General features: G+C 31.6%; 55 protein-coding genes and 3 tRNA genes (2 of these 58 running past the window's edge). 25 read left to right on the top strand and 33 right to left on the bottom strand.

The window, feature by feature from the left end:
* The 6 genes from B2989_RS03700 to tgt form a co-directional block, all read right to left on the bottom strand.
* Positions 1 to 221: the beginning of an AI-2E family transporter gene (locus B2989_RS03700; protein ID WP_292944301.1), read on the bottom strand. Its footprint begins 814 nt before the window's first position; the window shows 221 of its 1,035 coding nt (coding positions 1–221); its start codon is at positions 219 to 221; its stop codon lies off the left edge, out of view.
* Positions 222 to 239: 18 nt separating this feature from the next.
* Entirely contained in the window at positions 240 to 1,775 is a 1,536-nt protein-coding gene (gene dnaB / locus B2989_RS03695) for a replicative DNA helicase (protein ID WP_145000028.1), read from the bottom strand.
* A gap of 255 nt (positions 1,776 to 2,030) precedes the next feature.
* Positions 2,031 to 2,984, bottom strand: coding sequence for an acetyl-CoA carboxylase carboxyltransferase subunit alpha (locus tag B2989_RS03690; protein WP_292944297.1), 954 nt, complete (start codon positions 2,982 to 2,984; stop codon positions 2,031 to 2,033).
* A 109-nt stretch (positions 2,985 to 3,093) separates the two neighbouring features.
* Positions 3,094 to 4,002: a DMT family transporter gene (locus B2989_RS03685; protein WP_292944294.1), complete on the bottom strand. Its 909-nt coding sequence runs from the start codon at positions 4,000 to 4,002 to the stop codon at positions 3,094 to 3,096.
* Positions 3,989 to 5,062, bottom strand: coding sequence for an LptF/LptG family permease (locus B2989_RS03680; RefSeq protein ID WP_292944291.1), 1,074 nt, complete (start codon positions 5,060 to 5,062; stop codon positions 3,989 to 3,991). The genes B2989_RS03685 and B2989_RS03680 overlap by 14 nt, the downstream gene beginning before the upstream one ends.
* Positions 5,063 to 6,193 (bottom strand): tRNA guanosine(34) transglycosylase Tgt, encoded by a 1,131-nt coding sequence (tgt, locus tag B2989_RS03675; RefSeq protein WP_292944288.1) that lies wholly within the window; start codon positions 6,191 to 6,193, stop codon positions 5,063 to 5,065.
* Between the two features lie 211 nt (positions 6,194 to 6,404).
* Here tgt and B2989_RS03670 point away from each other — a divergent pair, with 211 nt between their 5' ends.
* The 3 genes from B2989_RS03670 to B2989_RS03660 all read left to right on the top strand — a co-directional run bounded on the left by B2989_RS03670 (position 6,405) and on the right by B2989_RS03660 (position 9,008).
* Positions 6,405 to 7,250 (top strand): transketolase, encoded by an 846-nt coding sequence (locus B2989_RS03670; RefSeq protein ID WP_292944285.1) that lies wholly within the window; start codon positions 6,405 to 6,407, stop codon positions 7,248 to 7,250.
* A 20-nt stretch (positions 7,251 to 7,270) separates the two neighbouring features.
* Positions 7,271 to 8,224, top strand: a complete 954-nt coding sequence (locus B2989_RS03665) for a transketolase family protein (protein WP_145000041.1) — start codon at positions 7,271 to 7,273, stop codon at positions 8,222 to 8,224.
* A gap of 142 nt (positions 8,225 to 8,366) precedes the next feature.
* Positions 8,367 to 9,008: an outer membrane beta-barrel protein gene (locus B2989_RS03660; protein ID WP_292944280.1), complete on the top strand. Its 642-nt coding sequence runs from the start codon at positions 8,367 to 8,369 to the stop codon at positions 9,006 to 9,008.
* A 69-nt stretch (positions 9,009 to 9,077) separates the two neighbouring features.
* On the opposite strand, the gene B2989_RS03655 is transcribed toward B2989_RS03660, so the two are convergent.
* Positions 9,078 to 10,019, bottom strand: coding sequence for an FKBP-type peptidyl-prolyl cis-trans isomerase (locus tag B2989_RS03655; protein ID WP_292944277.1), 942 nt, complete (start codon positions 10,017 to 10,019; stop codon positions 9,078 to 9,080).
* A 79-nt stretch (positions 10,020 to 10,098) separates the two neighbouring features.
* Between B2989_RS03655 and B2989_RS03650 the strand changes: the two genes are divergently transcribed.
* Together B2989_RS03650 and B2989_RS03645 are read left to right on the top strand one after the other, a co-directional pair.
* Positions 10,099 to 10,473 carry an RNA-binding S4 domain-containing protein gene (locus B2989_RS03650; RefSeq protein ID WP_145000046.1) on the top strand — a complete coding sequence of 125 codons (375 nt, stop codon included), beginning with the start codon at positions 10,099 to 10,101 and terminating at the stop codon, positions 10,471 to 10,473.
* Between the two features lie 4 nt (positions 10,474 to 10,477).
* The gene (locus tag B2989_RS03645) at positions 10,478 to 10,981 is read left to right on the top strand and encodes a phosphoribosyltransferase family protein (RefSeq protein ID WP_145000048.1); all 504 of its coding nucleotides are present in this window, start codon (positions 10,478 to 10,480) and stop codon (positions 10,979 to 10,981) included.
* Here B2989_RS03645 and B2989_RS03640 read toward each other — a convergent pair.
* A complete protein-coding gene (locus B2989_RS03640; protein ID WP_292944269.1) occupies positions 10,973 to 11,488 on the bottom strand; it encodes a shikimate kinase in 516 nt (171 codons plus the stop codon). The two genes, B2989_RS03645 and B2989_RS03640, sit on opposite strands and share 9 nt — an antisense overlap.
* A 126-nt stretch (positions 11,489 to 11,614) precedes the next feature.
* On the opposite strand from B2989_RS03640, the gene B2989_RS03635 reads away from it, so the two are divergent.
* The 7 genes from B2989_RS03635 (at position 11,615) to B2989_RS03605 (ending at position 16,848) form a co-directional block, all read left to right on the top strand.
* Positions 11,615 to 11,687 (top strand) — tRNA-Lys (locus B2989_RS03635).
* A 65-nt stretch (positions 11,688 to 11,752) separates the two neighbouring features.
* A tRNA-Lys gene (locus tag B2989_RS03630) sits at positions 11,753 to 11,825 on the top strand.
* A 186-nt stretch (positions 11,826 to 12,011) separates the two neighbouring features.
* Positions 12,012 to 12,926, top strand: a complete 915-nt coding sequence (locus B2989_RS03625) for a MerR family transcriptional regulator (RefSeq protein WP_292944266.1) — start codon at positions 12,012 to 12,014, stop codon at positions 12,924 to 12,926.
* Positions 12,927 to 14,390 carry a phytoene desaturase family protein gene (locus tag B2989_RS03620; protein ID WP_292944263.1) on the top strand — a complete coding sequence of 488 codons (1,464 nt, stop codon included), beginning with the start codon at positions 12,927 to 12,929 and terminating at the stop codon, positions 14,388 to 14,390. It abuts the gene before it with no gap.
* Position 14,391: 1 nt separating this feature from the next.
* Positions 14,392 to 15,231 (top strand): phytoene/squalene synthase family protein, encoded by an 840-nt coding sequence (locus tag B2989_RS03615; RefSeq protein WP_292944260.1) that lies wholly within the window; start codon positions 14,392 to 14,394, stop codon positions 15,229 to 15,231.
* 2 nt (positions 15,232 to 15,233) lie between these two features.
* The gene (locus tag B2989_RS03610; protein WP_292944257.1) at positions 15,234 to 15,683 is read left to right on the top strand and encodes a sterol desaturase family protein; all 450 of its coding nucleotides are present in this window, start codon (positions 15,234 to 15,236) and stop codon (positions 15,681 to 15,683) included.
* 22 nt (positions 15,684 to 15,705) lie between these two features.
* Positions 15,706 to 16,848: a lycopene cyclase family protein gene (locus B2989_RS03605; RefSeq protein WP_292944255.1), complete on the top strand. Its 1,143-nt coding sequence runs from the start codon at positions 15,706 to 15,708 to the stop codon at positions 16,846 to 16,848.
* Here the strand turns inward: B2989_RS03605 and B2989_RS03600 are convergent.
* The 9 genes from B2989_RS03600 to B2989_RS03560 all read right to left on the bottom strand — a co-directional run bounded on the left by B2989_RS03600 (position 16,845) and on the right by B2989_RS03560 (position 27,624).
* Positions 16,845 to 17,411, bottom strand: coding sequence for a TlpA family protein disulfide reductase (locus B2989_RS03600; protein ID WP_292944252.1), 567 nt, complete (start codon positions 17,409 to 17,411; stop codon positions 16,845 to 16,847). The genes B2989_RS03605 and B2989_RS03600 overlap by 4 nt on opposite strands.
* A gap of 64 nt (positions 17,412 to 17,475) precedes the next feature.
* On the bottom strand, positions 17,476 to 18,354 hold the full coding sequence (locus B2989_RS03595; protein WP_292944249.1) for an anti-sigma factor domain-containing protein: 879 nt from the start codon (positions 18,352 to 18,354) through the stop codon (positions 17,476 to 17,478).
* Between the two features lie 287 nt (positions 18,355 to 18,641).
* Positions 18,642 to 20,912, bottom strand: coding sequence for an aconitate hydratase (locus tag B2989_RS03590; RefSeq protein WP_292944246.1), 2,271 nt, complete (start codon positions 20,910 to 20,912; stop codon positions 18,642 to 18,644).
* A gap of 190 nt (positions 20,913 to 21,102) precedes the next feature.
* Positions 21,103 to 22,248 carry an acyltransferase family protein gene (locus B2989_RS03585; protein ID WP_292944244.1) on the bottom strand — a complete coding sequence of 382 codons (1,146 nt, stop codon included), beginning with the start codon at positions 22,246 to 22,248 and terminating at the stop codon, positions 21,103 to 21,105.
* Between the two features lie 18 nt (positions 22,249 to 22,266).
* On the bottom strand, positions 22,267 to 22,455 hold the full coding sequence (locus B2989_RS03580; RefSeq protein ID WP_292944242.1) for a GldL-related protein: 189 nt from the start codon (positions 22,453 to 22,455) through the stop codon (positions 22,267 to 22,269).
* 1 nt (position 22,456) lies between these two features.
* Complete coding sequence (locus B2989_RS03575; RefSeq protein WP_145000073.1) at positions 22,457 to 23,410, bottom strand: AAA family ATPase; 954 nt, start codon at positions 23,408 to 23,410, stop codon at positions 22,457 to 22,459.
* A gap of 9 nt (positions 23,411 to 23,419) precedes the next feature.
* On the bottom strand, positions 23,420 to 24,868 hold the full coding sequence (locus B2989_RS03570) for a peptidylprolyl isomerase (RefSeq protein WP_292944238.1): 1,449 nt from the start codon (positions 24,866 to 24,868) through the stop codon (positions 23,420 to 23,422).
* Positions 24,831 to 25,682, bottom strand: a complete 852-nt coding sequence (locus tag B2989_RS03565) for a peptidyl-prolyl cis-trans isomerase (RefSeq protein WP_292944235.1) — start codon at positions 25,680 to 25,682, stop codon at positions 24,831 to 24,833. The genes B2989_RS03570 and B2989_RS03565 overlap by 38 nt, the downstream gene beginning before the upstream one ends.
* Position 25,683: 1 nt before the next feature.
* Positions 25,684 to 27,624, bottom strand: coding sequence for a peptidylprolyl isomerase (locus B2989_RS03560; protein ID WP_292944232.1), 1,941 nt, complete (start codon positions 27,622 to 27,624; stop codon positions 25,684 to 25,686).
* A 264-nt stretch (positions 27,625 to 27,888) separates the two neighbouring features.
* On the opposite strand from B2989_RS03560, the gene B2989_RS03555 reads away from it, so the two are divergent.
* The 6 genes from B2989_RS03555 to B2989_RS03530 all read left to right on the top strand — a co-directional run bounded on the left by B2989_RS03555 (position 27,889) and on the right by B2989_RS03530 (position 32,773).
* Positions 27,889 to 28,341: an SRPBCC family protein gene (locus tag B2989_RS03555; RefSeq protein WP_292944229.1), complete on the top strand. Its 453-nt coding sequence runs from the start codon at positions 27,889 to 27,891 to the stop codon at positions 28,339 to 28,341.
* A 2-nt stretch (positions 28,342 to 28,343) separates the two neighbouring features.
* The gene (locus B2989_RS03550) at positions 28,344 to 28,580 is read left to right on the top strand and encodes a hypothetical protein (RefSeq protein WP_292944226.1); all 237 of its coding nucleotides are present in this window, start codon (positions 28,344 to 28,346) and stop codon (positions 28,578 to 28,580) included.
* A 215-nt stretch (positions 28,581 to 28,795) separates the two neighbouring features.
* Positions 28,796 to 30,640, top strand: coding sequence for a PLP-dependent transferase (locus B2989_RS03545; RefSeq protein ID WP_292944223.1), 1,845 nt, complete (start codon positions 28,796 to 28,798; stop codon positions 30,638 to 30,640).
* A 118-nt stretch (positions 30,641 to 30,758) separates the two neighbouring features.
* Entirely contained in the window at positions 30,759 to 31,079 is a 321-nt protein-coding gene (locus B2989_RS03540; protein ID WP_292944220.1) for a hypothetical protein, read from the top strand.
* Positions 31,080 to 31,181: 102 nt separating this feature from the next.
* Positions 31,182 to 32,027 (top strand): aldo/keto reductase, encoded by an 846-nt coding sequence (locus B2989_RS03535; protein WP_292944217.1) that lies wholly within the window; start codon positions 31,182 to 31,184, stop codon positions 32,025 to 32,027.
* Positions 32,028 to 32,197: 170 nt separating this feature from the next.
* Complete coding sequence (locus B2989_RS03530) at positions 32,198 to 32,773, top strand: hypothetical protein (protein ID WP_292944214.1); 576 nt, start codon at positions 32,198 to 32,200, stop codon at positions 32,771 to 32,773.
* Here B2989_RS03530 and B2989_RS03525 read toward each other — a convergent pair.
* The 9 genes from B2989_RS03525 to B2989_RS03485 form a co-directional block, all read right to left on the bottom strand.
* Complete coding sequence (locus tag B2989_RS03525) at positions 32,770 to 34,293, bottom strand: GH3 family domain-containing protein (protein WP_292944211.1); 1,524 nt, start codon at positions 34,291 to 34,293, stop codon at positions 32,770 to 32,772. The genes B2989_RS03530 and B2989_RS03525 overlap by 4 nt on opposite strands.
* 210 nt (positions 34,294 to 34,503) lie before the next feature.
* On the bottom strand, positions 34,504 to 35,973 hold the full coding sequence (gene guaB, locus B2989_RS03520) for an IMP dehydrogenase (protein WP_292944208.1): 1,470 nt from the start codon (positions 35,971 to 35,973) through the stop codon (positions 34,504 to 34,506).
* A gap of 73 nt (positions 35,974 to 36,046) precedes the next feature.
* Positions 36,047 to 38,473: a TonB-dependent receptor family protein gene (locus tag B2989_RS03515; protein WP_292944205.1), complete on the bottom strand. Its 2,427-nt coding sequence runs from the start codon at positions 38,471 to 38,473 to the stop codon at positions 36,047 to 36,049.
* Positions 38,454 to 39,818, bottom strand: a complete 1,365-nt coding sequence (locus B2989_RS03510) for an HTTM domain-containing protein (protein WP_292944202.1) — start codon at positions 39,816 to 39,818, stop codon at positions 38,454 to 38,456. The genes B2989_RS03515 and B2989_RS03510 overlap by 20 nt, the downstream gene beginning before the upstream one ends.
* A gap of 59 nt (positions 39,819 to 39,877) precedes the next feature.
* Positions 39,878 to 40,975, bottom strand: a complete 1,098-nt coding sequence (locus tag B2989_RS03505) for an imelysin family protein (RefSeq protein ID WP_292944199.1) — start codon at positions 40,973 to 40,975, stop codon at positions 39,878 to 39,880.
* 84 nt (positions 40,976 to 41,059) lie between these two features.
* Positions 41,060 to 42,268 (bottom strand): DUF4856 domain-containing protein, encoded by a 1,209-nt coding sequence (locus tag B2989_RS03500; protein WP_292944196.1) that lies wholly within the window; start codon positions 42,266 to 42,268, stop codon positions 41,060 to 41,062.
* 217 nt (positions 42,269 to 42,485) lie between these two features.
* On the bottom strand, positions 42,486 to 43,349 hold the full coding sequence (locus B2989_RS03495; protein WP_145000099.1) for a hydroxymethylglutaryl-CoA lyase: 864 nt from the start codon (positions 43,347 to 43,349) through the stop codon (positions 42,486 to 42,488).
* Between the two features lie 29 nt (positions 43,350 to 43,378).
* Positions 43,379 to 44,005, bottom strand: a complete 627-nt coding sequence (locus B2989_RS03490) for a LysE family translocator (protein ID WP_292944191.1) — start codon at positions 44,003 to 44,005, stop codon at positions 43,379 to 43,381.
* Entirely contained in the window at positions 44,006 to 45,040 is a 1,035-nt protein-coding gene (locus B2989_RS03485) for a quinone-dependent dihydroorotate dehydrogenase (RefSeq protein WP_292944188.1), read from the bottom strand.
* A 107-nt stretch (positions 45,041 to 45,147) separates the two neighbouring features.
* Here B2989_RS03485 and pepT point away from each other — a divergent pair, with 107 nt between their 5' ends.
* The 4 genes from pepT (at position 45,148) to B2989_RS03465 (ending at position 48,444) form a co-directional block, all read left to right on the top strand.
* A complete protein-coding gene (pepT, locus tag B2989_RS03480) occupies positions 45,148 to 46,389 on the top strand; it encodes a peptidase T (protein ID WP_292944185.1) in 1,242 nt (413 codons plus the stop codon).
* An 11-nt stretch (positions 46,390 to 46,400) separates the two neighbouring features.
* The gene (locus B2989_RS03475; RefSeq protein ID WP_292944182.1) at positions 46,401 to 47,483 is read left to right on the top strand and encodes an SMP-30/gluconolactonase/LRE family protein; all 1,083 of its coding nucleotides are present in this window, start codon (positions 46,401 to 46,403) and stop codon (positions 47,481 to 47,483) included.
* A gap of 23 nt (positions 47,484 to 47,506) precedes the next feature.
* Entirely contained in the window at positions 47,507 to 47,944 is a 438-nt protein-coding gene (locus tag B2989_RS15350) for an SET domain-containing protein-lysine N-methyltransferase (protein WP_349676213.1), read from the top strand.
* 122 nt (positions 47,945 to 48,066) lie between these two features.
* Complete coding sequence (locus B2989_RS03465; RefSeq protein WP_292944176.1) at positions 48,067 to 48,444, top strand: hypothetical protein; 378 nt, start codon at positions 48,067 to 48,069, stop codon at positions 48,442 to 48,444.
* Positions 48,445 to 48,620: 176 nt separating this feature from the next.
* On the opposite strand, the gene B2989_RS03460 is transcribed toward B2989_RS03465, so the two are convergent.
* Together B2989_RS03460 and B2989_RS03455 are read right to left on the bottom strand one after the other, a co-directional pair.
* A tRNA-Tyr gene (locus B2989_RS03460) sits at positions 48,621 to 48,702 on the bottom strand.
* A 184-nt stretch (positions 48,703 to 48,886) separates the two neighbouring features.
* Positions 48,887 to 51,265, bottom strand: a complete 2,379-nt coding sequence (locus B2989_RS03455; RefSeq protein WP_292944173.1) for a TonB-dependent receptor — start codon at positions 51,263 to 51,265, stop codon at positions 48,887 to 48,889.
* A 163-nt stretch (positions 51,266 to 51,428) separates the two neighbouring features.
* On the opposite strand from B2989_RS03455, the gene B2989_RS03450 reads away from it, so the two are divergent.
* The gene (locus B2989_RS03450; RefSeq protein WP_292944170.1) at positions 51,429 to 52,031 is read left to right on the top strand and encodes a YdeI/OmpD-associated family protein; all 603 of its coding nucleotides are present in this window, start codon (positions 51,429 to 51,431) and stop codon (positions 52,029 to 52,031) included.
* A gap of 51 nt (positions 52,032 to 52,082) precedes the next feature.
* Here the strand turns inward: B2989_RS03450 and yajC are convergent, their stop codons facing one another.
* The 4 genes from yajC to B2989_RS03430 form a co-directional block, all read right to left on the bottom strand.
* Positions 52,083 to 52,379: a preprotein translocase subunit YajC gene (yajC, locus tag B2989_RS03445; RefSeq protein ID WP_145000117.1), complete on the bottom strand. Its 297-nt coding sequence runs from the start codon at positions 52,377 to 52,379 to the stop codon at positions 52,083 to 52,085.
* A complete protein-coding gene (locus B2989_RS03440) occupies positions 52,379 to 52,894 on the bottom strand; it encodes a DUF1573 domain-containing protein (protein WP_145000119.1) in 516 nt (171 codons plus the stop codon). The genes yajC and B2989_RS03440 overlap by 1 nt, the downstream gene beginning before the upstream one ends.
* A gap of 86 nt (positions 52,895 to 52,980) precedes the next feature.
* Positions 52,981 to 53,925, bottom strand: coding sequence for a transcription antitermination factor NusB (gene nusB / locus B2989_RS03435; RefSeq protein ID WP_292944165.1), 945 nt, complete (start codon positions 53,923 to 53,925; stop codon positions 52,981 to 52,983).
* Between the two features lie 112 nt (positions 53,926 to 54,037).
* Complete coding sequence (locus tag B2989_RS03430) at positions 54,038 to 55,141, bottom strand: Glu/Leu/Phe/Val family dehydrogenase (RefSeq protein ID WP_292944162.1); 1,104 nt, start codon at positions 55,139 to 55,141, stop codon at positions 54,038 to 54,040.
* A 145-nt stretch (positions 55,142 to 55,286) separates the two neighbouring features.
* Between B2989_RS03430 and B2989_RS03425 the strand changes: the two genes are divergently transcribed.
* Together B2989_RS03425 and B2989_RS03420 are read left to right on the top strand one after the other, a co-directional pair.
* Positions 55,287 to 57,029: an ABC transporter ATP-binding protein gene (locus B2989_RS03425; RefSeq protein WP_292944159.1), complete on the top strand. Its 1,743-nt coding sequence runs from the start codon at positions 55,287 to 55,289 to the stop codon at positions 57,027 to 57,029.
* Positions 57,030 to 57,115: 86 nt separating this feature from the next.
* Positions 57,116 to 57,520 carry a PUR family DNA/RNA-binding protein gene (locus B2989_RS03420; protein WP_292944156.1) on the top strand — a complete coding sequence of 135 codons (405 nt, stop codon included), beginning with the start codon at positions 57,116 to 57,118 and terminating at the stop codon, positions 57,518 to 57,520.
* A 55-nt stretch (positions 57,521 to 57,575) separates the two neighbouring features.
* On the opposite strand, the gene B2989_RS03415 is transcribed toward B2989_RS03420, so the two are convergent.
* Positions 57,576 to 57,671, bottom strand: partial view of a 1-acyl-sn-glycerol-3-phosphate acyltransferase gene (locus tag B2989_RS03415; protein WP_292944153.1) — the 3' end only. 933 nt of this gene lie beyond the right edge of the window; the window shows 96 of its 1,029 coding nt (coding positions 934–1,029); its start codon lies off the right edge, out of view; its stop codon occupies positions 57,576 to 57,578.

The raw sequence follows: 57,671 nt of genomic DNA, 5'->3' as shown, positions 1-57,671 counted from the left end.
AGCTTTACACCTAAGGCTATAACTAGTAATACAATAAAAACACTGACCGCTTTAGGCAATTTGCGTTTACGCAAAAAACGCATTAAAGGTAAAAACAACAATGCTATAAACATTGAAAAAACTAGAGGTACAAATATAAATGACAGCACTTTTAATAAGTAAAATATTATAGGTATTACTATTATTAAAAGTAGGTAGTTAGTTGTTTTTATTTTATCCATTTAAATAGTTACTTATTATTAAAAAGGCACGTCGTTATCATCCTCTTCTGGTGCACCAAAAGCATCATTAGCTGACGGGAAATTGTCTGGAGCAAATGTATTATCATTTGCAGCAGCATTCATTTTACTATGAAATTCTTGACCAAATGGTGTATCAAAATCATCAAGATTATCAAACTTACCTAAATGACCGATAAATTTAAGTCTAATACTTTCCAATCCACCATTACGGTGTTTTGCAACTATAAACTCACCTTGACCTTCTGTAGGAGAGCGTTCTTCATCATCCCATTCGTCAATTTTATAATATTCTGGTCTGTAAATAAAACTTACAATATCGGCATCTTGCTCAATCGCACCAGATTCACGTAAATCGGATAGTAAAGGACGTTTACTTCCTCCACGTGTTTCTACAGCACGCGATAATTGTGACAGTGCAATTACAGGCAAACTTAACTCTTTAGCCAAAGCTTTTAAGTTACGAGAAATAGTCGATATTTCTTGTTCACGGTTACCTCCAGATCCTGCAGCTGTCATTAACTGTAAATAATCAATCATGATCATTCTAATACCATGCTGAGAAGCTAAACGTCTAGCTTTTGCACGTAAATCAAAAATAGAAAGCGAAGGTGTATCATCAATAAAAAGTGGTGCTTTTTCTAACGCTTTTACTTTTACGTTAAGCTGTTCCCACTCGTGTTTTTCAAGTTTACCAGTTCTTAATTTTTCTGAAGACAGTCCTGTCTCACTAGAAATTAAACGTGTAATTAACTGTACAGATGCCATCTCTAAAGAGAAAAAAGCTACTGGAATATTTGAGTTTACTGCAACGTTTCTAGCCATTGTTAAAGTAAAGGCTGTTTTACCCATACCTGGACGTGCTGCAATAATAATTAAATCACTTTCTTGCCAACCAGAGGTTAACTTATCTAGTTTATTAAAACCAGATGGCACACCACTCATTCCCTCTTTTTTGGAGATTTCTTCAATTTTTTTCTTAGCTTGAATTACTAAGTCTTGTGCAGTTTCACTGGATTTTTTAATGTTTCCTTGTGTGACTTCGTACAACCTAGATTCTGCTTTATCTAAAAGGTCAAATACATCTTGAGTTTCGTCGTAAGCTTCTTCAATTATTTCAGAAGAAATTTTAATTAAACTTCTTTGGATAAACTTTTGCAGAATTATACGAGCATGAAACTCGATATGGGCAGAAGAGGATACTTTTTGTGTTAAGGAAATTAAATAAAAATCTCCTCCTGCTAAATCTAATTTTGAATTAGTTTTTAATTGTGTCGAAACTGTTAATAAGTCAATTGGTTGACTTTCTTGAAACAACATAAAAATCGCTTCAAAAATGTGTTGATGTGCTTCTTTATAAAAGGCATCAGCACTTAAAATGTCAATCACTTCATCAACCCCTTTCTTGTCAATCATCATTGCACCAAGTACTACTTCTTCCAGATCCAACGCTTGAGGTGGAATCTTACCTTTTTCAAGGTTTATAATAGTGCTCCTGTCAACTTGATAGCCTTTTATTTGATTGGGTTGCTTCATTTATTGAATATAGTTTTGAGTTATAACTCAGTAATTTATTGATTAAATATTTTAAAAAAACCAGATGAAAATTCACCTAATTCTTGACTTAGCGAAAGTAAATAAATTGTTAAGAAATATTAGGATACAAAGTTACTCAATCTTAACAGGTCGTCAACATTTATACTGTTAATAAGTCTGTTTTTTTGTTAATAAGCATAAAAAAAACCTGAAGCATTACACTTCAGATTTTGTTAGCAAATGGTTTTATAAGGTCTACCCTTTAAAAACACCCATATCACAATATTTTTCTATACGCTTATTTACTAAATCTTTTGGTGATAAGTTTTTAAACTCGTCGTATGCACCAAGAATAGCTTCTGTTACAGATTTAAAAGTTGTTTCTCTATCAGAATGTGCACCTCCTAAAGGTTCTTTAATGATATCATCTACAATCTTCATTTTTTTCATGTCTGTAGCTGTTAATTTTAAAGCTTCGGCAGCTAATTCTTTATATTCCCAGCTTCTCCATAAAATTGAAGAACAAGATTCTGGAGATATAACAGAGTACCATGTGTTTTCTAACATCATAATCTTATCTCCTACACCAATACCCAAAGCTCCACCAGAAGCACCTTCACCTATTACTATTGTAATAATTGGCACTTTTAAACGTGTCATCTCTAAAATATTTCTAGCAATAGCCTCACCTTGTCCACGCTCTTCAGCTTCTAAACCAGGATAAGCACCAGGCGTATCTAATAATGTTACTACTGGTATTCCAAATTTTTCAGCAGACTTCATTAATCTTAAAGCCTTACGGTAACCTTCTGGATTAGCCATACCAAAATTACGGTATTGTCTAGTTTTTGTATTAAACCCTTTTTGTTGACCAATAAACATAAAGCTTTGGTCACCTATTTTACCTAGTCCACCAATCATGGCTTTATCATCTTTAAAGTTTCTGTCTCCATGTAACTCTAAAAACGACTCTCCACATATAGCTTTAATATAATCTAAAGTATAAGGTCTATCAGGATGACGCGACATTTGTACTCTTTGCCAAGGCGTCAGGTTTTTATATATATCTTTTTTGGTAGCAACAAGCTTTTTTTCGATTTGCTTGCAAGTTTGTGTCACATCTACATCACTCTCTTCTCCAATAACTTGACACTTTCCTAATTGCTCTTCCAGTTCTTTAATTGGTAATTCAAATTCTAAATATTCCATAGGGAACGATAGTTTTGTTTATATGTTAGCATGCAAAATTACATTTTTTTTACTTCAAATTTTAAGATTATGATTAAAATGCGCACATTTTAACGTTAAAATTTGATAATCAATTAGTTTGTGGGCTTTTATTCTTTCTGAATTTTTTTAAATTTTTAAGGACTCCATTAAGTAATACAACCCCTAAAATTATAAATGCACCAATGTAAAATGAAGGTGACATAGTCTCTGATTCTGGAAATAGCATCAATGCCAAAATGATTCCGTAAATAGGCTCTAAATTATAAGTTAACACTACTGTGTAAGGACTAATATAACGCATGACATAAACAGAGGCTATAAAAGCATAGGCTGTACAAACAGACGCTAACACAAATAACCATAAACCGTCTGATAGCGATATGTTAAAATGATTTAAATTAAAACCATCTCCAAAAAGCAAGATGTAAAGTGAAATAAAAAAAACTCCACTTAAAAACTCGTAAAATGAAATTTTGGTTGCAGAATGCTCCTCTAAAAACTTTCCGTTTAGGACTGCAAATAATGAGGATAAAAATGCAGAAATAATTCCTAAAATCATTCCGTCAATATATTTAAACTCACTTTTTACAATTAAATACACACCTAAAATCACGATAAGACCAAAAACAATCTCATAAGCAATAATTTTACGTTTATAGATTATAGGTTCTATAAAGGATGCAAAAAAAGCACCTGTAGAGAACATTGCTAAGGCAATAGAAGCATTAGCTACTTGTATGGCTCCAAAAAAAGTAATCCAATGTAACGCTATTATTACTCCTGCAATGGATAATTTAATCAATGATTTTTTGGTAATAGAAATATCGACTTTGGCAATCTTGATGTAAACAAACATTAAAACCGTAGCCATTAACATCCTATACCACACTAAACTAACAGCATTGATAGTTATTAATTTACCAATAATAGCAGTAAATCCAGCTATAAAAACTAGTAGATGTAAATGAAGGTAATTTTTTAATTTATCGTTTTGCATTGCGTAACAGGAAAAAGGCTAAAACCCCAAAAATTATATTAGGAAACCAAACTGCTAGCAATGGTGAAAAGTTAGACTGAGAGGCTAGTGTACCAAATATCTTATCAAAAAAGACAAAAACCATGGCTATGCAAATCCCAAATGCTAAATTGACTCCCATTCCGCCTCGACGTTTTCTAGAAGATACAGCTACTGCAATAATTGTAAGAATAAATACTGAAACTGGTAAACTCCATTTTTGATATTTAGCTAACTTGTAACGACCTATATATTTAGAGCCTCGTTTTTCTTCTCTATCAATAAATCTAACTAGCTCATCGTACCTTAAGGTTTCAGCTATGTAACTTTCTGGTGTTAAATCTTCTAAATCAAATGAAAAAATTGTGTCTTTTTTTCTTTGAATGTCCAACACATCATCATTATCTCCAATGGTTCTTTTAAAGTAATTACGGAGTATGTAAGCTGAATCCTCTTCGATATATCTTAGGTTAGATGCACTAATTTTATAGGTCATTTTACCTTCTTCAAAATGCTCTAAAGTAAAATTTACTCCTGTTTTATTTTTTGTATCAAAGCTAGTAACGTAAATAATATCGTTGTCATTAATCTGCTTTAATACATTGGTATTATTATTTTCTTTTTTACCTGAGAGGTATTTATATTTAAAATTATTAAACCCTTTACTAGCGTTAGGTGCTAGATATAATCCTAAAACAATGGATAATAAAGCAACAATTACGCCTCCAATTAAGTAAGGTCTTAAAAATCGTGTAAACGATACACCTGAGCTTAAAAACGCTACAACCTCTGTATTATTTGCTAATTTTGATGTAAACCAAATTACTGATAAGAATAAAAATAACGGAAAAAGTAAATGTGCAAAGTATATTGTAAAGTCTAACAAGTACTGCATGACTTCGCCGAAAGGCACATTGTTTTCTAGTATTTTACCAATTTTTTCTGCTAAATGCACTGTAATACCAATTGGTATAAACAACAGTAGCATGACCGCAAAAGTCATTAGATAACGTTTTAATATGTACCAGTCTAATATTTTCACTTATAGACGATTATTCATTTGTTTTACCATTTTATCTTTCCAAGCTCTAAAGTCTCCTGCTAAGATATGCTTTCTTGCTTCTCTAGTCAACCATAAATAAAAACCTAAGTTATGTATGGTTGCGATTTGCTTACCTAATAATTCATTTGTATTAAATAAGTGACGTAAGTATGCCTTGCTATACTCCGTGTCTACGTAAGTAATACCCATCTCGTCAATTGGCGAAAAATCGTCGCGCCATTTAAGGTTTTTAATATTTATCGATCCGTAGGCAGTAAATAACATTCCGTTTCTTGCATTTCGTGTTGGCATTACACAGTCAAACATATCTACACCTAATGCAATATTTTCTAGTATATTAATTGGTGTACCAACACCCATTAGATAACGTGGTTTATCCCATGGTAGTATATCTGTTACAACCTCTGTCATAGCATACATTTCTTCTGCTGGCTCACCTACTGACAAACCACCAATTGCGTTACCTTCTGCTCCAACACCTGCAATATACTCGGCTGATTGCTTACGTAAATCTTTATACGTACTACCTTGAACAATCGGAAAAAAGGATTGTGAGTAGTCGTACTTTAAAGGTGTTTTATCAAGATGTGTTAAGCAACGCTCTAACCAACGATGCGTCATGTGCATGGATCGTCTAGCATAGTTATATTCACAAGGATAAGGTGTACACTCGTCAAATGCCATAATAATATCTGCTCCAATACTACGTTGGATTTCCATTACGTTTTCTGGCGTAAAAGTGTGGTAGCTACCATCAATATGAGACTTAAACTTAACACCTTCTTCTTTAATCTTGTTATTTCCTGATAAAGAGTAGACTTGATAACCTCCAGAATCCGTAAGTATATTGCGATCCCAGTTCATAAATTTATGTAATCCACCAGCTTTTTCTAAAACATCTATTTGAGGTTTTAAATATAAGTGATAGGTATTACCTAAGATAATATCTGGATTAATATCGTTTTTTAATTCTCTTTGATGCACACCTTTTACAGTTCCAGCAGTACCAACAGGCATAAAAATTGGTGTTTCAATTACACCATGATCTGTAGTTATTACTCCTGCTCTAGCGTTACTTTGTGTGTCTTTTGCTTTTAAATCGAAAGTCATTATATCTCTTTAATCTTCAGCTAGCAAATATATGTAAGAAAAATGCAAAGGGTATTAAATACTTCCTAAAATTGAAAATTTTGTTAATACTTTTTTTAAAATGAATGAATTGTTAAGAAATCTAGCCATTTGGTTAATAAGTGTCCTTAATAATCTTGGTTGTGGGCTATTAAAATCCTAATTTTGGAACAAAATATTTAACCCATAAAACATGGCAAGCACACAACAATTAGAAGATTTAACCACACAGGTACGTAGAGACATTTTACGTATGGTACACAAAGTAAATTCTGGACATCCAGGAGGATCATTAGGTTGCGCAGAATTTTTAGTAGCACTTTATGATAACATCATGGATAGAAAAGAAGGTTTTGATATGGATGGCATTGGAGAAGATCTTTTCTTTTTATCAAATGGACATATTTCACCTGTATTTTATAGTGTACTTTCTAGAACGGGTTATTTTCCTGTAGAAGAATTAAACACCTTTAGATTAATTAACACAAGACTACAAGGTCACCCAACAACACATGAAAAACTACCAGGTGTTAGGATTGCATCAGGATCTTTAGGTCAAGGTCTAAGTGTTGCTTTAGGTGCTGCCCAAGCAAAAAAATTAAATGGAGACAAACATTTAGTATATAGCTTACATGGAGATGGCGAAATGCAAGAAGGTCAAAACTGGGAAGCAATTATGTATGCATCTGCTAAAAAAGTAGATAACATTATTGCAACTATTGATCTAAATGGACAGCAAATTGATGGATCAACAGATACCGTATTACCAATGGGAAGTTTTAGAGCTAAATTTGAAGCTTTTGGATGGACAGTTATAGACATTGAAGCTGGTAATAATATTGATGCTATTTTAAAAGGAATGGCAGAAGCAAAAAGTTTAACAGGTAAAGGAAAACCTGTTTGTGTATTACTAAAAACAATAATGGGTAATGGTGTAGATTTTATGATGCATACACATGCTTGGCATGGTAAAGCACCTAATGACGAGCAATTAGCTATTGGATTAAAGCAAAACCCTGAAACTTTAGGCGACTATTAATCAATTTGAATTAAGACAACATGAAAACATATACAAATACAGGAAGTAAAGATACAAGATCAGGTTTTGGAGACGGATTAACAGAGTTAGGAAGAACAAATCCTAATGTTGTAGCACTTTGCGCAGATTTAATTGGGTCTTTAAAAATGGATCAGTTTATTGAAGAAAACCCAGAACGTTTTTTTCAGATTGGAATTGCAGAAGCTAATATGATGGGTATTGCTGCAGGTTTAACTATTGGAGGAAAAATTCCTTTTACAGGTACATTTGCTAACTTTTCTACAGGTCGTGTTTATGATCAAATTAGACAAAGTATTGCATATTCTGACAAAAACGTTAAAATATGTGCATCTCACGCAGGTTTAACTTTAGGAGAAGATGGTGCAACACACCAAATACTTGAAGATATTGGATTAATGAAAATGTTACCAGGTATGACTGTAATAAACACTTGTGATTACAATCAAACCAAAGCTGCTACTATAGCAATTGCAAGTCATGAAGGACCAGTTTACCTACGTTTTGGACGTCCAAAAGTAGCTAACTTTACTCCAGAAGATCAAACTTTTGAAATTGGTAAAGCTGTACAATTACAAACAGGTACTGATGTAACCATTGTTGCTACTGGACATTTAGTTTGGGAAGCTTTAGAAGCTGCAAAAACTTTAAATGATAAGGGTATTTCTGCTGAAGTAATAAACATACATACTATAAAGCCATTAGATGCTAACGCTATTATAGAGTCTGTTAAAAAGACTAAATGTGTTGTTACTGCTGAAGAGCATAACCACTTAGGAGGATTAGGAGAAAGTGTTGCACGTGTTTTATCACAACATCAACCTACACCACAAGAGTTTATTGCTACAAACGATACTTTTGGTGAGTCAGGTACACCAGCGCAATTAATGGAAAAGTATGGTTTAAATGCTGATGCTATTGTTAAAGCTGCAGAAAAAGTGATTACAAGAAAGTAAAAATATTATCTCATTATATAGTAAAGCGTTTAAAACATAAGGTTTTAAACGCTTTTTTATTTTGTAAAACCCTGTCTATTAACCATTCAAATAATTTGGCATAATTATCGTTATAACTAGTGTTAATCAAAAAACGACAATTATGAACATTTTACAAAAATTTCAGAATGGCTTAGGTTATAATTCAAACGTAAGTAAAAAAGTAATTTTAGCATTTATTGGAATACTTATATTTTCAGCTTTAGGTTATGCTCAAAATGGTAATGGATTTGGTTTTAAAGGTGGTGTAAATTACAATGGTAATGGAGATTACTTTGAGTCTATTTCTAACAGTTACCAAAATCCAGACAGAAGCGTTGGCTACCACGTTGGTGTTTTTGGAAAAATAGGCGCCAAAATATACTTTAGACCAGAATTGGTTTATACTACTACAAAAAGCGATTATACTGCTGGCGAATTTGAATTACAAAAATTAGACGCTCCATTGTTAATTGGCTTAAAAGTTTTAGGTCCTATACATGTTTTTGCAGGTCCATCTTTACAATATATAATGGATAGCGAATTTGAAAATGCTACAATTGACACTATAGAAGATGACTTTTCTGTAGGATTAAATTTTGGAATCGGATTAAGCTTAGATAAGATTGGTATAGATTTAAGATACGAGAGAGGCTTTAATAATAACGAAGCGACTATTATTAATAATAATGTATCTGTATTAAATCCAAATAGATTAGATACGCGACCAGAACAACTAATACTTAGTATATCTGTAATGTTATAAATTTCAAACAATCATAAAAAAAAGAGCCACTTTATAAAGTGGCTCTTTTTTTTTTGTAATATTTAATTTTTAGTTTGATAAATTAGTATCAAAATCTAAATAGTTTGGTATTCCGTCTCCATCAGTATCATCATTAGTTGGGTCTCCATCTTGATCGATATCTTCATCAATAGTTAATACACCATCATTATCATCGTCATTATCAATAAAGTTAGCTACGCCATCACCATCAGTATCTTCATTTAAACCATCACCATCACCATCTAAATCTTCTAAATGTGAAGGGATTGAATCTAAATCATAATCGGTATCAATTCTAGTTAGTAACCCAAATGTAAAATTAATAGGAGAATAACTTGGTATAGATGTCGTTCCTGTTGAAAAATAACCTAAACCAGAAGGAATAAAAGCTGCTCCAATACCATAGTTATGGTTTGTTGTAGTTCCATCACCATTTTCAGTATAGCCATCACGCATTCTAAATTCAACTAAAGCTTCTCTAAAACCATCAACTACTCCAAAAGAAGAACCTACAGATGATAAATTAAAAGTAAGACCATCAACATCTGCTCCATCAAACTCTGTCCCATCCAATAAAGTACCAGTATATGTTACATTTACTGCATCCAAAGGGTGTGTTGCTTGTCCTAAACCTTCTCTAACACTTAAATAATATAGTTTATAATCTACATCACCTTGAGTAACCGTTTTAAATAGTAACTCTGGTCTATCTAGTAATGCTATCGCATCTAAGTTGTTATTTGCTTCACTAATTGTATCAAAAACAATTTTAAACGTATCGTTAGCTAATGAGTATGGATTAGCAAAATCAAATTCGTCATAATTATATGTATGTGTTGCTAAAAACGCCTCTATCTCAACAATGTTCTCATCATAAACCTCTTGGCTATCTCTAGGCACAAAAGTAAATGTATCTCCATCATCTGTACCACATGAAAATGCAGTAACTAACACAACTAATAACGCAAAAGTGATTTTTCTTAAATTCATTATTCTTATTTTTGATGTGCAAGATACATTTTAATATAATTTTGCACAATAACCTTAACGTCAATTTTAGATAATTTGTATGCGAGTAGATAAGTATTTATGGTGTGTTAGACATTTTAAAACAAGAAACATAGCAACGACTGCATGTAAAAAAGGCCATATTAAGGTAAATGGTAGTGTAGCTAAAGCTAGTAGAGAAGTTTATCCAACAGATATAATTGAACTTAGAAAAGACCAAGTTAATTATAAATTGACCGTTTTAGATATTCCTCCAAACAGGGTTGGTGCTAAACTTGTCGATATTTATCGTGTAGATAACACTCCTAAGTCCGCTTTTGAAGCACAAGAAATGCTTAAATTAGCCAAGGATTATTACAGAAAAAAAGGTGTTGGAAGACCAACAAAAAAAGACAGAAGAGATTTAGACAATTTAAACGCAGAAAACGAGCAATAGTATTATGAGTGTTTTAAAAGATGTAATATTAGATAATAGTGCCATTAATAATAAGTTAAGACGAATTGCTTTTCAAATATATGAGGCAAATATAAACGAGGAAGAAGTTGTCTTAGCTGGTATAGATGCGAATGGTTATATTTTAGCAAAAAAACTGAAAACCATTTTAGCAAAAATATCTCCAATCCAACCAACGCTTTGTAAAATATCCATAGACAAGAAAAACCCTAGAGACCTAATAAAGACCTCTCTAAAACCGGAACAATATCAAAACAAATCGGTTGTTTTAATTGATGACGTGTTAAATTCAGGTACTACCTTAATTTACTGTGTAAAACATTTTTTAGAAGTCCCTTTAAAACAATTTAAAACTGCTGTTTTAGTAAACCGAAATCATAAAAAATTTCCGGTTAAAGCAGATTATAAGGGTATATCGTTGTCAACCTCGTTAAATGAGCATGTTCAGGTGGATCTAGAAGGTAAAGAATGGAAAGCTTATTTAAATTAACTTTTTTAAAATATTATTTATTGTCTCTTCTTCATTATTAGTAGCTTCAACAACTACACTTGCCTGATTATAAAAATAAGAGCGCTCAAATAAATGTTTAGCAATAAAGTCTTTTAAAGCAACTTTAGTCTCTAGATGACTAATTAATGGTCTTGTTTTATTTAAAAATAATCGGTCTGTCAAAATATCTAAATTAGTTCTTAAATATACGGTCTTAAAATTATCTAGTTTATTTAACCATTCCATAGTATTGTAAAAACAAGGTGTACCTCCTCCTAGCGCAATTATTGTTTGATCTGTATTGGAGGTTATTTGTTTTAAATAGGTCTGCTCAAGTTTTCTAAAATGGATTTCTCCGTTAGTTTTAAATATATCAGAAACACTCATTTTTTCAAACTCCTCAATATAATTATCTAAATCAATAAATTTAAATCCCATTTTTTCTGCCATTTTCTGACCAATTGTTGACTTTCCGGAAGCCATATATCCAATAAAAATTAAATTCATTTTTAAGCTTATAAATTGATTATTAAAACCATACATATTTGAGAAACAAAAAAACAAAAAAAAAAAACAAAAATAGCCTTGTATTATTAATAAAAGCTATTATATTTGCACCCTCGTAAAACAAATGACCAGATAGCTCAGTTGGTAGAGCATCTCCCTTTTAAGGAGATGGTCCTGGGTTCGAGCCCCAGTCTGGTCACTTATTTTCAAGCTATTGTTTGAATTAATTTTGTGACTATTACAAAATATAAAAATTGTTTTACTGACCAGATAGCTCAGTTGGTAGAGCATCTCCCTTTTAAGGAGATGGTCCTGGGTTCGAGCCCCAGTCTGGTCACAAAAAGCTAAGCATCTTGCTTAGCTTTTTTTTTGCTTCACACCTAACATTAGGAACCGATATACATTTTATTTCTTAAAAACTTTTAATCTAAAACCGCATTAAAAGATGCAGTTTGTTAATTATTTCAAAATGTTCACGTTTTTATAGCTCAAATTCATTTTGTTTAATTAATTTAGCTAAACAATGAACAATATAAAAACTAAATTTAGTATTAAAGATCTTGAGAACCTCTCAGGAATCAAAGCGCACACCATCAGAATATGGGAAAAGCGCTACAATCTATTTGAACCTAACAGAACAGAAACTAATATTAGATATTACAGCTTATCTAGTCTTCAAAAAATATTAAACATTAGCTACCTAAACAATAACGGTTATAAAATATCTAAAATAGCTAATTTGGATAGCAAAGATATACCAACTATTGTAAGACAAATTGCCGAAAAAAAAGAGGGTAATAACCATTACATTAATGCTTTAAAATTGGCTATGTTCAATTTTGATCAATCGTTATTTTTTACAACTTACGAAGATTTAAAAACAGAGTTAAGCTTTAGTGATATTTTCTATAAAGTATTTGTGCCATTATTAGATGAAATTGGTATGTTGTGGCAAACAGACACCATCACGCCTGCGCATGAGCATTTTATAGTAGAACTTATTAAACAAAAGATTGTTTATAACATAGAAACCTCTTTAAACAAAAAGAACCTAGTAGATAATAGTGAAGTGTATGTGTTGTTTTTACCAGATAATGAAGTACATGAATTAGGTTTACTGTTTACCAATTACGAATTAATTAACAGAGGATTTCACTCAATATATCTAGGACAAAGTGTCCCTTTAGACAGTCTAGAATTTTTAAAATCACAATACGATAGCGTAACTTTTATTTCGTGTTTTACGGTTAAGCCTGAAAAAGACGACATTAACCAATATTTAGCTGATTTTAATTCCAAAATATTGAAAAACACAAACAACAAATTAATAATTTCAGGAAGAATGACTGCTTTTATAGACAATACTTTCAACCCTAAAATAGCATCGTATCAATCCACTAAAGAGGTTCTTGAATCTTTACAACACGTTTTAGCATAAATGGGTAAAAATATCGCAATTATTGGTTCTGGATTTTCAGCACTTTCAGCCTCTTGTTACTTAGCGCAATCTGGACATAACGTAACTATTTTTGAAAAAAATAGTACTGTTGGTGGTCGTTGTAGACAGTTAAAAAAAGAAGGCTTTACCTTTGACATAGGTCCAAGTTGGTATTGGATGCCAGATATTTTTGATAAGTTTTTTGCAGACTTCAATAAAAAAACATCTGACTTTTATCAATTAGATAAACTTTCGCCTGCTTATAAAATATTTTTTAAAGATGACGAAATTACCATTGGTGATACCCTAGAAAAAATATGTATTGAGTTTGAACGTATAGAAAAAGGTAGTTCCGTTCCGTTAAAAAAGTTTATTAATAAAGCTGCCACTAATTATGATATCGCTATTAATAAAGTGGTATTAAAGCCTGGAATATCACCTTTAGAATTAGTCACACCAGAAACTATAATGCGTGTTGACCAATTTTTTAAAACCATTAGCAGAGATGTTAGAAAAAACTTTAAAAATCCTAAATTAATTTCAACTTTAGAGTTTCCGGTTTTATTTCTTGGTGCCAAACCAAACAAAACACCATCGTTTTATAATTTTATGAATTATGCCGATTTTGGTTTAGGTACATGGCATCCCAAAGGCGGAATGTATGAGATTATCAAAGCCATGTCATCATTGGCTAAAAGCTTAGGCGTTACTATAAAAACCGATAGTCCTGTAGCTAAAATTAATGTGTTAGACAAAAAAGCAACAGCAATAATTGTTGGCAACCAAACACTTCAATTTGATGTAGTTTTAAGTGGTGCAGATTATCATCATTCCGAAACATTATTAGACATACAACACAGACAATACTCAGAAAAATATTGGAGCAAAAAGACATTTGCGCCTTCATCTTTACTTTTTTACATCGGTTTTGACAAAAAATTAAACAATGTACAGCATCACAATTTGTTTTTCGATACAAATTTTGAGACACACGCTGAAGAAATTTACGACAATCCAAGTTGGCCAAAAGACCCTTTGTTTTATGCTAATTTTCCATCCATAACGGATCACAGTATGGCACCAGAAGGATCAGAAACTGGCTTCTTTTTAATACCTATAGCTCCAGGAATTGAAGATACTACTGAGATAAGAGAAAAATATCTAAATATTATTTTAGAACGTTTTGAGAAATTAACAAAACAAGATGTTAAAAATAATATTATCTTTAAAGAGTCCTTTTGTGTTAAAGACTTTATAAAAGAATACAATTCATATAAAGGTAATGCCTACGGAATGGCAAATACATTACTACAAACTGCCTTTTTAAGGCCTAATTTAAAAAGTAATAAACTGAAAAATCTCTACTTTACAGGACAATTAACAGTTCCTGGACCAGGTGTCCCTCCTGCTCTTATTTCGGGTAAACTAGTAGCAGAATTAATTAATAAACATCATAACGTTTAAAATGAAAACATTATTCGATTCTGTATCATACGACTGTAGCAAGATTGTTACGCAATCTTACAGCACCTCTTTTTCTTTAGCTACAAAAATGCTTGCCAATACTATAAGACAAGATATTTATAATATTTATGGCTTTGTAAGATTTGCTGATGAAATTGTAGACACTTTTCATGAGTACAACAAAAAAGAGCTTTTTAAACGCTTTGAAGACGATTTAGAATTTGCACTTAGAGATAAGATAAGCTTAAATCCTATACTTAACGCTTTTCAACATACCTACCATAAATGCAATATTGATAAGCATATGGTTGACTCTTTTATGAAAAGTATGAGACTAGACCTGTCCAAAACTAAATATACTACTGATCAAGAGTATAAGGATTATATTTATGGATCGGCAGATGTTGTTGGGTTAATGTGCTTAAAAGTATTTGTAAAAGGAGATAACGAAAAGTATGAAACTTTAAAAAGCACAGCAATGTCCTTGGGTTCTGCTTTTCAAAAGGTAAATTTTTTAAGAGATTTAAAAGCTGATCACGAATTATTGGATAGAACCTATTTTCCAAATACGGACTTAACCAATTTAACTGAAGCCGATAAGCTATACATCATCAATGATATAGAAAACGATTTTAATGAAGGCTTAAAAGGTATTAAACAATTACCTATTGAAGCTAAATTTGGTGTATTTATGGCTTACCGTTATTACAATCAATTATTAAAAAAATTAAAAAAAACACCAGCTTTAGAAATCAAAAACACACGTATTAGAGTCCCTAATTATAAAAAAGCAGAACTCTTAACACGAAGCTATGTTAAATATCAATTAAACTTATTATAATAATGCAAGCAATATATTGGATATTAGTTTTTATAGGAACCTTCACTGCAATGGAGTTTATGGCGTGGTTTACCCATAAATATATCATGCATGGTTTTTTATGGAGTCTACACAAAGACCATCACCACAAAGATCATGACAGTTGGTTTGAGCGTAATGATGCATTTTTTATATTTTATGCTATTGTAAGTATGACCTGTTTTTATCTGTGGAATTACGAAAACGTTTGGTATTGTCTACCAATTGGATTAGGTATCATGGCATATGGTGCAGCCTATTTTTTAGTTCATGACATTTTTATACACCAACGTTTTAAAATATTTAGAAACGCTAATAATTGGTACGCAAAAGGTGTAAGACGCGCACACAAAATTCATCATAAACATCTAGGTAAAGGTGATGGTGAATGTTTCGGGATGTTATTTGTACCGTTTAAGTATTTCAAAAGATAAATTATTATATACTTTTTAAATAATGTCTAAAAACCATTATGACTATATTATTATTGGTAATGGTTTAGCAGGCTTACAACTTGCTTTAGCATTTAACAATGACAGCCATTTTACAAATAAGCGTATCGCTTTAATAGACCCTTCCACTAAAACAAGTAATGATAAAACTTGGAGTTTTTGGGAGCAAAATACAGGTTTATGGGAAGATGTTATTCACCAAAAATGGTCAAAAGCAACTATTTTTGCATCAAACAAAACTATAGATTTAAAGCTTAATCCTTACAGATACAAAACCATTCGTGCTATTGATTTTTATTCGCATGCTTTAGCAATTCTTAAACAGAATAAAAATATAACATTTATAACCGAAACCGTAAACTCTGTAACGGATGACAATACTATTACGGTTAACACTAATAAAAATTCGTATACTGCCAATCATGTATTTGATAGTCGTATAGCTAATGATGCTATTTCAAGATTAGATCAATACACGACCATAACACAACATTTTAAAGGTTGGGTAATAAAAACTAACGAAGACGCTTTTGATCCTGACACTATTACCATGATGGATTATAGATTAAAGGATGGAGATCAAACCACTTTTAACTATGTATTACCTTTTACTAAACGTGAAGCTTTAGTAGAGTTTACTTACTTTACTGAACATACAGTACAAGAACATGTTTATGATAGTTATATTAAAAAATACATAAAAGACTTTTTGAAAATTGAAGATTACCAAATTATTGAAACCGAAATGGGTCAAATACCAATGACCAATTTCCCTTTTGAGCAATCTAACACCAAAAACATTACTAAAATTGGAACAGCAGGTGGTTGGGTAAAAGGTAGTACAGGCTATTCTTTTAAGTTTACAGAAAAAAAAGTTGCAACAATAATTGCTAATATTAAAGCAAACAATACACCATCAACAGACTTATTTAAAGCAAAATATAAGTTTTATGACAAAATATTTTTAAAAGTTTTAAAGGACGAAAACCATAAAGGTGAATGGATTTTTGAAAAATTTTACTCTAAAAATTCAATTCAAACTATGTTTAGATTTTTAGATGAAGACTCGTCGTTTAAAGAAGAATTACAAATCATGACCTCGTTATTTTCTTGGAGTTTTATAAAAGCTTTTTTCAAAACACTTTAGTCTTTTAGCAATTTATTGATAATTGATTTAACCGAATCACTATTCCAATTTGCTGCACCATTTTTATCGATTACAACGTCTCCCTTTTGATTAATTAAAAACGTTCTTGGAATGCTATTTACTTTAAATAATTCTACGTTAGGTGCATCTAACGGACTATAAACCTTAAAAGAATAATTGTTTTTTTTCATGAAGGCTTTAATGGTTTCAGGTTTTTCATTAGAAACAAAAACAAATTCTATTTTATCCTTATAGGTTTCATATAATTGTTGCATACTAGGTAGCTCTGCAATACAAGGTGGACACCATGTAGCCCAAAAGCTGATCAAAACGATTTTATTTTCCGCTTGACGGAAATTGTATACCTTATTATCTAAATCTATTAAATTCCAGTTGTAGTTATTAATTTGTACTCTATCTGTTTCATTCTCTACGTTTGGAGCAAACAAAGCTAACCCTTTATGGATTTGTATTTGTACAAACTGTCTACTTGACGGAATTACTAATATTAAAACTATAGCTAAGTACACTATATTTTTAAGCGAAAACAAAGGTTTTTTCATGACTATAAAATAAAAAAAGCACCTAATAATTTAGGTGCTTCAAAAGTAACAAAACTATTTGTTTTTATCTGTTAACTGTTCCTGATAATGCTTGTACAGGTCCTGTTCCCATTGCTATAGAGGTATGCACAGTAGCATCTGTTGCTACCGTTTGTAATAATGGTTTTAGCGTAAAAGGTGCTGGACTATTATCTGGACTAGGCTCTACTGAAATTACAATAGTTTTGCCTCTTAAATCAGTTGGAAACGCAAATCCTGTAGGCGCATTTTGTAAATAATCTTCACCTGGATAACTTGGACCATCTCCTAAATCTCCTTTAAAAGGTGATGTTGATGCATTTGCATCTGCCATAGCTGGATCTGTAAATGTACCAGTACTTATTGGTGTACCATCAATTACAGCCCAACCTTCATATACCCAACCATCTGATAGTACTGGTAAATCTAATCCTGCAACAGCTGTTCCTGTTGCATTATCTAAAAACCATACTCCACTTTCTTCATTAGTGTCATCAGCGTCTGTTGGTGTTGCTAAAATAAATGTTCCTGCTGCTGCAGAGAAATCTGCAACTAAATTTGAGTTTACATTTGCAGAACTACCAGAAAAATCTCCTGCTAAAATTTTTGTTGCTGCTGGAGCTGGATCTAAATCTAAAGCTGGCTCGATGGACAACACAAATGCTGAAGCAGAAGCTAATTGAGAACTTGATACTTGAAAAGTTTTTGGAAACGAAACATCACTAAATGTTCCTGTGGATACTGGAGATCCATCAACAATAATCCAACCTTCATACACAAAATCGTTACCCAACGCTTCTAAATCAGATAGGTTTAATGTTAACGTAGACGTTTCTGGTTGTTGTGCAGTTGCGTCGTCATCACTACTGCATGATACGCTTAATACTCCTAAAGCTAAAACAGCTAAATACATTTTTCTAATCATAATCTTGGTTTTAATTAATTAATTTTTCTTTAAAGAGTCGATTAACAAATCAATACCTTACTTTTTAATCAAATAAATTCCATTTTAACCATCAATTATTCAAAATTAAACTACAATTTGATAGAAAATACTCAATAAAAATAGTTTTTAGTGACGATATTATAAAATCAAAATTAAACCTTTAAGTCATTATCATTCAGACGTATAAATTGTAATCGTTTTAAATTATGATCATAAAAAAACTCCTGATAAAAATCAGGAGTTTTAAATTTATAAAAAATTAAAAATTATGCGTTATTCTCTTTTTTAATTAAGTTTAGCGCACTTCCTTCGTTATACCAAGCTATTTGAGCTTCATTATAAGTATGGTTTAATACAATTGTATCCTTGCTACCATCTGCATGCACTAACTCTAAAGTTAATGGTCTATTTGGCGCAAATTCATTTAAATCTATAAAGTTAAATGTATCATCTTCTTGGATTAAATCATAATCAGCTTCATTTGCAAAAGTTAATCCTAACATACCTTGTTTTTTAAGGTTTGTTTCGTGGATACGAGCAAAAGATTTAACTATGACTGCTGCAACACCTAAGTGTCTTGGCTCCATAGCAGCATGCTCACGAGAAGAACCTTCACCATAGTTATGGTCTCCTACTACTACAGTTTTAATTCCTGCTGCTTTATACTCTCTAGCTGTATCTGGTACTCCACCAAACTCTCCTGTTAATTGGTTTTTAACAAAGTTAGTTTTCATTCCAAATGCATTAACAGCACCAATTAAACAGTTGTTAGAAATATTATCTAAATGTCCTCTAAAACGTAACCAAGGTCCAGCCATACTAATATGGTCTGTTGTACATTTTCCAAATGCTTTAATTAATAATTTAGCACCAGAAATATCATTCCCTAAAGGCGTAAAAGGTGTTAATAATTGTAATCTTTCAGAATCTGAAGCGACTTTAACCACAACTCCACTTCCATCTTCATCAGGAGCTAAATAACCGTTATCCTTAACTTCAAAACCTTTTGGAGGTAATTCCCATCCTGTTGGCTCATCAAACATAACTTCCTCTCCATTTTCGTTTAATAACGAATCGGTTAAAGGGTTAAAGTCTAAACGACCTGCAATTGCAATAGCAGCTGTAATCTCTGGAGAGGCTACAAAAGCATGTGTATTTGGATTACCATCTGCACGCTTAGCAAAGTTTCGGTTAAACGAATGTACTATACTATTTTTTGGTGCATTTTTAGGATCGCTATATCTTGCCCATTGTCCAATACATGGACCACAAGCATTAGTAAATATTTTAGCATCTAATTTTTCAAAGATTCCTAAAATACCATCTCTATCTGCTGTAAAACGAACTTGCTCAGAACCTGGATTAATACCTAATTCTGCTTTCATTTTTATGCCTTTATCTAACGCTTGTTGTGCAATAGATGATGCACGCGATAAATCTTCATAAGACGAGTTAGTACAAGAACCAATAAGTCCCCATTCTACTTGAATTGGCCACTCATTTTCAGTTGCTTTTTCTCCCATTGTTTTACCAACTGGAGTTGATAAATCTGGAGTAAACGGTCCATTTAATAATGGTCCTAATTCTGATAAATTAATATCTATTACTTGATCAAAATACTGCTCTGGATTTGCATAAACCTCAGTATCTGCAGTTAAATACTCTTTAACTTTATTTGCTGCATCTGCAACATCTGCTCTATCTGTAGCACGTAAATAACGCTCCATAGACTCATCGTATCCAAAAGTTGAAGTTGTTGCTCCAATCTCTGCTCCCATGTTACAAATTGTACCTTTACCAGTACAAGACATAGCTTTGGCACCTTCACCAAAATATTCAACAATTGCTCCAGTTCCACCTTTAGCAGAAACAATTCCAGCAACTTTTAAAATAACATCTTTTGGTGCAGTCCATCCAGATAACTTACCTGTTAATCTTACACCTATTAATTTAGGGAATTTAAGTTCCCAAGCCATTCCAGCCATAACATCTACTGCATCAGCACCACCAACACCAATAGCCACCATACCTAAACCACCAGCATTTACTGTATGAGAATCGGTACCAATCATCATTCCTCCTGGAAATGCATAATTTTCTAAAACTACTTGGTGGATAATACCAGCTCCTGGCTTCCAGAAACCAATTCCGTATTTATTAGATACAGATTCTAAAAAGTTAAAAACCTCACTACTTACGCTATTTGCGTGTTTTAAATCGGTTGCAGCACCTTCTTTAGCTTGGATTAAGTGATCACAGTGAACCGTTGTTGGTACTGCCACTTTATCTTTACCAGCTTGCATAAATTGCAATAAAGCCATTTGTGCAGTAGCATCTTGACATGCTATTCTATCTGGAGCAAAATCCACATAGTCTTTACCTCTTGTGAAGGCTTTATTAGGTGTTCCGTCCCAAAGGTGAGAATACAAAATCTTTTCAGAAAGTGTTAAAGGTTTACCTACAACTTTACGTGCTGCGTCAACACGTTCTGTCATTTGGCTGTATACCTTTTTTATCATGTCAATATCAAATGCCATATAGTATGAATTTTAAGGGTTGTTAATTTGTTTTAAAGTCTTGCGAATTTACGAAAAATTGAAGCATTTTAAAAATATATAAGGAAATTGAATATTCATTGAATTAAATTCAATAAAAAAGAACAATAACTACTTAAATGTAGTAAAGTGATAAAATAAGATACTATAAAATAATAAATTAACAAGAAATCTAATTTTCAAACCATCGCTTGTACCTTTTAGAATCTCTAAATTTTAGAATTGGATATTCAAAAAAGGTAAATAGTAGGTAGGAAAGCACAAAAGTAATAACTAAATATAAAAATAAAAGACCAAACTTACCTACATAAGTTAGTTCTAAGTTTTTTGTAAAATGTTGGATACTTAACAACACAATGGAGTAATTAATTAAATATATTGAATACGACCACAAACTAATATTAGTTATAGTTTTTGATAAAAATTGACTTGATTTCCAATTGGAAAACATAGGAAATGTAAGCAGTATACTTATGGATAAGAGCGATAAATAATAAACATTAAAAAATGTACTAAAACTATCTGGATTTAATTGATTAAATAGTATTAATAGATGAGTCCCGATAAATAATAAGACACCAATTATAAAACTTATATACTTGTAACGCACCCAAGTACTACTGTAATAAAAAGCAAAAAAAGCACCAATAAAGCCATAATAAATGCTATCTATCCTATAGACCACGACTTTACGTAGCGACTTACTCCATGAAAAATCTTGAATAGTTATTGATGCCATGTTATCAAACAAAAACCTGTGATAAATAGCACTTGCTATAATGATTAACGTTGTTAATAAAAACATCCATTTTGTCACCTTTTTAAAAATTGCTCCTAATAGAATAAGACAAACTGGTCCTATTATATAAGCAAATTCCTCGATTGTCAAACTCCAAGATTCTGTAAAAAAATCAGGTTGTTTTTGAGATAAATTTTGAAGAAAAAAGAAATACTTATATAATTGATTTGGAGCGTCCAAATTAAACAGAAATAACAACCCAATATTTATAATTAAAACCAGATAATAATTTGGCAAAGTCCTTAACCAACGTCGTAACCAAAAATTAATAAAATCTTTAATAGAAGTTTTATTATGTGCTATATGCTTTATTAAGATGGTACCAATTAAAAAACCACTTAAAACAAAAAATAAATCAACACCAATAGTTCCAAAAAACTGTATAGTTTTTATAATAGTGGATTGAGAATCCGGAAATAATAGCAACGTGGCATGAGAGCATATAATTAAAATAATAGCCAATGCTCTAACGACATCTAAACCAAATATTCTTTGTTTATATGTTGTTATAGTTTCCAATAAGTAAAGGGTAAATAACTATTGTCTAGCTACTTTAATTAATTTAATAATACCTAAAAATATAGCGCAAAATTCTATAAAAGTACCTGCTGTTAATAATATACTACCATAAGGTTTATGTTGTATTTTAAACATGGCTCCTACTATGGTTAATATTATACCAATAACTAAAAGCACCAACGGAACTTTAAATTGCTTCAAACTCATATTAAAAAAGGCTTTTAATAATATGTTCGATGGTTACACCTTCGGCTTCAGCCTTATAGTTTTTAATCATTCTGTGACGCAATATACTTGTTGCTACAGCTTGAACATTTTCTATATCTGGAGAAAATTTACCGTTAATAGCAGCATGTGTTTTAGCTGCTAAAATTAAGTTTTGCGAAGCTCTAGGACCTGCTCCCCAATCTACATACTGTTTAACTAGGTCCGAAGCAGCTTCACTAAGTGGTCTTGTTTTTCCTACCATAGTTACAGCATACTCTATAACATTATCTGCCACAGGAATACGTCTAATTAGTTGCTGGAAATCTGTGATTTCTTGAGCAGTAAATAACGCATTAACTTTAGGTTTATGATCTGATGTAGTTGCTTTAACCACATCTACTTCTTCTTGAAAAGTAGGATAATCAAGATTTATAGCAAACATAAAACGGTCTAATTGCGCTTCTGGAAGTGGATAAGTCCCTTCCTGCTCTATAGGGTTTTGTGTTGCTAAAACAAAGTATGGTAAATCTAATTTATAATGATGTCCAGAAACAGTCACTGCACGCTCTTGCATTGCTTCTAACAAAGCAGCTTGTGTTTTAGGAGGTGTACGGTTAATCTCATCTGCCAATATAATATTAGAAAATATTGGTCCTTTTATAAATTTAAATTGTCTGCTTTCATCTAGGATTTCGCTTCCTAAAATATCACTAGGCATTAAATCTGGTGTAAACTGTATGCGTTTAAAGTCTAGACCTAGTGCTTGTGAAATTGTATTAACCATTAACGTTTTAGCTAATCCTGGAACACCTATTAATAAGGCATGACCACCAGAAAAAATAGAAATTAAAATCTGATTAACAACATCATCTTGACCTATAATAACTTTTGCTACTTCTTGTCTTAATGCGTTATATTTTGTTACCAGAGATTTTACTGCTGCAACGTCTGACATATGTTTTACTTATTTTTTTAACCAGTTACTACTAAAGTCACAATCTCTGTGAGATTCGCTAATTTTAATGTAAGTATCTAATATTTTTTCGTTTTGCCATTTACCGATAGCATCAAATTGCTTTTCGTTTAAAGCTAATTCTTTAATTTTTAAATAGTCACGTGCATAATCAGCATCATGCTCATCAATTCTATCCGTTACTGTTACTAACTTAAACTTGATATTACCTTGTCTGTCAGTATCTGTTAACACCTCACTAATTGTGTTGTTTTCTAGACCTTGTAATTGACCATATAATTCTGGATCCATTCTAGTTAGTTCAAAATTATAATCCTGGGTTTGTGGATTAATTAATTGACCACCTTGGTATTTAGTTTCTTTTTCGTCACTAAACTCTCTTGCTGCATCAGCAAAAGTATAATCACCTTTAGCTATGTCTGCTTTAATTTTTTCAATTTTTTCTTTGGCTTCTAAAATTTCTTCGTCAGATATTTCAGGAACTAATAAAATGTGACTTACATCATATTCTTGACCTCTAATTTTTTCTAAATAGATAATATGGTATCCGTAATCTGTAGCAAAAGGTTCTGATATTTCTCCTTCTTGTAAAGAAAAGGCAACATCTCTAAACTCTTTAACCATTCTTGGTTTAGATCTATTCATTGGAGGTAATTTTCCTCCTGCTTTTTTAGAACCTGGATCTGCAGAATAAAAAGCTGCTCTAGATCTAAAACTTTTACCGTCTTCTTCTATTTCTCTCTTAAATTCTTTTAATCGATCTATAACACGTTGTTTTTCCTCATCGCTTACTTTAGGCTCAACAATAATTTGTGCTACTTTTAATTCTGTTCCAAATCTTGGACGTTCTTCTTTTGGTATTTTATTAAAAAACTGACGTACTTCTTCTGGAGTAACTTCTATATCTGCAATAATTTTCTTTTGCATCTCAGAAGCTAACTTATTGCTTTTGTTAATTTCAAACATTTCTTCTCTAAAACTAACTTCATCTTCTTTTTTATAAAACTTAAGTAACTCATCCATGTTACCATTAGTTTGTTGTAAAAATTGCTGAACTTGTTGGTCTACGTATGAACGAATTTCGGCATCACTAATAACAATACTATCTTGGATGGCGTGATGTGCATATAATTTATCTTCTAATAATTTACCAAATAATTGACAACGTGATACACCTTGTATAGATGCACCTTGTGCTTTAAGTTGTAAAATCATTTTGTCAATATCACTATCTAAAACAATGTAATCACCTACTACCGCAGCAACACCATCTACTTTAAGTGCTCCACCTGTATTAGTAGTATCTTTAACTTGCTCTTGTGCTGTTTCGTCAATTATTTCTTGAGCCGAAGTAGCAAACGTTGCTAATAATATAAACGCTAAGGCATTTAACGTTTTACTTTTAATTGTAAATTTCAAATTGTTTGTTTTTAATGGCATCTTTAGTAATGTCCTTTTCTAATTGTTTTATTAATTCCAATTTTCGTTTGTTAACAACGATTTGGTTAATGGTTGGTCTAACGTACTCCAATGGAGCAGTATCGTTTCGTAACAACACATTATTTATTTGCATCAAATATAATCCTAATGAGTCTTTGAGTTGTATAAAATTAGATTTTTTTAACAATTCATTTTTGTTATCTAATGTCACGACAGGTATTTTATTAATAGCCTGATCAACCCTTATCCATAACGAATCTTTTAATGAATAAGATTTAAATTGTATTGAAATTGAATCTAACTCTTTTTTATCTGACTTATTAAAGCGTTTAAATTTGGTTTTAATTTTTTCTAAATCTAAGCGATTTGCTTCTACATTAATATATCTAAACTGAATTAAATCTTCATTTAACTTAAAGGCGTCTTTATTTAAATCATAATATGCAGCAGCTTCTGTTACAGATACTGTGGTGTCTAAGTTTTTAGATACCAAGGCTTCCACATAGGCTTTACTATACAAATCATTTTTGTATTGTTGTATTAACCTATCAAATTTTTCCAATTTTGCATCAGACAAATTAACTTGCGCATTTTGCACAAATAGTTGTTGTGTTGCCCATTTATTAATAAAGTTATTAGCAAAAATAGTACTGTCTGATTGGCTTAAATTTTCTGGCAAGGCCTTTTTTAAATCACTTGAATATAAAAAAACTTCTTCTACTCTAGCAATAGCATTTTCTTGTTGTGCAGGTTTAAAATAGTCACAAGACCATAAAACACCTAACATTATTAATATGTAGCTTAGTTTTTTCAATTTATTTAAGTTCTTCTTTTACTTGTTTTAATGCGTCCTTGTTTATTGTAACCTTATACTTTTTAGTTAATTCTAAAAGCCAGTCTTTTTCTTTTTGCTCCTGAAAATCTGATACTACGCTACCTTTAGCCTGCTCAAATGTTTTTTGAGTTTTAGGTAATATACTATTTACTTTAACGACACTGTAAGCATCATTATGCTTAAAGACTTTAGAAACTCCAGTTTTTAAACTCAACCCTTTTGGTAGTGCTTGATGTGTTGTATCTAAAGTATCGATGATAAAACTAACATTTATTTGGTTGTCCGCGTTAATTTGTTTTTTAATATTATCTGTAGCTATATTTTGCTCTAGTAATTTTGACACTTGTTTAATCACACTTTTTTTAGCAGAAGAGGCCACAATCGCATCAACTCTGGTGTCATAATAGTAATTAGATTTGTGTTGATTGTAATAGTCTAACAGTCCTACTGAATCTTGTTTTGCAGCATTCCAAATTTGGTTTTCCATCAAATCAAACAACAACAATCCATCACGATATTCGCTTAAGACTTGTGCATATTCTTGGTTTTCAGACTCTAGGCTTTCTTCTTGATACGCTTTTAAATTACTTTCAACAAAAACTTTAAAATTATCTTCTGCCAATTGTTTTAATGACACTTTAGCTTGTCGTCTACGTTGACTTTTAAATAAAAATTGAGCAAATTCAATTTCTGGTATTTGCTTTGTTCCTATAGTTAATAGTGTTTTTTCACCTTTAAATGTTGCAGGAATAGTCCAATTACTTGCAAAATAATCATCCGATAGGATATTAATAATAGGCGTTAAGTCTACTGTTGTCAAATCAACATTATATGTTTGTAACAAATTTTCAATACGCTTATCACTAATGACTTTAGATCTAGAATCACGTTTAATTTTATTTTTTAATTCTAATTCTAAAGCCTCAAAAGGTTGTATTCCATTTTTTTCTATCAGTTTAATAATATGGTAACCAAACTCTGATTTAAAAGGTTTAGACACATCATCAACGTTAGTTAAGCCAAATGCTTGTTCTTCAAATATTTTTGAACTTAATTGACCAGCTGAAAAGGCATTTAATTTCCCACCATTACTACTTGAACTTTTATCATCAGAAAACTGTTTAGCTAAAGCACTAAAGTCTTCTCCTTGCTTTAGTCTTTTATAGATTTCGTTTATACTATTCTGGGCTGTTTGCTCTGCTTTATCATCCGTTAACATAATGTGTGCAACGGTAACATCACCTCTGTTTTTACGTTTGTTATTTACAAAAACTACATGGTAACCAAACTGCGTTCTAAAGGGTTGTGACCATTCTCCAACCGCTGTATTATATGCAGCATTTTCAAATGGATATACCATTTTAAATGCGGTAAAAAAGCCCAACTCTTCTGCAAATAAAGTTTGACCATTATGTATGTCTTTTTTTACTGCTTCAAAGCCTTCATTTAAAGCTCGATCTCTTAGTTTTTTAATTTCTTGATAGGCTAACAATGTATCTTTTGGGCTTGCGTTTTCATCTATTTTAACCAAAATATGATTGGCATCCACTTCTGTTAAAAGTCTTTGGTAACCTTCTTCAATTAACTGATCTGTTACCTTACTATCATTTAAATAATTTTTAGCCAATTGGCTTTTATAGCTTGAAAACTCTCTTAAATAAGCTGGTTTTTGATCCATTCCTAAAGCCTTAGCTTCAGCAATTTTAAGTTTATACTTAACAAATAAATCTAAGTAATTATCAATATCCTTTTGGGAGTCGTCTTTGACTAAATCTAAGTTTTTGCTATATACACGCTTAAACTCTGAAGTATAAACTGGCACATCATCTACTGTAAATAAAACGGTATTTGTTTGCGCATTTGCAAATAAACAGGTAAAGAAAAAAGAGAGGAATGTAATACGTAAAATATTCATTTTCATAATTAAGCCACATTTGTTAGCAATGTCTGCAAAAATAGTAATATTACACTATTAAACAATGACTTTTAAAACGATACTTTAAAGTAATTATTATAGTTTTTATATTAGTTATTTTATAAAAAACTAAGTCCTCAAATTATTTAAAATTTTAGACTTTCTTTAAAAATTAATTTACAACAAAAACTTATATTTACCATCAAACACATATTTATAGATTGTAATTATACAATTGCTTTTATTTAAGCTTACGTGTTATTTTTTTATATGAAATATACAATTACAGTATTAATTAGAAAACCTATTGAAGAATGCTTTAGGCTTTTACAAGACCATGAATCCAGAAAACATTGGCATCCTGGTTTAACTAGTTTTGAGCATTTAAGCGGTTTACCTAATGAAGTAGGTGTACAAATGAAATTAAACTACACTTTTGGCAAACGAAAATTGAGTGTTATAGAAACTGTGACTTATATTAAAAACAATAAAACGGTTCATTACAACTTTGATTCTGCAGGCATGCATAACATCCAAGAAAACCAATTTAAAGTCGTTGATGATAATAGCACATTATGGACGTGTAACAACGAGTTTATACCAACTACTTTTTCTAAACGTCTAATGTTACTTTTAATGCCAAAAGCAATAAAGTTACAATCGGAAAAATATTTATACGATTTTAAAAATTATATAGAAATAGGAAAGTCTGTTAAAAATTAAACATGAGAAAACTTAAATTAATTTGGGACTTTAGAGGTCCTGATGCTTTAAAAATTGCCCAACACCACGAAATACATCTTAAAGAGTATATAACTTTAGAAAAAACTGAGTTAAATATTACAGGTTTTAAAACACTTAGCGATATGCATAGCATTGCTTTTATGGTGGTTAATGAAACAGAAATGAAGCCCATACGTGATGCATTAAAACCACATCGTGGACAAGTTTACGCAGAATAGTTATAAAACTAGTAATAGTACATCATAGTTTTAAGCTATTTAAAACATACTATATTAGTTAAATGTTTATTAATTATAATGTTACCTTTTTGATAGACAAAACACGCTTAAATCACCTACCATTACTTATGTATGTTAGGTAACAACACTGGCTATTCTTCTTTTAAAACAAATCTAATTATTGTACCTTGCACTCCTATTTTAAAGGAGAAATTATGAACAATAATAAAATGATAAATTATCTTAAAGATGTACTTCAAAACATGCCAACTGGCTGGTTGAATTTAACCACGCATCGCTTAGATATCTATAACGAAAAATTAGCTAAAACTGAATTTTTAAATCAATTTGAGAATTTATATAATAACAATAATGCTGAAGCTTCCGCTTTAAACCAATTACCAACTGCTTACGATTATATTAGACTTGGTCATCCACTATCTTGTGTATTAGAATGGGTTATTGCTGATTTAAATAATTTAAAACCTGAAGCGGTTATAAGTTTTTCATCTAAAACAACTCCAATATTGTCTGTTTTAAGAAAAAATCTTTTAGCGGATAAAAAAACACAAATCAACTACATTGGTAAATTACCAAGTATTTTTGATGCTGAAGTATTACGTAGCGTTTATGGTTATAATTTTGAATTAAAGCAAGTAGATTCTGCTCAAGACATAACTGATTTTAATGGTAGTACCATCTTTATCAATCAACAAAACGATATATGTCATGCAAATTTAACTAGTAACATAGATTTTACAGTTAACTTACATAGTGATTTAGGAAGTGTATTATTAGTAAATGGAGCAAAAAACGAAGCTTATATTTCTGACATACAACATGTAAGACGACGAGAAACCATTGCAATGACACCTATTAATTGCTTAGCTGCTTTACAGGATTTAATTAACACAACAACATCAGATTATACAAGTAGCACACTACAGACAGATAAAGCTAAGGTCCTGGAAACTATAAAAGCCATTACAGGATCACCTTCTAAACCGTTAGTAGGCTCTAGTGGATTATCAATCCAGTATGCTATCATGATGGGACTTATACATGATGCGTTAATTAACCACAAAGGAAAAGACATTAAGTTTATTGTTCCTCCAAACTGTTATGGTGGTACTAACGATCAAGCTAGACGTGTTGCTGCATGTATTGACAATGTAGAAGTAGTAGATTTACCTGTGGATGGTGACAATGACATGGTAACAAGTATTGATACCGTTTTAAACACTATTGCAAGTCAAGATGCAGTACCTTATATTATTGCAGAAATTCCGACAAATCCTAGAGTTGAAGTTCCAGATCTTTTACAATTAAAGGCTGCATTAAGTAAAGTTAGACACACACCAAATGGTGATATAGCAATAGACCCAGTATTTATTTTAGATCAAACCTTTTGTCCAAATGTTTTATTTTTAGGTGAAGACAAAATACTATCTAGCGTACGAACAATATCTTATGCAAGCGGATCAAAATTTCCTAGTGGTGGACATTGTACTGCTGGTTATTGTGTAGGTAATACTAAAACGCAAGATTTAATGGTTCACATAGAAAACCATTTAACCCTTTGCGATAATGAAGCGACTAATCTTCAATATGAAATTTTAGCAAAGCAATTACCTTCAATGAATCAAAGAATTAAAGACGCTTACAGCAATACACGTGAGTTTGTTAATTTTATACACGATACGCTACCAGAAGCTAAAATCAATTTTGTATCAGAAGCACTTGCTGAGCAAGATTTTACACCTTCTGTTTTCTCGTTAGACCTTCCAACAAAAGGAAACACAGCACAAGAAAAAGAAGACTATAAACGCGCTTTAAACTTAAAATTAATTAACCTAATGATTACTCAAATTCCAAATGAGAGTAAATATTGCGTTAGTTATGGTCAATTAAATGGTTGTTACTGGACTATTCCTGCAACCTCAACACAAGGCACAACTAAAGAAGGTGATAAAGATTACATCGTACGTGCCTCTTTATCTCCTAATTTAGATTTAGAACTTCATAAAAAAGTTTTTCTAGACTTTGTAAAAAGTATGTAAACTCTTTTTCTTAAATAAAAAAAAAAGCACGACCTATAATCGTGCTTTTTTTATACCAATTTTTAAAGGTTACTAAAATAGATTAACTTAGTATTTATCTAATTTAAAATTCCAATGTATGTCTCAAAATAAAAACAACATAGTTTTACTTTTAAGCTTAATACTATTAACCTGGTCCTGTGCCAATACCAAAAACAACACTTCTAATTGCTTAAACAGTGTAAAAGGTACATTGGTTAATAAGACTGGTTTAGATGGTTGTGGTTGGATGATTGCATTAAATGATGGTAAAACAGTAAATCCAACTAACCTAAATAGCTTTGATATAAAATTAATAGATAATACCAAAATCAAGTTTAGTTATATAGAAAAAAACGATCTTTTTGACACCTGTATGGCTGGTAAAATTGTAGAAATAACTTGCGTCACTTTGGACTAATTTGTAACGCTAAAACCTTGTTAAAACAGTACAAATAGTTTTTAAAAAACAACATTAAGCTTACCTTTAAGTAGTAATATTTTAAACACCAAAACTACTGTTATGAAACAAATACTCCTAAACGATAGTAAACATATTCCACTAGTTGGATTTGGAACTTATAAATGCACAGAACAAGAAGGTATTAAATCCGTTTCTACTGCTATAGCTAAAGGTTATCGGTTGCTTGATACAGCTGCTATTTATGGAAATGAAGAAGCTGTTGGAAAAGGCATTAAAGCTAGTGGTATTGACAGAAAAGACATTTACATTACCACCAAGCTTTGGCGAGAAAACTTAAGCTATCAATCGGCTAAAGACCAATTTAATAAATCGTTACAACGGTTAAATGTAGACTATATTGATTTATATTTAATCCATTGGCCTGCTAACGCTAAAAACTACGATAATTGGCAACACGCTAATGCAGAAAGCTGGCGCGCAATGGAAGAATTACAAGCTGAAGGTAAAATTAAATCCATAGGAGTTAGTAATTTTTTTCAAGAACATTTGGAAGCGTTATTTAAAACTGCAAAGGTTATTCCTACTGTTAATCAAATCGAGTTTCATCCTGGGTATTGGCAACAAGAATTAACTGAATATTGTCAATCTAAAAATATAACCGTTGAGTCTTGGTCGCCTTTAGCACGAGGAAAAGTATTTGAAAATCAAACTTTAAATGACATTGCCAAAACACATCAAAAATCGGTTTCGCAAATATGTCTACGTTGGATTATTCAACATAACGTGGTTATTATTCCTAAATCTAATTCGCCAGAAAGAATTGAAGAGAATATTAATATTTTTGATTTTGAACTGTCTGCGGACGAAATGAAACAAATAAACAACCTTCCAAAAATGGGGTTTAGTGGAGAGCATCCTAATTTCTGGCCTGATCGTATTAGTTAATTAAAAATATACTTTAGTTTCAAAGTAATTTAAAGCACAACCTAAGCGTTGTGCTTTTTTTTATCTAAATGTGTTAAAAAACATTAGTTAAAAGTTAAATGGTTTTGTCTTTAGTTATTATAACTTATATTATTTTAATGATGTTGATTAAACTAATTATCTTAACGCTAATGACAAACCAATTATACCCTAAAACCGTAATACCTGAATCTATAAAAAATGAAATCGAAACTGCTTTGTCTTTTTATCCAGAATTAAAAGACACTGCAATTAATTTTGAATTCAAAAAAAACATTAAAAAATCGACTATGCAAGCACAACCAACTGCTAGTAGTTTTTTAAAAAGAAAAGGACAACGATCTTATAATATTTTTATAAGCGAAACTGTAAAAATTTCTGGTGAAGTTTTATACACAGTAGATATGCCACAAGAGGTATTAATAGGGTGGATTGGTCATGAGCTAGGTCATGTTATGGATTACAAAAACCGAAGCAACCTCAACCTGATGTGGTTTGGTGTAAAGTATTTATTATCCGACAATCATATTGCAACTGCAGAGCGTGCTGCTGACACTTATGCTGTACAATCAGGAATGGAACAATACATTTTAAAAACAAAGGCCTTTATATTAAGTCAAGCAAATTTAGAGCAATCTTATATTGCACGAATTAAAAAATATTATTTATCTCCAGAAGAAATCATGGAAATTATAAATCAAAGAGATGCTAATCTTTCTGAGTCTTAATTTTTAGCAACAAATGCTTCCCAATCCTTAAACTTATCCTCTCCCATGACACGTTCCATTTTAACTTGACCTCCTTTTTTCTTATTAGCTCCACTCCATTCTGCAAAAACCTCTGGACTAATTACTTCTACTTTTACGCCTTCTAAGGCTTTACCTCTAGCAACTTTGTAGTTTTTATTAGCATTTTTTAAAAACTCATCTAAGGCGTTTGCAATACTACTATTTGCTTGGTTTAAACCTTCAGAACCTATATACCAACTATGGTAAAAACCATCCTCAAAACGTTTAGCACATAAAGTATATTCTGGGATTGTAGTGTTAAATTTTTCTTCTAAGTGCCTAATAGCATCATCCAATTTATTTACTGATAATTGCGATCCGACTGTATTTAAAAAAAACTTAGTACGACCAGTAATCTTGATTTCGGCACGCTCAACATCAGTAAACTCAATAGTATCTCCAATTAAATAACGCCATGCACCACTTACTGTACTAATAATAACTACATAATCTTGATCTAATTGCACGTCTTTTAAAGTCACACTTGGTGCTTCGTTTTTTAAAGATCCATCTGGATTAATATATTCTGGTTTAAATGGTACAAACTCAAAATAAATTCCGCCATCTGTAACCAATTGCATCGCATCAGTCTCTGGTCTAGCTTGAAATGCTAAAAAACCTTCTGAGGCTAAATAGGTATCAATCACAGTTACTGGTTTTCCTAATAATGCATTAAAACTTTTTTGGTAAGGCCCAAAAGCAACACCACCTGAGGTATACACTTGAAGGTTTGGCCAAACATCGTGAATGTTGTCTACTTTATGATAGTCGATAACCGTTTTTAACATCAGTTCCATCCAAGACGGAATTCCGCTTAAAGCGCCAATATCCCATTGTTTAGCTCGTTTTGCTATGGTCTCAACACGCTTATCCCAATCTTCAATTTTAGCTATATCTTCACCTGGTTTATAAAACCCTTTAAACCAAGATGGAATATTACTAGCTGTAATACCACTTATTTCTCCTTCTAAATGATCATCTTTTTCTTTTAAATTGGTAGAGCTTCCCAACATCATCGCCTCTTTACTAAAAAACTCGGCTGGCAAATCAAAATTACTTAATGCTGTGACTTGGTCTATTCCTGCTTGCTTAATTGCAGATAACATATCATCAGTCACAGGAATACGCTTACTAATTTTTCCTGTGGTACCAGAACTTAATGCAAAATAAGACGGTTTTCCAGGCCAAGTGACATCCTCTAAACCTTCATGTAATTTTGACCACCATTTGTCATTGATTTGGTTGTAATCAAAATAAGGCACACTATTAGCAAAAGCAACTTCTGGATTATCTGCTTTGCTTATTACTTCAAAGTCATACGCCTTACCAAACATGGTATCTTTAGCAGTACTCAATAAGTTTTGTAATACTTTTTGTTGTGCTTCTACAGGATTAACTTCCGGAGTTAATGCCTCCTTTATGTTTATGGCACCTTTAATAATGTTTCCTATAATTTCCATGCTAAATATTGTTGGTTATGATGGTATATTTTGAAGCAAATACCTTTACTAATTTTATAGTTTGAAAATAGAAATATTTAAGCACTTCTTTAGTGTCGTTATAGTAAAATTAACAATTAGATCTAATTGGCTACAACAACATAAAATTTTCAAACAATAAAAAAGCACAACCATTGGTTGTGCTTTTTTATAAAATATTTGACTTAAAATCTATCTAGAATAATTAGGAGACTCTTTAGTAATGGCAACATCATGTGGATGACTTTCGTTGATACCTGAAGCGGTAATTTTGACAAAGCGTCCTGTGTCTTGTAAAGTGGCAACATCTTTTGCTCCACAATATCCCATTCCTGCTCTTAAACCTCCTATAAATTGGTGTAAGCTTTCATATAATTCTCCCTTATAAGGTACACGTCCAACGATACCTTCTGGTACTAATTTTTTAATATCGTCCTCTACATCTTGGAAGTAACGGTCTTTACTACCTTGCTTCATAGCTTCAACAGATCCCATACCTCTATACGATTTAAACTTACGTCCTTCATATATAATAGTTTCACCTGGACTTTCTTTTGTTCCTGCTAGTAAGGATCCTAACATAACTGTATCTGCTCCTGCTGCTAATGCTTTAGGAATATCTCCTGTATATCTAATTCCTCCATCTGCAATTACTGGTACTCCACTTCCTTTTATTGCTGCTGCTACTTCTAGCACTGCACTAAATTGAGGGAAACCAACACCTGCCACAACACGAGTCGTACAAATAGAACCTGGTCCAATACCAACTTTTACTGCATCTGCTCCTGCTTCAACTAAATATTTAGCTGCTGCTCCTGTTGCTATATTACCAACTATAACGTCTAATTTTGGGAATTTTTTCTTAATTTCTTTTAACACATTTACCACACCTTTAGTGTGACCATGTGCAGTATCAATGACAATAGCATCGACACCTGCATTTACTAAAGCTTCGGCACGATCTACAGCATCTCCTGTTACACCTATAGCTGCTGCTACACGTAAACGACCAAAAGTATCTTTATTTGCTATTGGCTTTTGTGTTAACTTAGTAATATCTCTAAAAGTAATTAAGCCTTCTAACTTATCACCTTCGACAATTAAAAGCTTTTCAATTTTATGTTGTTGTAATATTTTTTCGGCATCTTTTAAAGACGTTCCAACAGGAGCTGTTACTAGATTCTCGCTAGTCATTACTTCAACTATTGGCCTGTTTTTTTCATGCTCGAAACGTAAATCACGATTGGTTACAATTCCTTTTAATAAACCATTATCGTCTACTATAGGGATACCACCAATACCATGCTCTCGCATTGCATTATTAGCGTCTGCAACTACTGCAGTCATTGGTAACGTTACAGGATCTATAATCATACCACTTTCGGCACGTTTTACTTTACGTACTTTAGTCGCTTGCTGCTCTATAGTCATGTTTTTATGTAACACACCAATACCACCTTCTCTAGCCATAGCTATAGCCATTTGACTTTCTGTAACGGTATCCATAGCTGCAGAAACTATTGGTACGTTAATGGTAATGTTACGTGTAAATTTTGATTGAATGTTGACTTCGCGAGGAAGAACATCAGAAAAAGCAGGTACTAAAAGGACGTCGTCGTAAGTTAATCCTTCTCCTACTATTTTATTTTCGTGTGCTGTCATTGCAATTAGAATTAATTGCGAGTAAAGATACGTTTTATATATTAATCAAACTGCATAATTAACGGATTGTTGCTTAAAATTTAACCTCTAAGGTTGTATAAAAATTTCGGTTAGCCGAAGGAATGATTCCTGGTCCTGGATATCCTGTTGCACGTCTTGTATAATAAGCGTTATCCAAAAGGTTGTTTACTCCTGCTTCTAGCTTAAATTGTTTGTACTTGTACGACAAAGACACATCTAAGACATCGTATGAAGGAATCTCTCCAATGACACCACTTAAATTACCGTCAGTCGCATTAGTCGCATCTGTAAATTGAGAGGACAAATAGGTATATTGAATATTAGATAAAAAGTCTTTGTAACCTAATCTTACACCTGTTTTAAAGTTGTAGTTTGGTATAAACTCCACCTTACTACCTTCTACTCCAAGCTCTTCAGATTTTGTATACTCTGAGTCTACATATGAAAAATTGACATAATAGTTAAGTATATAATCTTCGTTTTTTAACAGCAGGTTTTCTAAATTAAATTCTACTAAACTCTCAATACCATACATCATGGCATCACCAGCGTTTCCTCTTTCACTTTTAATATTTCCGTCTGCAATTACACGTTGCACAAATCCTATTCTGTCATTATAAAATAAGCTAAACGCACTAACATCGTACGATATATTGTTAGACCATTTGCCTCTTACTCCTGCATCTACAGTAAATCCGCTTTCGTCGTCAATATCTGGACTAATAATAAACGCTGGATTATTAATGCTTATATCAGAAAATGTTACTGATCTGTAGTTTTGCGAAATATTTCCGTAAACCTCAAACGCAGTACTTGGTTTATAACTTGCACCTAAACCTAATAACACAAATGAGCGTTCTTTGGTTAAGTCATCTTCAATTTTTTCATTTAAAATAACATTACCTGCAGCATCTGTATTTATACGTCTAAAAAAACCATCACTTTGGGTGTTAATATATTCAAATCTAAAACCAGGAGTTATAGATAGCTTATCGTTTAAATACACAATGTTTTCTCCAAAAACAGCTAGATTTAAATTAGGGTAAGTAAAGTTAGATTGGTTACTGTAATTTGGAAATGCATCATACTGAAAATCAAAATTGGGATCAGAACCATCACTTCCAGGACCTTGCTCAGAGGTATTTTCTGCTTTATAAAACTTAGCACCAAGTAAGCCAATGGACTTTTTACCAAACAAATCATAGTTGGTTAAAACTCTGGTTTCAAAACCATAGTTATCAAATTCTCCTTTTATTAAATCTCTAACACCATTACTGTCCGGTTGATCCACACGGTTAGTCCTAAATCCTAAAGCGTCTCTAGATGCATTTAATCCAAATGCATTAAATGTAAAGTTTGTGTTTTCAGAAAACTTATGAGACAGTTTTAAATTATACAGTAACCAATCCACCTGAAACCAGTTTCTAGAACGATTACTTTGGTATGGATCTGCTTCAAACTGATCATCGTTTAATCCTCCACCTTGTTTAGCTAAGTATCTTAAATAAGTTACCTCTCCTTCCAACTTAGTATTATCATTAAACTGATATCCTAAATGCGCGTAAAAATTTTTAGATTCAAAATTAGAGTTTGGTCTAAATCCGTCTCCTTTTTTATAGTTAAAAAACGTGTAATAACTCAACTTACCTTTGGTACCACTTGCGCTAGTAAAGTTGGTGTATAGTCCATTACTTCCAACCGTGTTTCTTGAAATCAGTTCTAATGGTTTTTCAGTATTTGGAGTTTTCATTTTAAAATTAACCAAACCACCAAATTGTGTTCCGTATTGCAATGAGGCTGCACCTCTAACAATTTGTATTTCTTGTAATGCCTCTGCAGTTGGTGTGTAATAACTCTCAGGATAACCTAATACATCTGCACTAATATCGTATCCATTTTGACGTGTATTAAAATTAGCAGTACGGTTTGGATCCAAACCACGTCCACCAATATTTAACTGTAAACCTGCATCGTCATTTTGATAAATGTTTAAACCTGCTACTTGACTGTATAATTGTCTGGCATTATTAGCACCAAGATTAGCCATAGATTGGTCTATTAAAACCACTTCCGTCTTTTTTCCTGCGTAAATAGCAGTTTCTTCGACGTCTGCTAATTGTTTTAGGCTAAATAATTTTGCTTTTCTAACGGTAATTTCCACCTCAGACAATGTTGTTTCGCTTAGAGGTAGTAATATTATTTTTAAGTTTTTAGCTTCGGTTGACGTCACTGTTCGCTCTAAAACTTGATATTCGTAATTAAAAAAGGTTAAATTAAGTGTTGCTTTTTCAGTTTCAAAATTAAAATTACCGTTAACGTCAGACTTGGTTATCAACCCCTTAACGTTATCATAAACGCCAACATCGCTTAGTGCTTCGCCATTTTGATTAGTAATTGCACCAGAAATTTGCTGTTGTGCTAACGTGCTAAAAGCAGATAACATCAATAATAGTAATAGGTTATAGTCCTTTAATTTCATCTGTAAATGGTAAAATCCAGTGTTTGTGTTTAAACGATTCTTTTTCTTGGTACAAATTTACGCTTTCGTCAATAAATAATTGGCTTAATCGTCCATTTAAAGCTACATAACTTTTAGCGTACACTTGTACATTTTTATAGCCTTGTTTGGTAAAATGATCGCCTAAATAATGTGCATATTCTAAAATAAAATCAGGCTGAAAACTCATTTGTTTTTCCTGTAAAGGTGTTAAAAAATCGGCATTATTGACTAAAAACGCATTCCCTTGTTCGTCCTTAATTTTAAAGGTTGTGTTTCCCATTTTTTCCATTAACATGACTCGCCATGAGAAGCGATAACCTTCTTCTGTCCAAAACAATTCGCCTGGATACAACAGATATCTAAACGGAAGTAACAATTGCAACACAAAAAATAACCCTAGAATTGGTAGTACTAATTTACGATGCCTTATTGTGTAGACTGATTTAGATGTTATGGGTTGCGCTTTCGCGGAAATAAAGCCAAGCAGCGATTTTAATGTGTGTATTATTTTATGATGAAACGAGGCATCAAAAAAGATTAATGCACTTACTATCATAACAAACGGAAACATCCCAATAGGAAACAAAACACGTGTGAATACATGGAAAAATATGACCATTATAAAAGCTACAAATCGAGTACGTTTGGACAGTAAAAAAAACGGAATTAGTAAATCATATAACATACCTGACCAGCTCATAGCACAATGAAACCAATCTTGCTGCATAATAGTTTCGCCAATAAATGGTAAGTCGTATTTAGAGCGTAACCAAATTTTTAAGGGTTGGGCTTTTAATAACCAATCGCTGTTTATTTTGGCTAATCCTGCGTAAAAATAAACAATACCTAACAGTAGTTTTATAGCGTCTATACTCCATTTAGGAATACTTTTATAGCTAATTTTTGATGTATAGTTATCTAATGAAAAATAAGCATTAGCTGGTAAAAACAACATTAAAAAGCTAAGAATACTTATAAAATAGTAATGATTTAAATAGGTGGTTTTTTCGATTAACTCTATATAAGTAAAACTAATAAAAAAGGTAATTATGGCTAATCTGTATTTATAACCAATAGCGACAAATAAAGCTGACAAACCACAAATAAAAAATAGTAAATAGGTATACTCACCTAAGGATTTAACCCATTCAAAACCGTAATACTTAAAATGAAATTGAGGTTGTACATAAACCGTATCAATCCATCCTTTTAACCAATAACGAATCATGCCATAGCACATCATTAATCCAAAACCAATCCTGAACACAGCCAAAGGAGCTGCATCTGTGGTTTTGTTTAGATATGTTTTTAGGTTTAATTCCATAATATAAAAAAAGGTTGACTCTTTTAAATCAACCTTTTATTTATTATTGTTACTTGATATTAATCTCCATCTGCATCAACATAATCTACGCTTACATTAAAAGCTTGTAACATATCTACTTTTAAAGATATAACTACTAATTGTAAGGCGTCATACGCTTCAGTCATTTTTACACTATCAACTTCAACTTGTGTTTTTAAATCCGCATTTAAATTTTGTATTTTTTGTCTAGCATCATCAATTCTTGTATTAATTAATGTTGCTAAATCTGTTCTGTCCAATGCTACTAAATACTTATAAAAACCTTCTCCAGTTGGAGCTGTACTAGAAGCTTTACCATTAAAAATATTTTGTACATTATCTAAAGCTATAATTGCTAAATCTCTGGAGATTGTTCCATTATAAATAGCTTCTGCTTTGTCTGACAGTGACGTTGCAGAAAATACACCTGCAGGAATACCAAACTTATTAGCACGTAATCCTTTTTCGAAATAAAAAATATAGTCGTTTATAAATTTATTTACTGCACTTGATGCTGTATTTTCTGTACTGTTAATAAATACAGTTCTGTAATTTGTTGTCCAATCCGTTAACACGTTTTGTGTTAAGCTATTCATTTGTGCAATTAAATCTGTTAAGTATGTTACGTAGTTTGCGTTTGTATACTTATTTAAAATGTCTGCATCTGTTGCTGCTATACCATGTAACATGTAGTCTACAGCAGGAAAACCTACTGCATCATTATTAGCAGCTGCTAATAAATCGTAGTTTCCGTTGGCGATATTAGCTTCAATGTCTGCTACTGTTGTAGGATAGACATTCATTTTAAAGTTATATTGTAATATTTCGGCTTGACCGATATTAAAAGGCTCTACTAATTGCCAATCTTTATATGCACTTACAAAAGCAGCTCTAATATTATCCAAATTAGCTTGGTTTGGCGTTGCTGTAAACGTATTATTTACATCAGATAACGTTTGTAAAGCTGATTTTAAATTTTGAATCCTTGGTATAATTATATTATCTGCTAAGTTGGTTTGCATAGCAACTCTATTATAATTATCAGGCGAAGCACTAGTGCTGCTTCCTGTGTCATCAGACTCTGAACAGGCTACTATTACTAACATAATAGCAAAGATGTAAACTAACTTTTTCATAATTAAAATTTTTTCTTTTTCAGTGTGCAAAAATAAAACATAGCAGTCGTTTAAATAAACAACTGCTATAATAAATTATATATTTTATAAACTACTAGCCTGACCTGCAGTAAAATAAAACTGAGCAGCTATAGTATTAGAAATGGCATCTAATGAAGACTCTGTTACATCCCAAAATCCATCTCCTAACATTAACTGATCTAACATTTGTTGTACTTCGTCTTTAGTAAAGTAAGGATCGTTTGTACCTGGTTGTCTTGTAAATTGTAAGCTATAAATAAATCCGTAAGCTTCTGACAATGCATGAAATGCTGATGCCTTATCTAAATCTAAATTAGCTTTACCTTGTTGTAAATAATAGATGGCTCTAATACCAATCACTGCAGATATTTTTCCTCTAATTACTTGTGCTTGTACATCACGTAATTCATAATCTTTAGCAACGATTGCTGCACGACCTAATTTAAATGCGTTATAGATATCTAATGCTATACCTTCAAAATCAGAATCTTCATTTACCTTAGCAACATATTCACTTAAAAATTTATCTGCTTCGTATACTGGAACAGCTGGATTGTCTTCATTACCATATAAGTAACCGTAAGCCTCATCCCATTTGTGCTCCATTGTTGTATAGTTATTTGTACCATCTAATACACCTGCCGAATTATTAGCTTTGTTATCAGCTTCGTCTAAAACAGATAGACTTAAATAATTATTTAACATTTGGTCTACCATCAATGCACCAATTACACCTTTTGCAAATGCTTGATTGTACTCTAAACCTTTGTCATTTACATAACGTGTTGCTCCACCACCAACTTGCTGTAATTGTCCTGCAACTCCTGCTGTTGCTGTTGTTGACCAATTAGGGAATACTGTATTTACTTGTTCTTCAATAAAAAAATCAAAAGTCGCTTTGATGTTATTGGCATCTGTTGTGTTTGCTGAATAAAAATCTGTAGAGGCTGCAATTTTACTTCTTACGTTTTTATCTGATGCGTTTAAATTTGCGTCTGAAAAATCGTTAGCATCTTGCACGTGTGCAAACATGTTATCTAGAATAGCTTCTGTATTAGAAGGGTCTACCATACCTGAAACAATTTCTTGAGCCATTTGGATACGTGTTGTTTGACCACCAAAGCTAACTGTCGAGTTTCCATCTCTTTCAAACGTATACGTATCTGGAGCTATTACATTATTAGTAAAAACCTGATTGTTGTCATCGTCACTGCTACAAGACGTTAGTGCTAACGTAGCAAATGCAGCTAATCCTAATGCGATTTTTTTCATTTTTTTTGTGTTATATTAAGTTTAATTGTTATTTAGACTAATTACAAATAGATTTGCAATTTGACTGCAAAAATAAAAACGAAAAGCATTTCATGCAAGTTTATTTAGAATAAATTTAAATTAAAAACACATAAAGATATTAACAGTATGTAAATCAAAGAGTTACACCTGTTAAAGTTCTTTCATTTTTAATGAAAGTTAATGAGTTATAGTATGGTTAGTGGTAAGCTTTAAATATTTTAGAGGCCTCATTGTAAGCACTTTCAAAAGACATTGCATTTAAATTATTAACCTTTTTTGAAGTTAAATAGGATAACACTTTTTCGGTTGGCATATTACCTGTTAAATCGTCTTTAGCCATAGGACAGCCACCAAAACCTTGGATTGCACCATCAAAACGTTTACAGCCTGCTTTGTAAGCAGCATCAATTTTTTCAAACCAAGAATCTGGTGTGGTGTGTAGATGTGCACCAAACTCGATATCCTTATAATGCGGAATTAAATTAGAGAAGAGATACTCTATATTTTCTGGATTTGAGGTTCCGACAGTATCACTTAATGATAAGATTTTTACTCCCATTTTACTTAAACGCTCAGTCCACTCTCCTACTATTTCCACATTCCATGGATCTCCATAAGGATTACCAAATCCCATGGATATATAGACTACAACTTGTTTATTAGCTGCATCTGCTTGATTTAAAATATCCTGAAGTAATACGATTGATTGTGCTATAGTCTTATGCGTGTTACGCATTTGAAAATTTTCTGAGATAGAAAACGGATAACCTAAATAGTCTATTTCTGGGTGTTTGCAAGCGTCTGCTGCACCTCTAGAGTTTGCTATAATAGATAACAATTTACTACTAGTAGTACTTAAATCTAGTTTAGATAATACCTCTGCAGTATCCACCATTTGTGGAATTGCTTTTGGAGATACAAAGCTACCAAAATCAATTGTATCAAAACCAACACGAAGCAACGATTGTATGTATTGCACTTTTTGATCTGTAGGTATAAACTGTTTAATGCCTTGCATGGCATCTCTTGGACATTCTATAACTTTTACTTGATTTGACATTTTGTATATAATTCTTCTATAAAAATAGTTTAATTTTCTGAAAGGAATATAAAAATTGCAATCCCAATAAAGACAACAATCTGTAACCACTTTAAAACCAACCCAATATTTTTACTTTGTTTTAAATAATCAGAAATAAATCCTGCTAAAATTGCGATTAATGCAAATACTATAAATGACGTAGCCATAAATAATAGACCTAACACATAAAATTGAGTAACAGTATTAATGGTATCACTATATAAATACGCTGGAAAAAATGCCAAAAAGAAAATAGATACTTTAGGATTTAGCACATTCATGATCACACCTTGTTTAAACAACTGTATTAAGCTTTTTTTTGGAGCAGCATCATTACTTAAGCTCACAGTTGCATCACTTTTAAAAACATTAAAAGCCAAGTATAGTAGGTATATTGCACCTAAGCTCTTGATTATAAAAAACAACGTATCACTTTCTTTTATAATAGCAGACACTCCAAAAGCAACTAAAGTAGTATGCACTAAACAACCAGAAATTAAACCACAAACGGTCGCTATACCATATTTACGTCCATTAGTAATGCTTTGCATTAAAACGTAAATATTATCAGGTCCTGGTGATAAAGCTAATGCTGTTGTGGCTAAAATAAATCCGAGAAGTATTTCGTAATTCATTTACCCTTTGTTTAAAATAGCTTTATTAATTTTTTTAATAAGACTTGGTCCTTCATAAATAAAACCTGTATAAATTTGGACTAAGTCCGCTCCTGCTTGAATCTTATCTAAAGCATCTTGTCCAGAATGGATACCTCCTACGCCAATAATTGGGAAGGCTTTATTGCTTTTATCTGCAAGGTATTTAATCACTTTAGTAGATTTATCTTTAACTGGTTGTCCGCTAACACCACCATTACCTATTTCGGCTAAGCGTTCTGCGGAAGCTTTTAAATTAGAGCGATCCACAGACGTATTACTTGCAATTACACCATCTAAATTAGTTTCGGCAATTAGCTCGATAATTTCATCTAATTGAATAGTATTTAAATCTGGTGCAATTTTAAGTAAGATTGGCTTTTGTTTTTCAAACGTGTTATTAGCTTTTTGCACAGTACTAATAAGCTCTAACAAATAGTCTTTATCGTTTAATTTAGCATGGCTACCCACATTTGGGCAACTTACATTAAGTACAAAATAATCTACGTAAGGATGTAAACCGTTAAAACACTCTAAATAATCTTTGGTATAATCCTCAGGCTTAGTTTGTGTGTTTTTTCCAATATTACCACCAATAATAAGTTTTCCTTTATTTTTTTTAAGTTGAATAATGGCTTGTTCTAAACCTTCGTTATTAAAGCCCATTCTGTTAATAATCCCTTGATCGTCTTTTAGCCTAAACAGACGTTTTTTTGGATTACCAACCTGACCTTTTGGAGTAACAGTACCAACCTCTATAAAACCGAAACCAAAGTTTGCCAATTCATTATACAACACCGCATTTTTATCAAAACCTGCTGCTAATCCGACTGGGTTTTTAAAGGTTAAACCGAAAAGTTTTCGTTCTAATTTAGGATCTTCAATAGTATACAAACGTCTATACAATGACGCCATACCTGGAATCTTAGACGTTACTTTTACTAATGAAAATGTGAAATGATGAATTTTTTCAGGATCGAAACTAAAAAATAAAGGTCTTAGAAGGGATTTGTACATCTTAATAGGTTTGCACAAAAGTAATTCTAATTAAAAAAATGAGCAATTCAAAAGCTAAAAAACTTAATAATTGTAACTTTATACCCTGAATTAAAAGTTAAAGGAAAATGATTTCAAAAGAAGATATAATTAAAAGATTTGTAGGTTATGTAACTGTGGATACTGAGTCTGATCCAGCAAGCGACACAACACCTAGTACTGCTAAACAATGGGATTTAGCAAATGCATTAGTAGACGAGCTAAAAGCTATTGGTCTAGAAGATGTCACCATAGACAAGCACGCTTATATAATGGCAACTTTACCTAGTAATGTGGATCATGATGTGCCAACTATTGGATTTATTTCTCATTTTGATACAACTCCAGATTTTACAGGTGCTAATGTAAAGCCTCAAATTATTGATAAATATGATGGAAAAGATATTGTTTTAAATGCAGCAGAAAACATTGTATTATCTCCTGATTATTTTGAAGACCTACTGTTATACAAAGGTCAAACATTAATTACAACAGACGGAACAACACTTTTAGGAGCAGATGATAAAGCTGGTATTACAGAGATTGTATCTGCAATGGAATATCTTGTTGCTAACCCACAAATAAAACACGGAAAAATTAGAGTTGGTTTTACACCTGATGAAGAAATTGGTCGTGGTGCACATAAATTTGATGTCGAAAAATTTGGTGCAGATTGGGCTTACACCATGGATGGTAGCCAAATTGGAGAATTAGAATACGAAAACTTTAATGCTGCAGGAGCAGTTGTAAAAGTAAAAGGAAAAATTGTACATCCAGGTTATGCTAAAGGTAAAATGGTTAACTCAATGTACATTGCTACAGAGTTTATCAACTCGTTGCCAAGATTAGAAACTCCGGAACATACTGAAGGTTACCAAGGATTTTTCCACCTGTACGCTATCTCTGGAGAAGTTGAAGAAACTGTTTTAGAATACATTATTAGAGATCACGATTTAGGTCATTTTGAAGCTAGAAAAGAAATGATGCAAAAGTTAACCGATGAGCTTAATGAGCAATATGAAAGAGAAGTTGTGACTATTGAAATTAAAGATCAATATTTTAATATGAAAGAAAAAGTGGAACCTGTAATGCATATTGTTGATATTGCAGAAGAAGCTATGAAGCAATTAAATATCAAACCATTGATTAAAGCCATTCGTGGTGGTACAGACGGATCGCAATTAAGTTACATGGGCTTACCTTGTCCAAACATCTTTGCTGGAGGACATAATTTTCATGGACGTTATGAGTATGTTCCTGTGGAAAGTATGATAAAAGCAACAGAAGTGATTTGCAAGATTGCCGAAATTACTGCAGAACAAAACAAGTAAAATAAACAACTATGAAAAAGTTATTTCTTTTAACCTTTATTACGTTTAGTCTTATAGCCTGTAAAACGGATAAAACTAAAACAACAATAGATACTGTAAACCAAGCCATAAAACAAGATAGCATTAAAGTTACCAAAGTAGCAGAATTTACAGGTCAACAAGTTACAGGTGTTACAGTAAGCGATTCTGGTCGTGTTTTTGTAAACTTTCCGCGTTGGAGACCTACAGTTAAACATTCTGTCACAGAAGTAATTGGCCAACAATCCATTGCTTATCCAAATCAAAAATGGAACAGTTGGACCACTGATGCTAAAATAACAGATTCTGTTTTTGTAGCTGTGCAATCTGTTGTAGCTTCTAAAAATCAACTGTTTGTAGTAGATACTAGAAATCCATTTTTTAAAGGTGTACTATCAAACCCAAAGCTATTTGTATTTAATTTAGACAATAACAGTTTGCAAAAGGTCTACACCTTAACTGATGCTGTATTTTTTAAAGACTCTTACATAAATGATGTACGCATTGATAGAGAAAATAACATGGCTTATTTTACAGATTCTGGACATGCAGGTTTGTTAGTTTTAAATTTAGAAAGTGGATTATTTAAACGTGTATTAACAGACCACAGCTCTACAACCTCTGAGACAGACCATCTAACTATTAATGGTACACAGTGGAAAAATAATGTTCATTCTGATGGTATAGCACTTAATCCATTAGATAATAAACTGTACTATCATGCTTTAACTGGCTATACTTTATATGCTATACCTACGACGTTATTGATTAATGGAAGTGATAAAGCTATTGAAGTTGGAGTAGAAACTATAGCCAAAACAGCTGCTCCTGACGGAATGATATTTGACAAATATGCCAATTTATATTACGCAGACTTAGAAAATAATGCTATTATAAAAAGAACTCCAGATGGTCAAACAACAACGGTTGTTGAAGGTGATTTAGTCCGTTGGGCAGATACTTTTAGTATTTTTAATAATGAGTTATATTACACTAATTCTAGGATAAACGAAATCACAGGACCAATACCTACCATGACGTTTCAAGTAAATAAAATAGCTTTAGAGGAGGAGTAAAATTATAATTTCACTTTAATTAGATTCACATTAAAACAACACCTACACAAAACAATACTATTGACGCTTTAGAAGCAGACTATTTATATGTCAAAACCTCTCAGATACATGAAGCAGGTAATGGGTTATATACTGCTATAGATATATATAAAGATGAAATTATTTCTATTTTTAAAGGAGAAATTCTTGATGCATCAGAAGCAGCAAGCAGAGTACAACAAAACCTAGATCGTTATTTTATTAATTTATTAGATGGTCGCATCATGGATAGTATGCATACCGACTGTTTTGCTAAATATGCAAACGATAGTAAAGGTAAAAACAATAGTCCATTAAAAAACAATGCTAAAATAGGTTTAGACGATGATGGCAATGTTTGTATTATAGCAACAAAACAGATTGTTTCTGGTGAAGAAATTTTTTGTGGTTATGGTAAGCAATACTGGAAAAAACACAGATAATTTAAAACGAGATAAAGTTTTATCATTAATTTTAAAATAAACATCTACAATTGATTTTTTCTAAGGACAAAAAAAATTAAATTTGCATCAAAAAGCAACTAACCCTATTTTAATCTTACCCTTTGGAAAATAAACAAGCCATTACTGTAATAGACCGTATTCTGAAAAACTTAGACGCTACAGGTATTACTTCAGATACATTAATAGACGATATTAAAACTTTAAGAACTTATACTATTGAGGTAGAAAACCCTTTGGCAGTAAAAGTCCTTCGTTATACTTACGAGCATATCGAAAATAACGACTCTTTTCTTATTCCAATACCAGAGGATACACCATTAGAGGATGAAGCATTAGAATCTGATACAGAAGATGTTACAGAAACAGAATTAGATCCAATAGAGAGCTTAAAGTATGTGATTTCATTAATTAGAAATCTTGACAATGCTTCTAACATATCAGATTTAAAATATTACAAAAAAGCTTTAGTAGAATTTTAATTTATAAAAAGCAATTATAAGTTTAATAGACTTATTTATATAAATAAAAGCCTTTATCAGTATATCTGTTAAAGGCTTTTTTTTGTGAAATTATATTAAGACATATCTTAGAATAAATAAAATTATAACGCAAAAAAAAAGCCTTCTTAAATTTAAGAAGGCTTTTTTTAAAAATGTGGGGAGAGCAGGATTCGAACCTGCGAAGACGTAGTCAGCAGATTTACAGTCTGCCCTCGTTGGCCGCTTGAGTATCTCCCCAAAACTGATTGCAAATATATTTAAGTTTTACTATTAAACAAACAAAAAAGTACTGTTTTTTGATGTCATTTTTTTCGGTATTGATTTTTAATAAGTTAGCTTCAATTTATTTTTAATTAAAAATAATAAACTAAAAAAAGCGTAACAATTTTAGTGTTACGCTTTAAAGACTAACTCAATTTATTTAAAATTTGTAGGTCAAAATTCCTGCAAAATTTCTTGGGTCTGTTTGATTAATATAGCTTGTTCTATAAGCGTTGTAACCTATTGCATCAAATACATTATTAACCAACACTCTAAAATTCCAATGGTTATTTAAAGTATAAGCAACTTGAGCATTGACCTGTGTGTAAGCTTCAACATTAAAAGGCTCTTGATTTGGAACTATCCCTTGGTGAGTAACAGCACCTGAACTCCAATCATTAATAGGTCGTTCGCCAGTATAATATACTCCTCCTCCAACAGACAAACCTTCAAGTTGTTGTTTAAAGCTATAGTTAGCATAAATATTAAAAGTATGCTTTGGTGTGTTTAATGGTGCAGATCCATAGACATAAGATGTATGCTCCTTATACTGTGCATCAATGTATGAATATCCTGTAATTACTTCCAAGTTATCCAAAACACGACCGCTTAATTCCACTTCTACACCTTTTCTCTCATCATTACCACCTTTTGCATAATATCCAGTTTCTTCCCAGTTAATATCATAAACAGGAAGGTTAATGTCTTTATTATTTATTTTAAAATAAGTTAAGTTAAAACGCAACCTACTATTTAACCAATTAGTTTTAATACCTGTTTCAAATTGATCATAACGTTCGTTACCTAACTCATTACCATTAACATCTAATCTAGTTCCTGTTCTAGGATACGAACTGTTTGTATAAGAAGCAAACAGGTTAATGTTTTTTAATGGTGATATAATAATACCTCCTAATGGATTAAAAGCATCACTTTCGGTAGTTTCAGTGTCTGTAATTGTTCTTGTTTTACTGTAACGTAAACCAAAAAAACCTTTTAAATATTTATTAAAAGTAATCACATCCTGAGCAACAAAGCCAAAAGCTTTAGATTTTGCAGCTAATGCGGATTGTGTAGACAGTGCAATATCATTTGGTAATTTATTACTATTACTTGCAAACACATCTATAGTATCTATAATAGATACATTTTGCGAAGTTGTGTTATAATTAGTCGTACGATAATCAAAACCAACTTGAAATGTATGAGAAATAGCTCCTGTTTCTAATTGATCACCAACTAAATCAAATTGCAGCACACTGTTATTATCTGCTCTTGTAGACACCGAATAACCTCTAGATTTTTGATTATATATTGCGTTACCATCAACATCACTAACAACACTACCTAAACTTGCTCCTTTGTCATCCAAATCCAAATTTGACTTATAATAGGCACCTTTAAGACTCAACTTATCTGATAACTCACGATCAAATCTAACTGCATATGTTGTGTTAGTTGTTAATGATTTATCATTCTCAAAACCTAAAAATTGATCATAAGGTAAATCATAAATCAAATTCTGGTCATTATCTCCAAGGTTAATAGTACCAACGTCTGGTGTCCTACTATCTTCAAAATAATCCAACTCAAAAGTTACAGTCGTTTTGTCGTCAGCTTTCCATTGAAATGAAGGATTGATATAAAATCTATCAGAAGTAATTCCGTCTCTATAACTATCAGCACGCTCTAATGCACCATTCAATCTAAATGCAGTCGTTTTAGATGTAGTTAAAGGTCCATAAACATCAAAAGTTGTTCTTGCTTGACCAAAGCTTCCTCCTCTAAGTGACACATTGCCTCCAAATTCATATTTAGGTGTTTTGGTTACAATATTAATTATTCCACCTGGACTTCCTAAATCTGTAGCAACACCTTGTGTAACTGATGCTGCACCTTTTAAGACTTGTATATTATCAACACCTTGCATATCGGTTAGTATCCCTTGACCTCTAAAATCTGAATGTACTCTAACTCCATTTTTTAAAATAGGAATCCCTCTAAATCCACGAGAAGACATACTCTCCCTTTTATTACCATAGGTTGCAAATGTATAAACTCCAGGTACATTTTTTACAGCATCCGAAATGGTTAAATTACCTTGTTGTTCAATCACTTTTTCAGAAATAATAGAAATACTCTGAATTTGCTCATAAGGCGCTAAAGGCAATCTGGTTAAAGCCTCAATTTTATCTGGATGAGTAAAACGACTTCCAAAAACTTCAACTTCGTCCAAATCGCCATCATATTGTAATTTAAACGCTATAGATTTCGTTTCATTATCCGTAATAGTTATGTCTTGTTTAATTGACGTATAACCTACTGAAGACACTTTGATAGTATAACTTCCAGCCTTTACATCTTCAAGGATAAAAAACCCATCAATATTAGCTGACACTCCTACATTAATCTCTTCTAATAAGATGGTTGCAAATGGAATTTTTTCGTTGGAATTACTAGTCACAACGCCTGTAATTTTGGATTGCGAGAATGATAATTGAACTGCTAAAATTAGTATAAAACTTATTTTTTTAAACATGACACTATTTAGATTTATTATAAATAAAGCGCAAATATAAATCTCATTTTGATAATAGCAAAGTTTATTTAGACTAAATCTAAATAAAAAGTTATACTTATTTGATATAGAATAGAATACCCTTTTAAAAAATAGTATCTTTAAAATTTAACTTAAATATCGAATGAAGAAAATATCATCCATAGAAGAGTATATACAAGATCATCCCAAATTTATAGATTCCCTTAACTATTTAAGACACTTACTTTTAAAGGCTGGCTTAAAAGAAACTATAAAATGGAATGCTCCTGTTTATATGATTGAAGGAAAAAATGTGATTGGTTTAGGTGCTTTTAAACATCATTATTGCTTATGGTTTTTTAATGGCAGCTTATTGACTGACAAACAAAATGTATTACATAATGCACAAGAAGGAAAAACTAAAGCTTTGCGACAACTACGTTTTAATGATACGAGTGATTTATCCGAAACGTTACTAATGTCTTACATAGAGGAAGCCATAATAAATCAAAAAAATGGTAAGAACATTAAACCTATTAAAACTAAAGTAAAAGATAATGTGATACCTGATGAATTACAAAGTGTTTTTAAAGAAGATAATACACTTTTTAAGGCTTTTAAAGCTTTAACACCATCTAAACAGCGTGAATATTGTAACTATATAAGTGAAGCCAAAAGAGAGACTACAAAACTATCTAGAATAGATAAAATAACACCTATGATTATTGAAAATAAGGGTTTACATGATAAGTATAAAAATTGCTAAATAAAAAAGGCGACCAATTGGTCGCCTTTTAATATATAATCTAGCTGTAAATTACTTTTTTAATTCAACAGCTGGCTTGTTTAAAGATTTACTCATTTCCATAGAAATAGCAGAACGATCAAACTTTAATTTTCCAGACATAGTTTCTATAACGCAACTATTATCCTTATCATTAAGCTGTGCAATTTTTCCATGCATTCCGCTTTTAGTAATTACCTTATCACCTGCTTTTAAATCCGAAGCAAAACGCTTTTCTTGTTTAGCACGTTTCATTTGTGGTGCAATCATAAAGAAATACACTACAGCAAACATTGCTATTATAGGTAAAAATCCGCTAATTCCTTCCATTATTGTGTAAGTGGTCCTGGGTTAGCATTTGGATTTGTTCTAAGTGGTGCCTGCTTAACAGGTGCGTTAGGGTCTGGAGTAATAAAAGCTGATATTTTTACAGACTCTTTACCAGTAGCTGTGTTAGCTGTGATATTAATTACTTTAGATGTTTTGTTAGCTCCTTTTCCGTTAAATTTAACAGTAAAAGAATCAGACTCTCCAACAGCTAAAGGTGCTCTAGACCAATCTTGAGGAACTGTACATCCACAAGTACTTTTAATATCTGTAATAACTAAAGGCGCTTCTCCCTTGTTAGTGTAAGTAAATACTGTCTCTTGAGGTGTACCTGATACTATTTGACCAAAATCATGTTCTTTTTTATCAAACTCGATTACTGGTAACTTACCTGATTGTGCATCTCTCTCAGAAGCTGCTACTACATTATTTGCATCAATTTTTGCTGCTGCATCTTGCTTACAAGATGATAAAGATATTAAGCATACTGCACTTAATAGAATCATTACTTTTTTCATAATACTTATTTTAGAATTTGTGTAGTTTATTATTAAACTGCCACTTAAATTAATTTTTGGTTTGTAAAAATAATAATATTTTTTGACTACATCAATCCTCGACCAACTTTATTTAATTTTCCTTCTTCTTGATATTCTTTTAACAATTTGTCTAGAATTCCGTTAATAAAAATACTGCTTTTAGGCGTTGAGTATTCTTTAGCAATTTCTAGGTATTCATTAATTGTTACTTTAGTCGGAATTGATGGAAAACTAGTTAACTCGCAAATAGCCATTTTTAATAAAACCATGTCTATAGTTGCGATACGTTCTGTATCCCAATTTTTAGTTTTATTAGCTATTTCTTCGCTTAATTTGGATTGGTTTAACATTGTTTTTTTAAACAAGTTAATTGCGTATTGTTTATCCTCGATATCTTTGTACAACTTAGGGGTAAGGAAACGCTCGTCTGATGTTTCTTTAATTTTTCTAAGTAATTTTAAAATAGCTGTATTTACTGTTGGAAGATCATCTAACCAGGTAAGGTTTTTATCTTCAATATAATCGTAAAGTTTCTCGTTAGGAGCTATTATTTCTTTAAATACATCTACTATAAAGTTTCTATCCTCTTTAAAGGTAGACGATTTAGTTTGCATGTATTCTTTATATAAATCACTAGCAATTATTTCTTTATAGATAATATCTACATACTCATTATCTAGTTGCCAATTTTTTATATTGTTGACTTCAAAAGCTGTTTTTAAAGCTACGTTATTAGACAGTAGTTCTAGAACTTGATTGTTTATAAATTTTTTGTTGGGATTTTTTTCTTCTGCTGTAGCTAAATGCTTTTTTTGAATAGTTTCTAACTGCGTTTTAGATTTTTTACCGACCTCTATCATTAGGGATAGTGTCATTAAATATAAATTATACATATTGTCTATACTGTATAATAAAAATTTTTGGTCTTTAGAAAAATCATCACTTTCTGTACCATCAAATGCATATAAAACTTGCATTACTTTAACACGAATATGTCTTCTACTTAGCATACTTACAAAGAACTTTAGATTTCAATTATATTGAAATACTTTTAAATTATTAATTAAAAAAGGCGAAAGCTTTCGCTTTCGCCTTGCAAAAATAGTCTATTTTATAAGATATCTATTGCTGATTTTCTTTTTTTCTAGCTTCAATTCTACTTAAAGCTATATTTAATGCTGCTTGATGTGTTGTTATATCATTAGTTTCAGCATTACTTAAAATCTCCAAGGTTGTATTGTAAATGTTTTCTGTCTTTCTCATTATTTCTTGTTTACCGTAGTTTTCTAATTCTGCGTAAACATTAATAATTCCTCCTGCATTAATTAAAAAGTCTGGTGCGTATACAATACCTTTTTCTTGTAATATACGACCATGCTTAAGCTCGTCTGCTAATTGGTTATTTGCTGCTCCAGCAATAACTTTAGCTTGGATACTGTTAATTGTAGCATCGTTAATTGTTGCTCCTAAAGCGCAAGGTGCGTAAATATCTACAGCCTCTGCATACACATTACTTCCTTTGTATATAGATGCTCCGTATTTTTTACTGATTGCCTCTAAACGTTCTTGATTAATATCGTCGATAATTACTTTTGCACCATCATTTGTTAGGTGCTCCACTAAAGATTCTCCAACATGTCCAATACCTTGTACAATTACTGTTTTATCTTCTAGGACGTCTGTACCAAATTTGAATTTAGCAGCTGCTTTCATTCCCATAAAAACACCATAAGCTGTAATTGGAGATGGATTACCTGCTCCACCTTTGTCTTCAGAAATACCAGTAACATAAGGTGTTACTTCTCTAACTAAATCCATATCTGCAGTTTCCATTCCTACATCTTCTGCAGTAATATACTTTCCGCTTAAGCTATGCACAAACTCTCCAAAACGCTTCATTAATTCTGGCGTTTTTTGTGTTTTAGCATCACCAATAATTACTGCTTTTCCACCACCAAGGTTTAAACCTGTAATTGCTGACTTAAAGGTCATTCCTCTAGACAAACGTAAAACGTCATTAACAGCTTCCCATTCGTTAGCATATTGCCACATTCTAGTACCTCCTAAAGCAGGTCCTAAAACTGTGTTATGTATTCCAATTATTGCTTTTAATCCTGTATCTTTGTCGTTGCAAAAAACGACTTGTTCGTGATTATCAAATGATAATTGTCCAAAAACAGGATCTGCTTTTGATAATTGATTAGTGTTGATTACTTCTGAAACCATTTAGTTGACATTTAATTAATGTATTGAAATTACACTATTTGTAATTTCAGCATGCGAAATTAGCTTATAATTAATATTAAAACAATAATTAGCATGTTAAAATGTGAAATTGTTAAAAACTTTTTAAACTTAGGTTTTCATTTAAATGAAAGAATTACAACATCTTAACAAATACTTTTACAAATATAGAACACAAATTATAATTGGTGTTTTAATTACTATCGTTTCTAAACTATTTACTGTATTTGTTCCCAAATTTATAGGTTCTATTATAGACGTGGTTAACGACCAATTACAAAATCCAGAAAGTAGTGAGGTGGCTTACAAAGCCAAACTATTGAAGTACATTTTATTTTTGGTAGGTTCTGCAATATTGTCTGGTATATTAACCTTCTGGATGCGTCAAACAATAATTAATGTATCGCGTTATATTGAATATGATTTAAAAAACGAAATCTACCAACAATACCAAAAACTATCTTTAAATTTCTATAAAAAAAATAGGACTGGTGATTTAATGAATCGTATAAGTGAGGACGTGACCAAAGTACGTATGTATACTGGTCCTGCAATTATGTATAGTATTAATACCTTAACATTATTTATTGTAGCTCTAGTTTTTATGTTTAGACAAGCACCAATGTTGACGCTTTACACAATTATTCCGCTACCAATTTTATCAATAATTATTTATAAAATTAGCTCAGAAATACATAAACGTAGTACCATTGTACAACAATACTTATCCAAACTATCCACGTTTTCTCAAGAAACTTTTAGTGGAATTTCTGTAATTAAGGCTTATGGTATAGAGCCACAAACCTCAGCTAATTTTGATGAATTATCAGAAACCAACAAAGAGAAACAATTAAGTTTAGTACGTATACAAGCCTTGTTTTTTCCAATGATGATTTTGCTTATTGGGTTAAGCAACGTGTTGGTTATATATATTGGAGGAGAACAATATATGAATGGCGAAATTAGCTTAGGTACAATTTCTGAATTTATTATGTACGTTAACCTTCTAACTTGGCCAGTTGCAACTGTAGGTTGGGTAACCTCTATTGTACAGGAAGCAGAAGCTTCTCAAAATAGAATTAATGAGTTTTTAAAAACCGAACCAGAAATACAAAATAACAACGCTGAATTATCAGAAATTAATGGCGAAATAGAATTTAAAAATGTGTCTTTTACCTATGATGACACCAACATACAAGCCTTGAAAAATGTTAGTTTTAAGGTAAATACAGGTCAAACTTTGGCTGTTATAGGAAAAACAGGGTCCGGAAAATCTACAATCTTAGATTTAGTAGGACGTTTGTATGACGTAGACTCAGGCACTATTTTAATAGATCAAAAACCTATTGAAACCCTAAACTTATATAGTCTAAGGGACGCTACAGGTTATGTACCACAAGATGCCTTTTTGTTTAGCGACTCCATTAATAACAACATCAAGTTTGGTAAAGAAAACGCTACAGATCAAGAGGTTATAGATGCTGCTAAATTAGCACAAGTGCATAAAAACATAATCAAATTTAACAAACAATACAACACTGTTTTAGGTGAGCGAGGCATCACACTATCTGGAGGACAAAAGCAACGTGTATCCATTGCTAGAGCTATTATTAAAAAGCCTCAAATCATGTTATTTGATGACTGTTTATCTGCAGTTGATACTGAAACTGAAGAGAAGATTTTAAATAACTTAAAAACAATTACTAAAGGAAAAACAACCATAATTGTAAGTCACAGAATCTCTTCTGCTAAAAATGCAGATCAAATTATAGTTTTAGACGATGGTCAAATTGTGCAATCAGGTACACATGAAAACCTTATAAACACTGATGGTTATTACAAAGAACTGTATTTAAAAACAACTAAGTAAAAAGATTTACACTAAAATGTTGTTTCATTCAACTTTTTTTTTGACTTTTGAGTTTACGAATTAACTAACAACACAAATCAAGGATTATGCATAATAACGAGATGATGGAGAAGGAAGAAATTTTTTCGAAAGTATTAAGAGCAGGAAGACGAACTTATTTTTTTGATGTAAGAGCTACTAAAGCAGATGATTACTACCTGACTATTACAGAAAGTAAAAAGTTTACAAATGACGATGGATCATTTCATTATAAAAAACATAAAATTTACTTATATAAAGAAGACTTTAGTGAGTTTAATGACATCTTAAAAGAAATGACAGACTACATCATCAACGAAAAAGGAGATGAAGTTATTAGCGAGCGTCACCAAAAAGATTTCAAAAAAGAATATGATACTCCAGCCACTCCTGCTTCCGAAGCTAAGACTGAAACGTCTGAAACACCAAGTGCTGAAAGTAGATTTACAGATGTAGATTTTGACGATATTTAATATAAAAATCACCTTATATCAAAAAAACCTTTTCTAAATTTAGAGAAGGTTTTTTTTATGCTTTATTGTAAATCAAAATTAAAATTAGACTTCCCAAAATAAAGATAAGACTTGTAACAAAATTAAAGGCAAGCCAAATAATAGCAGATAT

The organism is Olleya sp. UBA1516 (assembly GCF_002323495.1).
GTDB lineage: Bacteria > Bacteroidota > Bacteroidia > Flavobacteriales > Flavobacteriaceae > Olleya.
Note: the sequence above shows the minus strand (reverse complement) of the source record. Positions and strands in the feature narration are given on the sequence as shown.

Coding starts and splice junctions, on each gene's coding strand:
- dnaB (WP_145000028.1), bottom strand. CDS start 1,775: ATGAAGCAACCCAATCAAATAAAAGGCTATCAAGTTGACAGGAGCACT.
- B2989_RS03690 (WP_292944297.1), bottom strand. CDS start 2,984: ATGGAATATTTAGAATTTGAATTACCAATTAAAGAACTGGAAGAGCAA.
- B2989_RS03685 (WP_292944294.1), bottom strand. CDS start 4,002: ATGCAAAACGATAAATTAAAAAATTACCTTCATTTACATCTACTAGTT.
- tgt (WP_292944288.1), bottom strand. CDS start 6,193: ATGACTTTCGATTTAAAAGCAAAAGACACACAAAGTAACGCTAGAGCA.
- B2989_RS03670 (WP_292944285.1), top strand. CDS start 6,405: ATGGCAAGCACACAACAATTAGAAGATTTAACCACACAGGTACGTAGA.
- B2989_RS03665 (WP_145000041.1), top strand. CDS start 7,271: ATGAAAACATATACAAATACAGGAAGTAAAGATACAAGATCAGGTTTT.
- B2989_RS03660 (WP_292944280.1), top strand. CDS start 8,367: ATGAACATTTTACAAAAATTTCAGAATGGCTTAGGTTATAATTCAAAC.
- B2989_RS03655 (WP_292944277.1), bottom strand. CDS start 10,019: ATGAATTTAAGAAAAATCACTTTTGCGTTATTAGTTGTGTTAGTTACT.
- B2989_RS03650 (WP_145000046.1), top strand. CDS start 10,099: ATGCGAGTAGATAAGTATTTATGGTGTGTTAGACATTTTAAAACAAGA.
- B2989_RS03645 (WP_145000048.1), top strand. CDS start 10,478: ATGAGTGTTTTAAAAGATGTAATATTAGATAATAGTGCCATTAATAAT.
- B2989_RS03640 (WP_292944269.1), bottom strand. CDS start 11,488: ATGAATTTAATTTTTATTGGATATATGGCTTCCGGAAAGTCAACAATT.
- B2989_RS03625 (WP_292944266.1), top strand. CDS start 12,012: ATGAACAATATAAAAACTAAATTTAGTATTAAAGATCTTGAGAACCTC.
- B2989_RS03620 (WP_292944263.1), top strand. CDS start 12,927: ATGGGTAAAAATATCGCAATTATTGGTTCTGGATTTTCAGCACTTTCA.
- B2989_RS03615 (WP_292944260.1), top strand. CDS start 14,392: ATGAAAACATTATTCGATTCTGTATCATACGACTGTAGCAAGATTGTT.
- B2989_RS03610 (WP_292944257.1), top strand. CDS start 15,234: ATGCAAGCAATATATTGGATATTAGTTTTTATAGGAACCTTCACTGCA.
- B2989_RS03605 (WP_292944255.1), top strand. CDS start 15,706: ATGTCTAAAAACCATTATGACTATATTATTATTGGTAATGGTTTAGCA.
- B2989_RS03600 (WP_292944252.1), bottom strand. CDS start 17,411: ATGAAAAAACCTTTGTTTTCGCTTAAAAATATAGTGTACTTAGCTATA.
- B2989_RS03595 (WP_292944249.1), bottom strand. CDS start 18,354: ATGATTAGAAAAATGTATTTAGCTGTTTTAGCTTTAGGAGTATTAAGC.
- B2989_RS03590 (WP_292944246.1), bottom strand. CDS start 20,912: ATGGCATTTGATATTGACATGATAAAAAAGGTATACAGCCAAATGACA.
- B2989_RS03580 (WP_292944242.1), bottom strand. CDS start 22,455: ATGAGTTTGAAGCAATTTAAAGTTCCGTTGGTGCTTTTAGTTATTGGT.
- B2989_RS03575 (WP_145000073.1), bottom strand. CDS start 23,410: ATGTCAGACGTTGCAGCAGTAAAATCTCTGGTAACAAAATATAACGCA.
- B2989_RS03570 (WP_292944238.1), bottom strand. CDS start 24,868: ATGCCATTAAAAACAAACAATTTGAAATTTACAATTAAAAGTAAAACG.
- B2989_RS03560 (WP_292944232.1), bottom strand. CDS start 27,624: ATGAAAATGAATATTTTACGTATTACATTCCTCTCTTTTTTCTTTACC.
- B2989_RS03555 (WP_292944229.1), top strand. CDS start 27,889: ATGAAATATACAATTACAGTATTAATTAGAAAACCTATTGAAGAATGC.
- B2989_RS03550 (WP_292944226.1), top strand. CDS start 28,344: ATGAGAAAACTTAAATTAATTTGGGACTTTAGAGGTCCTGATGCTTTA.
- B2989_RS03545 (WP_292944223.1), top strand. CDS start 28,796: ATGAACAATAATAAAATGATAAATTATCTTAAAGATGTACTTCAAAAC.
- B2989_RS03540 (WP_292944220.1), top strand. CDS start 30,759: ATGTCTCAAAATAAAAACAACATAGTTTTACTTTTAAGCTTAATACTA.
- B2989_RS03535 (WP_292944217.1), top strand. CDS start 31,182: ATGAAACAAATACTCCTAAACGATAGTAAACATATTCCACTAGTTGGA.
- B2989_RS03530 (WP_292944214.1), top strand. CDS start 32,198: ATGACAAACCAATTATACCCTAAAACCGTAATACCTGAATCTATAAAA.
- B2989_RS03525 (WP_292944211.1), bottom strand. CDS start 34,293: ATGGAAATTATAGGAAACATTATTAAAGGTGCCATAAACATAAAGGAG.
- guaB (WP_292944208.1), bottom strand. CDS start 35,973: ATGACAGCACACGAAAATAAAATAGTAGGAGAAGGATTAACTTACGAC.
- B2989_RS03515 (WP_292944205.1), bottom strand. CDS start 38,473: ATGAAATTAAAGGACTATAACCTATTACTATTATTGATGTTATCTGCT.
- B2989_RS03510 (WP_292944202.1), bottom strand. CDS start 39,818: ATGGAATTAAACCTAAAAACATATCTAAACAAAACCACAGATGCAGCT.
- B2989_RS03505 (WP_292944199.1), bottom strand. CDS start 40,975: ATGAAAAAGTTAGTTTACATCTTTGCTATTATGTTAGTAATAGTAGCC.
- B2989_RS03500 (WP_292944196.1), bottom strand. CDS start 42,268: ATGAAAAAAATCGCATTAGGATTAGCTGCATTTGCTACGTTAGCACTA.
- B2989_RS03495 (WP_145000099.1), bottom strand. CDS start 43,349: ATGTCAAATCAAGTAAAAGTTATAGAATGTCCAAGAGATGCCATGCAA.
- B2989_RS03490 (WP_292944191.1), bottom strand. CDS start 44,005: ATGAATTACGAAATACTTCTCGGATTTATTTTAGCCACAACAGCATTA.
- B2989_RS03485 (WP_292944188.1), bottom strand. CDS start 45,040: ATGTACAAATCCCTTCTAAGACCTTTATTTTTTAGTTTCGATCCTGAA.
- pepT (WP_292944185.1), top strand. CDS start 45,148: ATGATTTCAAAAGAAGATATAATTAAAAGATTTGTAGGTTATGTAACT.
- B2989_RS03475 (WP_292944182.1), top strand. CDS start 46,401: ATGAAAAAGTTATTTCTTTTAACCTTTATTACGTTTAGTCTTATAGCC.
- B2989_RS03455 (WP_292944173.1), bottom strand. CDS start 51,265: ATGTTTAAAAAAATAAGTTTTATACTAATTTTAGCAGTTCAATTATCA.
- B2989_RS03450 (WP_292944170.1), top strand. CDS start 51,429: ATGAAGAAAATATCATCCATAGAAGAGTATATACAAGATCATCCCAAA.
- yajC (WP_145000117.1), bottom strand. CDS start 52,379: ATGGAAGGAATTAGCGGATTTTTACCTATAATAGCAATGTTTGCTGTA.
- B2989_RS03440 (WP_145000119.1), bottom strand. CDS start 52,894: ATGAAAAAAGTAATGATTCTATTAAGTGCAGTATGCTTAATATCTTTA.
- nusB (WP_292944165.1), bottom strand. CDS start 53,925: ATGCTAAGTAGAAGACATATTCGTGTTAAAGTAATGCAAGTTTTATAT.
- B2989_RS03430 (WP_292944162.1), bottom strand. CDS start 55,141: ATGGTTTCAGAAGTAATCAACACTAATCAATTATCAAAAGCAGATCCT.
- B2989_RS03425 (WP_292944159.1), top strand. CDS start 55,287: ATGAAAGAATTACAACATCTTAACAAATACTTTTACAAATATAGAACA.
- B2989_RS03420 (WP_292944156.1), top strand. CDS start 57,116: ATGCATAATAACGAGATGATGGAGAAGGAAGAAATTTTTTCGAAAGTA.